Genomic DNA, 55,637 nt, shown 5'->3' on the forward strand with positions numbered 1-55,637 from the left:
GCCCACGTGTTACTCACCCGTCCGCCGCTAATCTCAGGGAGCAAGCTCCCATCGATTCGCTCGACTTGCATGTATTAGGCACGCCGCCAGCGTTCGTCCTGAGCCAGGATCAAACTCTCCGAAGAAATGTTTGACTTGCTCATTTTGCTTTTTTGATAGTGTGTGCTCACTTAAAATTTAACGTTGGCGCTTTGTTTTGTTCAGTTTTCAAAGAGCAATTTTTTCGCTATATCTCTTAGCGACTTTAATATCTTAACATCTTATTACCGCTTCGTCAATAACTTTTTTTGAAAAGTTTTTTCACTCTTTTTCAAAAGCATTACTACGTTGCAGCAACTTTTATAATATACCAGTGTATAAATTAATAGTCAATAGGTTTTTTGAATATAATTCACTTTTATATATCATGACTGATTTCCCTTGGTTAAGTTCGTTTTCACCCTCATATACATTAGGCATTCCTCCTCAGTGCTCACCCTTTTAAACAGTCTGAAAAGGATGTTATATTTTTCGTTTATTGCCCTTTTTACTAAGTGATCAATTCTGTCATCTTGCAAATCGAAAAGTATTTCATCCATCTCTCTTTTTAACAGGTACTCCAATTCCATCTTTTCTTTGTCATTAATCAATAAACCGAGCATGATTCACACCTCCATCAGACATCTTTCCCCATTCACACCCTTTTTATGAATTTTCAACTGATTTTTTGCATAACAATAATCCTCGCGCATAAATTTGAAGACAAGAGTCTTTTGGACAAGGGGATGGATTAATGAAATTTTTCATGGTGCTTCATGCAAAAAAAATCAAGTATTATTCGTTAATTTTACTTACGGCACTTTTTACCGCATGGTTCCTTTTTGTGCAAAACATTCTTCAAGCCCCTGTTTTTTCTACAGAAGATGGGCCAAAAGCGGTTTATAAAGGGGAACAGAATGTCGCGATTACGTTCAATATTGGCTGGGGTGATGAGAAAGCCGCCCCGATAATAGAAACATTAAAAAGGGAACAGATTAAATCAGCCACTTTTTTCCTTTCGGGATCTTGGGCTGAGCGCCATCCGGACATAGTAGAGAAAATTAGGAAAGAAGGATATGAAATCGGTATGCTTGGTTACGATTATAAGGATTATTCCGAAATGGAAGATCAAGAAATCATCCGAGATATATCTAAAGCTCAAGAAGCATTTAAAAAACTGAATGTAAAGAATATAGAACTTTTACGGGCGCCCACCGGTCACTTTGATAAACGCCTCTTAAAGATCAGTGAGAACTTCGGATATACTGTAGTCCATTGGAGCATCGATTCAAAGGATTGGACCAATCCAGGTGTTGACCAGATCGTTCAGAACATCAGTAAGACCAAAAAGGGTGATATAATCTTATTACATGCTTCAGACTCAGCAAAACAAACTAATAAGGCTTTGCCACAGTTACTAGGGGAACTACAATCAAAAAATTTAAACTTTGTTAACGTTTCTGAAATGATTTCCAATTCATCGGCAAACAGTGAGGAAATCCGCTGACTGAAAAAACTGCGTACTGATGGTCCTCATGAACCTTAGTACGCAGTTTTTATGTTGACTTCCTTATGTATGGCCCGACTTACAGTAGATTAGCTGCTGCCTTTACCTAATTCGCCGGCTTTCATTTCCTTTGCTCGAGTTTGCTTCCGTGCTTTTTTACTGGCCAATTCCTTTTGTGATCGTTCAATCAATTTGCTTAGAACCAAGAGTTGATAAGCATTGCAGACTATCAAAGGAAGCAGCATGAAGTAAAGCCAGCTTTCATCATTGGTACTTAGGACAGGTAACCACTCCAAAACTGTGACTACGACCATGAAGAATAAGGCTGGGATAAACGATTGTCTATTCGTTTGTTTCATTTTGAAATAAGCTGTTATCAGTGCTGCAGCCAAAACAACCAATGCTAACACGATATAGGAACTAATCCCCTCGCCTGAACCAAAATTAAGATATCGCAGGTAAACCAGGTCAAAAACAACAAAAAGGATAAGTACAATTTGAACGGCATTCCATAAAGAAGCGCTTTTAAATACTCCCAGGCCAAAACGATGGATCGTTAAATAGGCAAAAAAGCCAGCTTGACTTATGACACTAAAAATTAACCCAACACCGAATAACCAAATAAACGTGGATAGGATGGCGCTGGCTTCAAAAGAAGAGAAATAAGCCTCAAACTCACTCCATCGAGCCAAAAACCCTACAACTCCGCCCGTTACACCACCGATAAGCAATGTTGTTAAAAACAATTTAACTAAATTACGGCTGTTCATTGTTTTCCTCCATACATTTCTATTTAATTCCCCTAATTGTACCAACCAAATTTGGAAAAATCCACTTATTCCACCAAGGAATAATATCGCCGTTTGGAACCATATTAACAATAAGAAGGATGAAAGGGGCCCTGCGTATGAGAGTGGGAGTTGCTTTGCTTTTCACGTCATTCTTACTCGTTTGTTCCGGTTGTGCTCAAAATGGAGCAGGCGCAGATAAAATGGAGTATGAAGAGACAAAGAAAATGGTCGTCGATATCTTGAAGACAGATGATGGAAAAAAAGCCATCCAGGATATCATTTCCGATGATAAAACGAAAGCTGAACTTATAATGGACTCGGATGTCATTAAGAAATCCATTGAAGATATGGTCACTTCAGATAAAGGAAAGGAATTTTGGAAAAAGACATTTAATGATCCTGAATTCGCTTCCGCTTATGCTAAAGCTTTAGAAGACGAACATAAAAAGGTATTGAAGGATTTAACTGCTGATCCTCAGTATCGTGGAATGATCATGGATATATTGAAAGAACCGGATATGGAAAAAGAAATGAATAAATTATTAAAAACAAAGGAAATGCGTTCCGTCTATAAAGAGCTGATCATAGAAACCATGGAGAGTCCTCTCGTTCAAGCGAAAATGCAGGAGAGATTGGATAAAGCAGCTACTAAAGCGGTAGAGAAGGAAAATAAGGATAAAAAGGCAAAATAATAAAAAAAGGCTGATTCCATTGGAATCAGCCTTTTTTTATTGTAGCTTTTCAATGACCTTTTTAGCAATATCCTCGTAAATCCTACCGAGCCTATGATCTGCTGCGTAAATGGATGGAGCAAAGTCCTCTTCGTTCCAATCTGGCTGTTGTAACGGGAGTTGACCTAAGACTTCTGTTCGAAGCTCTTCTGCAAGCTTCGCTCCGCCGCCTTTTCCGAAAACATATTCTTTTTCACCGGTCGTTTTACTTTCGAAGAATGACATATTCTCAATAACACCAATGACTTCATGTTCTGTCTTGATGGCCATGGCACCAGCTCTTGCAGCAACGAAGGCAGCAGTCGGATGCGGTGTCGTAACGATGATTTCTTTACATGAAGGGAGCATCGTATGCACGTCCAATGCAACATCGCCTGTACCTGGTGGTAAGTCAAGGACTAAATAGTCCAATTCTCCCCATTCCACTTCATTAAAGAAACTGTTAAGCATTTTTCCCAGCATCGGCCCTCTCCAGATGATAGGCGCGTTATCTTCCACAAAAAAGCCCATTGAGATAACCTGAACGCCAAACCGTTCTACAGGAATGATTTTTTCCCCGCGGACGACTGGTCTTTTTGTTATCCCCATCATATCAGGTACACTGAATCCATAAATATCAGCGTCAACCAATCCGACCTTTTTACCCAAGCGAGCAAGTGAAGTGGCGAAATTCACTGAAATCGTAGATTTTCCCACTCCCCCTTTACCACTCGCAATCGCAATGAATTGTGTCTTGCTGTTAGGTCCAAGCAAGCCTTGGTCCGCTTCATCCTGCGGAATGCCTTCCCGGTGCTTGGCTAACTCATCTTCAGAAAGCTCCGTGAAACGAATCCCTACAGATTCCGCTCCGTTCGTTTTCAGCAAGTCCACCACTTCCGATTGCATTTGCATTTGCTCGGCAGTCCCCGTTTTCGCAATGGCAAGTTTAACGCTTATATGATTCTTTTCAGGTTTTATTTTGATTTCTATAATCCCATTTGTCTCTTCAAGGCTTTTATGTAGAAAAGGGTCTTTAAGATCCTTTAATAAATTCAGTACTTTCTCTTCTGTTAACAAGTCGAGCACCCCTTTGAATTCGTTTTATTTTCCCATTTTTCAGTATAACATATTACTGAAATAAAGCTTATTATCTGCCCTGTACGCGAAACCTGATTACTTCCCCATAGTAAAAAGGGCCTTGTACGTTACAAGACCCAGAAATCACTCTTCTTGCGTTAGTTTTTCCTCTGTAAAGTAACGTAAAATACCCATATAAATCGAACTGGCCACCTTTTCTTGATACCGATCACTGACTAGGCGCTCCCTTTCCTCCTTATTGGAAAGAAAACCAATTTCCACAAGAGCTCCCGGTTTCTTAGCACGATTCATCAAATATACATGATTTATTGTTTTTGCATCACGCTTTGTATTTTCAAGGTTTCTAATGATTTCAGTCTGAATGAATTTTGCTACCTGTTCATTTTCCTCAAACCTGTTTGTATAAAAGGTCTGGGCTCCTTTCGATGACGCTGAAGGAAAAGAATTCAAATGAATACTTAAGAATAAGTCCGCTTCCGAATCATTGATCATTTCAACCCGGTTCCGTAAATCTTCCTGTTTTCGCTGGCGGATCCCTTTTGTCTTTCCCTGTGCCAAATCCTCATCCTTCTCACGGGTCATGATGACAAGGGCACCCTGTTCCTGTAAATAGTCCCGAACCTTTAATGAAACGGAAAGGGCAATTTCCTTCTCCATTACCTCTTGTACATTTGCCCCGCCGTCCATTCCCCCATGACCGGCATCCAGCACGATTACCTTACCTGCCAACGGAAGGTTCCAGGAGTCCCAAGAATCATCTTCAACAAATTTAAAAGTTACAATTAAAAAAAGGACAAACAATCCCATAGCGATTCCTGTATATTTCAGCTTTCTACGCATGACCGTTCCCCTTCCATGATTCCTATACTAAAAGGTATGGGACAAACCATGGAATTAGAACAAGGTATGGGATTTTTGCCTTCTAATGCAGTTTCATTTTATATCGTTTTTCACCAGTCTTAAAGCCGTCCTGCCACCACTCTCCCACAAACCCTTCACAGCAATAAAACAACCCTTCATCGAAAGCGTTATTCGCTGTAACTTCTCTCCAATACAAAATAAAGTTAAAAAGAGTATCGGTCAAAAACTTCTCTTCCTTCCAACACCTGGCCCTTACATCTTCTTCTGACTCACCGTAATAGCCAAACTTACTATAGTTCGCTCCTAATAAATAAGCCTCGATGGCAACATCGAAGTAGCCTTCCTCCAAGACATCCATGAAATCCTGTCCAAAGTAACGCTGAATCCTTCCCTTCATATCGTCGATAGAAAGATCCCTGAGCAATCTACGTTCGAACTTCAATTGCCTTTCCCTTTGCATCTCCTGTAAACCTAATATCACAGCCATATTTCACCTCCGGGGCAATCCCCCATTTCCCAAATTATTTCCTAAGACATAATTTAGTTTTTGCGTTCTATTTTGAACCATTCATTTATTCTATTGGCAAAATATAATGAGAATAAGTTCATCAGCCGTAGCATGGGTGAATGGAAGTAAATGAAGAAGGCACATGGAACTCGATTTAATATAGAGTCTCTTCTTTAAGAAACGTTGTTAAAAGGCAGAACGCATATTCGAGTGATAAAAGTCTGTTTACAAGGACTTGGAATAAAGATAAACCTTTGAGGAGGATCCAGTTGTTTTTTTAAAATGAATCGCTACGCGATCCTACGAACGCACCGCTTGAGTAAACAGGAATATGATTGCATCTTCGGAGGTTTACTCGTTGTTTTCCCCACTTACATGCCAATCATTTGGACCTAAGAAACTTGGAATTATCCCCCGATAACTCGCCACTCAGGCTGCTACCCGAGGCTGTCCGTGCCGACTCGGGCAGCTCACCACGCACGCCTCTTCAGGACATTAATTCAATATGTAAATATTCTTATCTGTACTTCTTTCTTGAACTTTAAGCGAATGTAATGATTTTGTTTTCTCTTTCAATCCCCTTAAAAAAAACTCGATTAGGATGAAAAAGGACATCCATGGTAAACGGATGTCCTTCTTTCACATGATATAACATATTGCAATAGCGGTCATAATCACTGCTTATTTAGCAGCTGGGGTGAAATTCAAAGCGTTAGTTCACTCATCAAAAAGGCACTTTTTTGAGGTCACAAACAACGTATTCCAACTCCAAGAATGGTTTGAAATAGTTTCCGCAAATTCCACTGCCTATATCTGACCAGCTCTTTTCATTAAGCGTCCTGCAAGGGGCACTACAATTATACCCGCTAATACGACCTGCATTACGTTTCCGAGGATAGAGCCGAATGGCTGTATCCAGTTACCGTAAAGGATAACTTCGGCAAAATAGTAGCCCACGACTTTTACAATCAATGCAACGACAACGGCAAGTGTATATACAAGTTCTCTTTTTCCGGGTACCTTCTCGGATATGAGGCCAGCTAAAAAGCCCATTGCACCTACGATGATGAATGTAAACGGTGCCCATGCTGCCCAAGGAGAGATAAGATCGGAGAAGGCCATTCCGATTGCGCCTGCTATCGCTCCTGTTTTTTTGCCATATACCAAAGCTGCTATAAAAAGGGGAACGTTACCAAGATGGATTAGGCCTCCGTTACCCATTATTGGGAGCTTGATGTTGATCATTGTCGCTACAAGGGTTAATGCGATGAATAGCGCATTGATGACCAAGGCTTTTGTTTTAGTCATTTCAATTGGTGAGAATGTTGAATTCATATGAGGTCCTCTTTCTTTTTTTAAGTACTATCATACTCCTTATCAGAAACTTAATAAATATGGATTTTACAAATAAATCTTTATCATATAAATAAACTCCCGTGATTTAAAAGGAACACACCATTACGATCCCGGCATTTCATTTGGGCTAGGATGGTAAAAGCCGATAAGAGAGGTATAAAGCGTTAATTACCTTTGATTCTCCCCTTAAGCCTCTATTTATTCTTGGATTCAGACATCCCATGATTCTTACCTTGTTGAAGCCGGAGTAAGGTTAAAGAAGATGGGGCGATACTAGGGACATTCATATGACAATGATCATACATAAACATGTAACAGATACTAGAGAGCAAAAACCTTCTAAATCCCAAAAGGTCCATGGAGCTATGGTGTGGTCAAAAGCTTTCTTTTCATAAAAAAGACTCCCAACCAAAATGGTTGAGAGCCTTTCGAAACGAAAATAGAATTAACGTTTTGAGAACTGAGGTGCACGACGTGCGCCTTTAAGACCGTATTTTTTACGCTCTTTCATACGTGGGTCACGAGTTAGTAAACCAGCAGTTTTAAGAGATGGACGGTATTCTGGATCAACTTGAAGTAATGCACGGGCGATACCGTGACGGATTGCTCCAGCTTGACCAGTGTATCCACCACCGCTAACGTTTACTAGAACGTCGTAATTTCCAGTAGTTTCTGTAGCAACTAGTGGTTGGTTAACAACTTCACGTAATGCTGCGAAAGGAATATATTCATTAATGTCACGACCGTTAATAACGATGCGACCTTCGCCTGGTACTAAACGTACACGAGCTACTGAGCTCTTACGGCGACCAGTACCATAATATTGAACTTGTGCCAAGATAGTAACCTCCTTAGTAATTATCCGCGTAATTCGTATACTTCTGGTTGTTGAGCAGCGTGTGGGTGCTCAGCTCCAGCGTATACGTGTAATTTTTTGTAGATTTGACGACCAAGAGAATTCTTTGGAAGCATACCTTTGATAGCAAGTTCAAGCATTCTCTCAGGGTAGTTTGTACGCATTTCAAGAGCAGTTCTAGTTTTAAGACCGCCTGGATGCATAGTGTGACGGTAATAAATTTTGTCAGTCAATTTTTTACCAGTCAAGTGGATTTTTTCAACATTGATTAGAATTACATGATCACCAGTGTCAATGTTAGGTGTAAAAGTTGGTTTATGTTTACCACGTAAGATGGATGCTACTTCAGTAGAAAGGCGACCCAAAGTTTTGCCTTCAGCGTCAATCACATACCATTTACGTTCTACTTCATTAGCTTTCGCCATAAATGTCGTACGCATGGTTAACCTCCTAAAAAACTTTTTAATTTTTTATATTTATTTTCAATCACAATAAACTTCCGGGGCTTATCGTGGGATTAAAATACATACCATATTATATTAACTTCTCCCAGATTCATTGTCAAGGGAATGTTACACTAGGATAAGTTGTCTATAAAACACTCTTTGCAACTCCATGAAAAGGTCAGTATGGCATCAAACCGCTCCATTACTGATTTCATCCTGTTTGCCAGTTGTAAAAAAACTGGTATCACTTCGAAAATATTTTTATTTGTAAAATACTTTCCATAAATACAAGCCTTGGGCAGGTGCTGTTTTCCCTGCAAAACTGCGGTCCTTTTTGTCCAATATCCCGATCATATCCCGGGGTTCCATCTTACCGCTGCCGACTTCCAGGAGCGTCCCAACCAAGATCCGCACCATATTATACAAAAACCCTTCCCCAACGAAGCGAAAAACCATGAAGCCATCGCTCTCTTCAAAGTCAATTTCTTGGATGGTTCGAACCTTATCGACCACTTCCGTTTTTGCCGAACAAAAACTTGTAAAGTCATGAGTCCCTACCAAATAGGAAATTGCTTCCTTAATCGCCTTCCCATCTAATGGATAGGGGTAATGATAGGCGTAATTCCGCTTAAACGGATCTCGTAATTTGGATCGGGCTATGATATAACGGTACTCTTTCCCAGTCGTATGGAACCTGGCATGAAAATCATCAGGCACGATATCGACTTCCAAAACGATAATATCGGTCGGAAGAAGGGCGCTGAACGCCTTTACCCAATTTTCAGTAGGAAATGTAAGGGGTGATTCAAAGTGAATCACCTGCCCCTTTGCATGAACCCCTGAATCTGTCCTGCCTGAAGCAGTGACCTTTATAATTGTGCCTTTGTGCATTTGGGCTAAGACTGCCTCAAATTCACTTTGGATGGTCCGTTTCTCAGGCTGCACCTGATAACCAGCGAAGTCCGTGCCGTCATAAGCGATCACACATTTATATTTTGGCATAGTACTCTTCCTTATTATGAACGTAATAAAAATAACATGACCGTAAGAAGACCTATTGAGACCATCAAAAGGCTATCACTCGTCTTCCAGTCCAATTGGCGGTATTTCGTGCGGCCTTCCCCACCACGGTATCCTCTTGATTCCATGGCAGTCGCCAATTCTTCTGCCCGTTTGAACGAACTCACAAATAAAGGAACAAGCAGCGGTACAATCGATTTAACCCTGTCCTTTATAGGACCTGATGAAAAGTCAACTCCCCTTGCCGTTTGAGCCTTCATGATTTTTTCTGTTTCCTCCATCAGCGTTGGAATGAATCGAAGGGCAATGGACATCATCAATGCTAGTTCATGTACAGGCATTTTCCACTTTTTCAAGGGTCCCAACAGCTCTTCCATCCCATCTGTAATGGATATTGGGGTTGTCGTCAAAGTTAATAAAGACGTAACAAGGATTAGTAAAGTAAATCTTACGGATATGAACAAACCTTGAATCAAACCGCCTTCATAGATTTCGAACCAACCGTATTCAAAAAGCAATTCCCCTTCTTTCGTAAACAATATATGGAGAAGGAATGTAAATACGATTAAGAAAAAAATAGGTTTTAACCCATTATAAAGATAGCGAAGCGGTATCTTCGAAAGGCTAATCAACAGGATGGTGAAAACCGCAAGTAAACCATAAGAAACGACATTATTCGCCAAGAAGATGACACAAACAAACAGGAACACAAGGAGCAATTTAGCCCTTGGGTCCATCTTGTGTATCAGGGAGTCTGCAGGGACATAACGCCCGATAATCATTTTATCCAGCATCAGCGGTTCCCCCGTTTCATGGCTTTATCTATTTCTACAGCTAAATCACCGATATTAAGACATGGATGATCAAACCGAACCCCAAGTTCCTTCTGGAGCTTGAGCTGAAAACGGACCGTATCAGGTACATCCAGGCCAAGCTCCAGAAGTTGTTCTGGCTCGGAGAAAATTTCCTGGGGAGTTCCCTTTTTGAACACCGTACCCTGGTGCATGATAATGATGTCATCCGCGTACTTGGCTGCATCCTCCATGCTATGTGTCACCAGAATTGTAGAAATGCCCCTAACTTTATGCAAATCATAAAACATATCCATGATTTCTTTGCGTCCTCGTGGGTCCAGTCCCGCTGTGGGCTCATCCAGTACCAATACTTCCGGCTCCATGGCAAGTACCCCGGCAATGGCCACCCTTCGCATTTGACCACCGGATAAGTCGAATGGAGATTTTTCAAGAACTTCCTCACTCAACCCCACTTGGGCGATAGCTTTCCTGGCCAGTTTCTTTGCATCGATTTCAGAAACCCCAAAATTCATAGGTCCGAAACATATATCCTTTTCAACCGTTTCATCAAACAGTTGATGTTCCGGAAACTGAAAAACAATTCCAACCTTTTGTCTAATCGACCGTAATGCCTTTTCTTTTCGTCCAGCCTCAATCGTCCGATCACCAATGAAGACCCTGCCCTTCGTCGGTTTTAAAAGAGCATTCAAATGCTGCAGTAGCGTCGATTTTCCGGACCCTGTATGCCCGATGATTGCGGTATAGGTTCCAGGCTCCATTGAAATATTGACATCATGAAGGGCTAGATGTTCAAAAGGAGTATTCACCTGATAGCGGTATTCTACATCATCGAGTGTAATTCGCATAAATCCTTCACCAACTCTTCCTCTGTCAAATGCCCATCAACCACACGAACACCATTTTTTTGTAACTCTTTGGTTAGTTTCACTGAAAAGGGAATATCCAGACCAAGGGCAATTAATTCTTCCTCTAATTCAAAAATACCCTGAGGCGGTCCTTCACGATATAACCGACCTTGGTTCATGACTATCATTCGATCAGCTTTCGCAGCTTCCTCAAGATCATGGGTGATCGATATGACGGTAATCTCGTTTTCCTGTTTTAATTCCCTAACTGTTTCAAGCACTTCTTCACGGCCTCTTGGGTCAAGCATTGAGGTTGCTTCATCTAAGATGATTATGTCTGGCTGCAAGGCTATTACACCTGCTATGGCCACTCTCTGCTTTTGACCGCCGGATAGATGGTGCGGCTCTTGATTAAGAAAGGCATTCATTTTAACCTTATTTAACGCACCATGAACACGCTCCACCATAACCTGCTGAGAAACACCGGCGTTTTCTAAACCAAAAGCCACATCATCCTGAACTGTAGTGCCTACAAACTGATTATCTGGGTTTTGAAAAACCATGCCAATTTTCTGGCGTACATCCCAAACGGTTTCTTCTGTCAGAAGTTGACCATTAATCGTAATGGTACCTGAATTAGGGAACTGAAGACCATTCAGTAACTTCGCTAATGTCGACTTGCCAGAACCATTATGTCCGACAATCGCAAGCCACTCCCCCTGATGAATATCAAAAGAAACATCATCCAAAGCGTTTCGAGACTGACCCTCATATTTGTAAATAATATTATTTAAAGAAACCAGCTTCTTCCCCATGTGGCCCTCCTCATCCTCGACTGCACTCGTCTAATCTGAACTCTGCTCTATCAACATAAACATAGTAGTATTTCTTCTGAAAATATAAAAAAACGCTGCACCCCTTCCACCGAAAGAATTTTCGGTAAATTAAGAGCAGCTTACAGCGGGCCTGTTACGAAAAACAGGTTATCTTATAATCGCTTATTAAAAAAAGCGGGAAGGGATGCTTGAGCTAGACGTGAAGGCTCCCTGTATAAACAGGTTCCGCCAGCCATCGTAACACTCAATGCGAATTTCTAAAAAACAGAATTTCTATTTAAAAAAAGAAAAAGGGCATAGAACAAGTGAGTATATTCATTTGTCCCGCCCTTTTTCATCGTTGTTATTAAACTAATTCAATAACCACGACTGGTGCACCGTCACCGCGGCGTGGACCAACTTTCATGATACGAGTGTATCCACCTTGACGTTCTTCATAACGTGGAGCCACGTCACTGAATAGTTTTTGAAGGGCATCTGTGCCTTTCTCAGCGTCAGCGATTTCGTTACGGATGAATGATGCAGCTTGACGGCGTGCATGCAAGTCACCACGTTTACCAAGAGTGATCATTTTATCTACTACAGAACGTAATTCTTTTGCACGTGCTTCAGTAGTTTCAATGCGCTCATGGATAATAAGATCCGTAGCTAAATCACGAAGTAATGCTTTACGTTGTGCGCTAGTGCGTCCTAACTTTCTGTAACCCATTAGAGATTCCCTCCTTTGTTGAAGTTCTATATTGTGTGTCTAAAACAAGGCTCACAACATAATGGATTGATTCCGCCATGTTATCAGTCGTCTTTACGAAGACCTAAGCCTAATTCTTCTAGTTTCGCTTTCACTTCTTCAAGTGATTTACGGCCTAGATTACGTACTTTCATCATATCTTCTTCCGTTTTATGAGCTAGCTCTTGAACGGTATTGATTCCAGCACGCTTCAAGCAGTTGTAAGAACGAACAGAAAGGTCTAATTCTTCGATCGTCATCTCAAGAACTTTTTCTTTTTGATCTTCTTCTTTTTCAACCATGATTTCAGCATTTTGAGCTTCATCGGTTAACCCAACGAAAATATTTAAATGCTCTGTTAAAATCTTAGCTCCAAGTGCTACCGCTTCTTGCGGACCCGTACTGCCATCAGTCCAAACATCGAACGTTAACTTGTCAAAGTTAGACAACTGTCCAACACGTGTATTTTCAACTTGGAAAGATACGCGTGAAACCGGAGTGTAAAGAGCATCGATTGGAATTACACCAATTGGCTGGTCTTCTCTCTTGTTTTGAACAGCAGGAGTGTAGCCGCGGCCGCGACGTGCAGATAAACGCATACGCATATGACCGTTTTTACCAATTGTAGCAATATATAAATCCGGATTAAGAATTTCTACATCACTATCATGAGTGATATCAGCAGCCGTGATGACTCCGTCACCTTGAACGTCAATTTCCAGCGTCTTCTCTTCATCAGAGTAAATCTTAAGAGCTAGTTTTTTCACATTAAGAATGATAGATGTTACATCTTCCACGACGCCTTCAATTGTTGAGAACTCATGTAGCACTCCATCAATTTGTATAGCTGTGACAGCAGCACCTGGGAGTGAGGATAAAAGGATACGACGTAAGGAGTTACCCAATGTAGTACCATACCCACGCTCTAGTGGCTCTACGACGAATTTACCGAATTTGGTATCGTCGTTGATTTCAACCGTTTCGATTTTTGGTTTTTCTATTTCGATCATCAATAAACCCTCCTTCAAAACGTCAAAACCCCGGCAAGTAAACTAAGTCACTTAAACCGAAATTCCCCATGTATACGTTCCCGCTGTGCGCAACAACTGAAAATTAATCTTCTGTAAGAACGCAAACTCAGTATTATATCCCATTATTGACAGGAATACAAAATCTATACAGAAAAATTAAACACGGCGACGTTTTGGTGGACGGCATCCGTTATGTGGAACTGGAGTTACATCTTTAATTGCAGTTACTTCTAGGCCAGCAGCTTGAAGTGCACGAATAGCAGCCTCACGTCCAGCACCAGGTCCTTTAACTGTAACTTCAAGAGTTTTCATACCATGTTCAATTGATGTTTTAGCAGCTGTTTCAGCAGCCATTTGTGCAGCGAATGGAGTGGATTTACGAGATCCACGGAATCCTAGAGCTCCAGCACTTGACCAAGAAATAGCATTACCATGAGAGTCAGTGATCGTAACGATAGTGTTATTGAATGTTGAACGAATATGTGCAATACCAGTTTCTATATTCTTTTTCACACGACGTTTACGTGTATTAGTTTTACGTGCCATGAAAAGTAACCTCCTTTACTAATTATTTTTTCTTGTTAGCTACAGTACGACGAGGTCCTTTACGCGTACGAGCATTGTTTTTTGTATTTTGACCGCGAACAGGAAGACCACGACGGTGACGTAAACCACGGTAAGAACCGATTTCCATTAAACGTTTGATGTTTAGGGAGATTTCACGACGAAGGTCGCCTTCTACTTTAAGCTTGTCAATGATATCACGAATTTTATTCAATTCGTCTTCCGTTAAGTCACGAACGCGAGTTTCTTCAGAAACGCCTGCTTCTGCAAGAACTTTCATCGCGGTTTGTTTTCCAATACCATATATATATGTTAATGAGATAACAATACGTTTGTCACGGGGAATATCTACTCCAGCAATACGTGCCATGCTTGAGTGCACCTCCTTCTATTTAGCCTTGTTTTTGTTTATGTTTAGGGTTTTCGCAAATAACCATAACTTTACCTTTTCTGCGGATAACTTTACACTTTTCGCAGATTGGTTTGACTGATGGTCTGACTTTCATTGCTATCTAACCTCCTTATACAGATCGGAGCGTAACCGGATTATTTGAACCGGTATGTGATTCTGCCGCGAGTTAGATCATACGGGGAAAGCTCAACCGTAACTTTATCTCCAGGCAAAATGCGAATAAAGTGCATACGAATTTTACCGGATACATGAGCTAAAACAGTATGACCATTTTCTAATTCTACCTTAAACATTGCATTTGGCAAAGTCTCTTGTACTGTGCCTTCTACTTCAATTACATCATCTTTCGCCATTAAAGTGATTCTCCCTTCTCTATGCGTGAACCTATTAAAGGTACACATCTTTCCGTCAACATTACTACAGTCCAATTATCCTCATAAGTCTTACAATTCTGCATCAAGTATTCACCATTTTGTAGAACCAGGCTTTAACTGAGGACCTTTATCAGTTGGACCGAAATGAGGATTTTATGGGTCCTCATGTAAGTCTTGACCGATTCCGTGACCGACATACTCTCGAAATAGAGAAGCAATTAGTCTCGACATAGGTTTGAATAGCATGGGAGATGTTTGAAAGGCGCACGCCTGACATAGCTTCTTTCAACCCTCTATATCACGACTCTTTAGGAATCCCAATAGAGTCACTGCATTTCTTCATCAATTTTGCCGACCGGATATGTCCATGAAGATCACTTAGAAAGTAATCGCCCAATTCAGGGAATACCAAGTACAAGAACCTGATTAATAAATGTGCGAATGCTCTCGCGAAATCCATTATACCCTTTGTATTAAAGGAATGCACCAAGTTTAACTAGTAAGTTGTAAAAATGGTTTGAATTTCATAAATCAATACGAATGATTAATTTTGCAAAGCACCAAGTAACACATCAATATCTTCAAATACCTTATTAATATCTTGCTGTCCGTTAATGTTGACCAAGTATCCTTTTTCTCCGTAGAAATCAAGAAGTGGTTTGGTTTGTTTCAAATTCACATCTAAGCGATTTTGAACCGTTTCTTCATTATCATCAGCACGTTGATATAATTCTCCGCCGCAGCGGTCGCATACATCATCTTTAGCGGGAGGATTGAATACAAGATGATATGTCGCACCACATGATTTGCAAATACGACGTCCTGTCAATCTTTCCATTAAGATGCTTTTATCAACATCGATATTAATGACAAAATTCATTTTTCGATCTAAATCAGTAAGAATGCTTTCAAGTGCTTCTGCCTGTGCCACAGTACGTGGAAAACCATCAAGCAAAAATCCTTTTAGGCAGTCTTCCTTGCTTAATCTTTCACGTACAATGCCAATGGTAACTTCATCTGGTACCAATTCGCCTTTGTCCATGAATGATTTTGCCTTTAGACCTAATTCTGTTCCATCTTTGATAGCTGTTCGGAACATATCTCCAGTAGAAATATGAGGGATATTATATTTTTCTACGATTTGTTCAGCTTGAGTGCCCTTACCAGCACCAGGCAGACCCATTAACACTAGATTCAATTTTCTTCCCCCTCAAACTCTATAATGGGTAAAGGGAACAAGGCGTTCCCAAAACTCATTACTTTATAAAGCCTTTATAGTGTCTCTTCACAAGTTGTGATTCAAGCTGCTTCATCGTATCAAGGGCAACCCCCACTACGATTAGCAAACTAGTACCACCAATCTGTGCAGATTGAGGTAAATCAGCAATCTTAATGAAGAATACCGGTAAAACGGCAATGATGGCTAAGAATATAGAGCCTACAAACGTCAAACGGTATAAAACACGTGTTAAATATTCTTGTGTACTCTTACCTGGACGAATCCCCGGCACATAGCCACCTTGCTTTTTCAAATTCTCAGCCATTTGTTCAGGGTTAACCTGAATGAATGCATAAAAATACGCAAAAGCAATGATAAGAGCGACATATATGATCATACCAATTGGATTGGTATAAGCAAGATTTTCTGTTATCCAACTAGTAACACTGTTCTTTCCAAAGAAAGATGCGATTGTAGTAGGAGTGATAAGAAATGCCATTGCAAAGATTACCGGAATAACCCCTGCAGCATTTACTTTCAATGGTAAATGTGTAGACTGGCCACCCATTTGTGTACGACCTACCGCAGCACGTTTGGCATACTGAATAGGAATTTTACGTAATGCCTGCTGAATGAAGATGACAGCAACCACGATTGCTAATACTGCTAATACAATGAGGATAATCGTTATAATTCGTAAGAATAATTGATCGCCAGCATTTTGAAATTGTTGGGCGTATATTTGATTTGCCGTTGTTGGCAAACTAGCTACGATACCAGCAAAGATTATGATGGAAATCCCATTACCCACACCCTTAGCAGTGATCAGCTCCCCTAACCACAAAAGAAAAGCTGTTCCTGCCGTTAAGACAGTCGCAATAAGCAAGTATGTTGCAATTCCAGGATTTTCAATCAACTGGCCACCTGACATATTATTGAACCCATAAGACATGCCCAAAGCTTGGATAAATCCTAGGATAATAGTGAAGTAACGCGTGAATTGAGCTAATTTACGGCGCCCTGCTTCCCCTTGTTTAGACCATTCAGTGAACTTAGGTACAACATCCATCTGTAATAGTTGAACGATGATAGATGCCGTGATATATGGCATGATACCCATCGCTAATATGGAGAAGTTTTTTAGTGCTCCGCCGCCAAAGGTATTTAAAAGACCTATGACGCTCAGCTGGTCCTGTTCAGCGAGAAAACCGGCATTCACATGCGGTACAGGTATAAATGTACCGATGCGATAGACGATTAACATTAGAAGGGTAAAAATAATCTTATTCCTTATTTCACCCACGCGCATAAAATTGGAGATCGTGCGAAACATTAGATCACCTCTGTATTACCGCCAGCAGCTTCGATAGCTTCTTTAGCAGTAGACGAGAATTTGTGAGCTTTAACAGTAAGCTTTTTCTCAATGCTTCCTTTTGCAAGAATTTTGATTCCTGCTTTTTCTTTACTAACAACTCCAGTCTCAAGTAAAAGAGCTGGTGTTACTTCAGTACCGTCTTCGAAAAGATTTAACGTATCAAGATTCACGATAGCATAGTCTTTACGGTTGATGTTGGTAAATCCACGTTTAGGTAAACGTCTGAATAGAGGAGTTTGTCCCCCTTCAAATCCAAGACGCACACCGCCGCCGGAGCGAGCGTTTTGTCCTTTATGTCCTTTACCTGCTGTTTTACCGTTACCAGATCCAATACCGCGACCTTTACGTTTACGTTCTTTACGAGAACCTTCTGCAGCTTTTAACTCATGAAGTTTCATGTTGGCACCTCCTTGTTAAGTTAAAAATTATTTTATTGTTCTTTTACAGTAACAAGATGAGCAACTTTGGTAATCATACCGCGAATCGCAGGGTTATCTTCATGAATAACCGTTTGATGCATTTTGCGTAAACCCAAAGTGTTAACTGTAACACGTTGATCTTCAGGACGACCAATCAAGCTGCGAGTGAGGGTAATTTCTAATTTATTAGCCATAATTCGATTTCCCTCCTTATCCTAACAGTTCTTGTACTGATTTTCCACGTAACTTAGCTACGTCTTCAGCACGTTTCAATTGCTTCAATCCTTCAATTGTTGCGCGAACCATATTAATAGGTGTATTAGTACCTAGTGATTTAGACAAGATATCGCTAACTCCGCCTAATTCTAGTACCGCACGAACAGGACCACCAGCAATTACTCCTGTACCTTCAGAAGCTGGTTTCAATAGAATGTGACCTGCGCCATAGCGACCGTTCACAAGGTGAGGAATTGTAGTTCCAACCATTGGTACAGTAATTAGATTTTTCTTAGCGTCCTCAATAGCTTTACGGATAGCATCCGGAACTTCTTGAGCTTTACCAGTACCAAATCCAACATGACCATTTTTATCACCAACAACAACTAGTGCAGTGAAACGGAAACGACGTCCGCCTTTAACAACTTTAGCTACACGATTTACTGTAACTACGCGTTCTTCAAGTTCTAATTTATTAGGATCAATGCTACGCATCTGTTATGTCCCTCCTTATCCATTAAAATTCTAAGCCGTTTTCACGAGCAGCGTCAGCCAATGCTTTAACACGACCATGGAAGAGGTAACCACCGCGGTCAAATACCACAGCTTTGAAACCTTTTTCAACAGCACGTTTCGCAATAAGTTCGCCAACTTTTTGAGCTGCTTCAGCATTGCTACTAGCTTCGATACTGATCTCTTTATCAAGAGTTGAAGCACTTGCTAATGTTACGCCTTGTGCATCGTCAATTAATTGTGCGTAAATGTGTTTGTTTGAACGAAACACATTTAAACGAGGACGAGCTTCTGTTCCAGAAAGCTTAGCACGTACACGCGCATGTCTTTTCTGACGAGTAGCATTTTTATCAAGCTTCGTAATCATTTACGTCACTCCTTTCGTTTACTTATGCGGCATTACTTACCAGTTTTACCTTCTTTACGACGAACGAATTCGCCTTCGTAACGGATCCCTTTACCTTTATACGGTTCAGGTGGGCGAACATCACGGATATTAGCTGCTAGAGCTCCTACACGTTCTTTGTTTGCACCTTTGATGATTACTTTTGTATTAGAAGGAACTTCGACTTCAACGCCAGCTTCTGGTTCTATTTCTACAGGGTGAGAATATCCTACGTTAAGGATAAGCTTAGTACCTTGCTTTTGTGCACGGTACCCAACCCCAATAAGTTCAAGTGATTTTACAAAACCTGTTGATACACCTTCAACCATGTTAGAGATAAGTGCGCGAGTAGTTCCGTGTAAAGAACGGTGAGCCTTCTCGTCAGACGGACGTGTAACAGTTAACACGTTCTCTTCAACAACGATTGTAAGGTCAGGACTGAATGATCTAGTTAATTCACCTTTAGGACCTTTAACAGTTACTTCACTTCCGTTAACAGTAACCGTTACGCCTGTAGGGATTTCAATAGGTTTTTTACCTATACGAGACATATTGTGCACCTCCATTCTTGTGAAAATGTATTACCAAACGTATGCTAAAACTTCTCCGCCAGCTTGTTTAGAGCGAGCTTCCTTGTCTGTTAAAACTCCGTGAGAAGTAGAAACAATTGCGATACCTAAACCGTTTAGAACGCGTGGTACCTCTCCAGTTTTTGCATATACACGCAAACCAGGTTTGCTGATACGTTTTAGACCAGTGATAACACGTTCGTTGTTTGCACCGTATTTTAAGAAGATACGGATGATACCTTGTTTGTTGTCTTCGATTAATTCAAAGTCACGTACGAAGCCTTCACGCTTTAAGATCTCAGCAATTTCCTTTTTGATCTTTGAAGCAGGAACTTCTAGTTTTTCGTGACGAACCATATTCGCATTACGGATGCGAGTAAGCATATCTGCAATAGGATCTGTCATGACCATTATATTTTACCTCCTTCCCAAACTCGGGTTTTACCAGCTAGCTTTTTTAACGCCAGGAATTTGTCCTTTATATGCAAGTTCGCGGAAACAAATACGACAAAGTTTAAATTTACGTAATACAGAATGTGGACGTCCGCAACGTTCGCAACGTGTATATTCTTGTACTTTAAACTTCTGTTCGCGTTTTTGCTTTACGATCATAGACTTTTTAGCCACGATTTCGCCTCCCTTTATTTAGAGATTACTTTTGGAACGGCATTCCAACTTGAGTAAGTAGTTCACGAGCTTCTTCGTCAGTGTTGGCAGTCGTTACGATAACGATATCCATACCACGAACTTTGCTCACTTTATCGTAATCAATCTCAGGGAAGATAAGTTGTTCTTTAACACCTAATGTATAGTTCCCACGTCCGTCAAAGGATTTCTTTGAAACGCCGCGGAAATCACGTACACGTGGTAAAGATACAGATACTAGCTTATCAAGGAATTGATACATACGTTCTCCACGTAATGTAACCTTCGCTCCGATAGGCATACCTTCACGCAAACGGAAGCCTGCGATTGATTTTTTAGCTTTTGTTATAACTGGTTTTTGACCAGTGATCAATGTAAGTTCTTCAACAGCTGTATCTAAAGCTTTTGAGTTAGATACTGCGTCACCCACACCCATGTTAATAACGATTTTCTCAATGTTTGGTACTTGCATTACTGATTGATAGTTGAATTTACCCATCAATGACGGTGTAATTTCACTTTTGAATTTTTCTTTAAGGCGGCTCATTGCTTAGTGTACCTCCCTTCATTTATGACTTATTTATCTAAAGATTCACCTGATATTTTAGCTACGCGTACTTTTTTACCATTTTCGATCTTATATCCAACACGAGTCGGTTTACCTGATTTAGGATCAAGTGGCATTACATTGGATACGTGAATAGCAGCTTCTCTGCTGATAATTCCACCTTGTGGATTAATTTGAGATGGCTTGGAATGCTTTTTCACGATGTTAATTCCTTCAACAAGCACACGATTTTGTTTCGGATATGCTTCAAGAATTGTTCCTTGTTTGCCTTTGTCCTTACCAGAGATGACTACGACTTTGTCACCTTTTTTAACATGCATTAGCTTGGCACCTCCTTGAAAGGCTTTATACAAATTTTACATATTATAGAACTTCTGGAGCTAGAGAAACGATCTTCATGAAACTATTGTCACGTAATTCACGAGCAACAGGTCCAAAAATACGAGTTCCACGTGGGCTCTTATCGTCACGGATAATTACACATGCGTTTTCATCAAAACGAATGTAAGAACCGTCAGGACGACGCATACCACGTTTTGTACGGACAACAACAGCCTTAACGACTTCACCTTTTTTAACAACGCCTCCTGGTGTTGCCTGTTTAACTGTACAAACGATGACATCACCAATGTTTGCAGTTTTACGGCCAGAACCACCTAGGACTTTAATTGTTAGCACTTCACGAGCACCTGAATTGTCAGCGACTTTTAAACGAGATTCTTGTTGAATCATGTACGGTACCTCCCTTCGGAATTAGCTTAATCCGAACTATATTAAATGATTACTGCTTTTTCTACTACTTCTACAAGACGGAAGCGCTTTGTAGCTGAAAGTGGACGAGTTTCCATGATACGTACTACGTCGCCTGCTTTAGCTTCGTTTAGCTCGTCATGAGCTTTTAACTTTTTAGAGTATTTCACGCGTTTACCGTATAAAGAATGCTTTTTATAGGTTTCTACAACAACTGTTACTGTTTTATCCATTTTATCGGATACTACGCGGCCAGTGTAGATTTTGCGTTGGTTGCGTTCGCTCATTCTGCAAACCTCCATTCATTATCGATTAGTGACACCGATCTCTCTTTGACGAACAACTGTTTTCATACGAGCAATCGATTTGCGAACTTCACGGATGCGAGCTGTATTTTCAAGTTGTCCAGTAGCTAACTGGAAACGAAGATTAAATAGTTCTTCTTTAAGAGATTTTAGTTTTTGTTCAATTTCAGCAGTGGTTAGATCTTTGATTTCATTAGCTTTCATTTGTTTCACCACCAATTTCCTCTCTTTTTACAAACTTGCATTTGATTGGAAGTTTGTGTGCTGCAAGGCGCAATGCTTCTCTTGCCACCTCTTCAGATACACCAGAGATTTCAAACAATACTTTGCCCGGTTTAACTACTGCTACCCAACCTTCAGGAGCACCTTTACCGGAACCCATCCGTACTTCAAGCGGCTTAGCTGTGTAAGGTTTGCTTGGGAAAATTTTGATCCAAACTTTTCCTCCACGTTTCATATAACGAGTCATCGCAATACGAGCTGCTTCGATTTGGCGGTTAGTGATCCAGGAAGCTTCTTGAGCTTGAAGTCCAAATTCTCCAAAATGAACTTCAGTGCCGCCCTTAGCCATCCCTCTCATCTTACCGCGGTGTTCACGACGGTATTTTACGCGTTTTGGCAATAACATATTATTTTCCTCCTTCCTCAGATTTCTTCTTAGTAGGAAGAACTTCTCCACGGTAGATCCAAACTTTCACGCCTAGCTTACCGTAAGTAGTATCTGCTTCAGCATGAGCATAATCTATGTCAGCACGAAGTGTGTGAAGTGGAACTGTTCCTTCGCTGTAATGTTCAGCACGAGCAATATCAGCACCGCCAAGACGACCAGAAACTTGAGTTTTGATTCCTTGTGCGCCAGAACGCATAGTACGTTGGATAGCTTGCTTTTGAGCACGACGGAATGAAACACGGTTTTCTAATTGACGAGCGATGTTTTCAGCAACCAATTTTGCGTCAAGATCTGCTCTTTTAATTTCAATGATATTGATATGAACTCTTTTGCCAGTTAACTGGTTCAAAGCTTTACGAAGTGCTTCAACTTCAGTACCGCCCTTACCGATAACCATTCCTGGTTTAGCAGTGTGAACAGATACATTGATACGGTTAGCTGCACGTTCGATTTCAACTTTGGATACAGAAGCATCATTTAAACGTTTCGCGATATACTCACGAACTTTAATGTCTTCATGCAAAAGAACTGCGTAGTCTTTATCAGCGTACCATTTGGATTCCCAATCACGGATGATCCCGATACGCAAACCGACTGGATTTACCTTTTGACCCACAGATTACCCCTCCTTCTTTTCTGATACAACGATTGTAATATGACTAGTACGTTTGTTTATTGCACTCGCACGACCTTGAGCGCGAGGACGGAAACGTTTTAATGTTGGTCCTTCGTTAACGTATGCCTCTGAAACGACTAGGTTATTAATATCCATTTCGTAGTTGTGTTCTGCATTTGCGATAGCAGATTTCAGAATTTTTTCTACGACTGGAGAAGCAGATTTTGGTGTTAAGCGAAGAATCGCCACTGCTTCACCTACTTGTTTTCCTCGAATTAAATCTGCGACTAAACGCACTTTACGAGGAGCAATACGAACTGTTCTAGCGACAGCTTTTGCTTGCATGAGATGCCCTCCTCTCATTAACGTCTTGTTTTCTTGTCATCACTTGCGTGACCTTTATAAGTGCGTGTAGGCGCGAATTCGCCTAGTTTGTGACCTACCATATCTTCTGTTACATAAACCGGCACATGCTTACGACCGTCATAAACAGCGATTGTATGTCCGATGAATTGCGGGAAGATTGTTGAGCGACGAGACCAAGTTTTTACTACCTGTTTCTTGTCAGCTTCATTTAATTTTTCAACTTTTACCAATAAATGATCATCAACAAAAGGCCCTTTTTTTAAGCTACGACCCATGCGAGTACCTCCCTTCGTGACTGTTCTACGGTTCTATATATGAACCGTAGGTCAATCCCGTTATTTTTTACGACGACGTACGATAAATTTATCGGATTTATTTTTCTTCTTACGAGTTTTGAATCCAAGAGTTGGTTTACCCCATGGAGACATTGGTGATTTACGTCCGATTGGAGCTTTACCTTCACCACCACCGTGTGGGTGATCGTTCGGGTTCATTACTGATCCACGAACTGTTGGGCGTTTACCTAACCAACGGTTACGGCCAGCTTTACCAATGTTGATAAGTTCATGTTGTTCATTACCAACTTGACCGATTGTAGCACGGCAAGTAGCAAGAATCATACGAACCTCACCTGAGTTTAAACGTACAAGTACATAACGACCTTCTTTACCAAGTACTTGAGCAGATGTTCCTGCTGAACGGACTAATTGTCCACCTTTTCCTGGTTTAAGTTCGATGTTATGAATTACTGTACCAACTGGGATGTTAATAAGAGGAAGTGCGTTACCCACTTTAATGTCAGCTTCTGGACCTGACATGATTTCCAAACCTACTTCTAGGTTTTTTGGAGCTAGGATATAACGTTTTTCTCCATCAACGTAATTAATTAATGCAATGTTTGCAGAACGATTTGGATCGTACTCAATAGTAGCAACGCGTCCTGGTATACCATCTTTATTCCGTTTGAAATCGATGATACGGTATTGACGCTTGTGGCCGCCACCTTGATGACGAACTGTTAACTTACCTTGGTTATTACGGCCGCCTTTGCTGTGTAAAGGAGCAAGTAATGATTTTTCCGGTTTGTCTGTAGTGATCTCAGCAAAATCGGAAGTTGTCATATTACGTCGACCGTTAGAGGTAGGTTTATACTTCTTAATCGCCATTTGTATTTCCCTCCTTCTCTAATGAATTAAGCCTCGAATAGCTCGATTTCTTTGCTGTCAGCAGTTAATTTAACAATTGCTTTACGGCGCTTGTTAGTATAGCCTGCGTGTTTGCCCATACGTTTGAATTTACCTTTGTAGTTCATGATGTTTACTTTCTCAACTTTAACGCCGAAAATTTCTTGAACAGCATCTTTAACTTGAGTTTTGTTAGCTCTAACATCAACTTCAAAAGTATATTTTTTTTCAGCCATTATGTCTGAAGAGCGTTCAGTGATTACGGGGCGCTTAATGATATCGCGTGCATCCATTATGCAAGCACCTCCTCTACTTTTTCGACAGCTGATTTAGTCAAGATCAATTTGTTGTGTGATACAACATCAAGAACATTAAGACCAACAGCTTCAACTACAGTAACACCAGGGATGTTACGTGCAGAAAGAGCAACTTTCTCATCTAATCCGTCAGTAACGATCAACGTTTTAGTATCAACAGAAAGGTTTTTAAGTACTGCTACAAATTCTTTTGTTTTTGGAGCTTCGAAAGACAAGCTTTCAAGTACCAAAATGTTCTCTTCCAATGCCTTTGCAGACAATGCAGATTTAATAGCTAAACGACGTACCTTTTTAGGTAGCTTGTAAGCGTAAGATCTTGGAGTTGGTCCAAAAACAACGCCACCGCCACGCCATTGTGGAGAACGGATAGAACCTTGACGCGCACGTCCAGTTCCTTTTTGTTTCCAAGGTTTACGTCCACCGCCTGCAACTTCAGAACGGTTTTTAACTTTATGAGTTCCTTGACGTAAGGAAGCTCGTTGCATAATGATTGCTTCAAATAATACATGATTATTAGGTTCGATACCAAAGATGGATTCATTCAGTTCGATGTCGCCAACTTGAGAACCTGTTTGGTTGAACAATGTAACTTTTGGCATTCTATTGCTCCTCCTTTCTCAGAAATTACTTTGCTTTAACAGCAGTTTTAACTTTGATCAATGCTTTTCTAGCACCAGGTACATTACCTTTGATCAATAGTAGGTTACGTTCAACATCAACTTTAACGATAGCTAAGTTTTGAACAGTAATTTGTTCCCCACCCATACGTCCTGGTAATAGTTTACCTTTGAATACGCGGTTTGGAGCTACAGGACCCATTGAACCTGGGCGACGGTGGTAACGAGAACCATGAGTCATCGGTCCGCGAGATTGTCCGTGACGTTTGATAGCGCCTTGGAAACCTTTACCTTTTGAAATTCCTGATACATCTACTAAATCGCCTTCTGCGAAAATACTAACATTGACTTCTTGACCGATCTCATATTCAGTAAGATCCGTTCCGCGGAATTCGCGAATGAAGCGCTTAGGAGTAGTATTTGCTTTTTCAACATGTCCCTTTTCAGGTTTGTTAGAAAGCTTTTCACGTTTGTTTTCAAAACCAACTTGAACTGCTTCATACCCATCAGTTTCAACAGTTTTCTTTTGAAGAACCACGTTATTAGCAGCCTCGATAACTGTTACCGGGATAAGTTCGCCGTTTTCAGCAAAAACTTGAGTCATACCGATTTTTCTTCCTAAGATTCCTTTGGTCATAAGTCACACCTCCTAGAGTAATTGTTCATATTTATATGAATTATAATTTGATTTCAATGTCAACGCCTGATGGTAAATCTAAACGCATCAATGAGTCAACTGTTTGTGGAGTTGGATTAACGATGTCGATTAGACGTTTATGCGTACGCATTTCGAATTGTTCACGAGAATCTTTGTATTTATGAACCGCACGTAGGATCGTGTATACCGATCTTTCAGTAGGTAATGGAATTGGACCAGATACAGCCGCACCAGAACGTTTTGCAGTTTCAACAATTTTCTCAGCAGACTGATCAAGAATTCTGTGATCATATGCTTTTAAACGGATACGAATTTTTTGTTTTGCCATAATTTTCCCTCCTTTTCGCCTATTTTGAAATAGACCTTCTCAATGGAAATTTCCCACACACTCGCCATGGCAAAGCGGCCGGGTGTGTCAGCAACCTTCCATATCATCGCAGTCAAAGACCAACATTGTCTATTATACATAAAGCACAAGTAGAATGCAAGTTAAACTTAGACTTTCTTGTGCAACACACTTTTATTATTATACATACTATCACAAGTATTTACAAGTACATTCTACACGGTCTTTCATATCCATTTTCTTCATTTGGTAAATCCACAACATTTTCTTTGGAATGCACTCAATTTCCAACGGATATTATAGAAGAAAAAATATAAAGTCCTTTAAAATAAAAAAAAGCAGATGGCGTCCCATCTGCTTTTCCCGGAAGGCGTCCCTTCCAATATTGTTTTATGAATCAATTACTCTGTGATTGTAGCAACTACGCCAGCGCCTACAGTACGTCCACCCTCACGGATAGAGAATTTAGTACCTTCTTCGATAGCGATTGGAGCGATAAGTTCTACAGTCATTTCGATGTTGTCTCCAGGCATAACCATTTCTACGCCTTCAGGAAGGTTACAAATACCAGTTACGTCAGTTGTACGGAAGTAGAACTGAGGACGGTAGTTTGTGAAGAATGGAGTGTGACGTCCACCTTCTTCTTTAGAAAGAACATAAACTTCAGCTTTGAACTTTGTGTGTGGAGTGATTGTACCTGGTTTAGCAAGTACTTGTCCACGTTGGATATCTTCACGGGATACACCACGAAGAAGTGCACCGATGTTGTCACCAGCTTCAGCATAGTCAAGAAGTTTACGGAACATTTCAACACCTGTTACAGTTGTTGGTTTAGACTCTTCGTTGAAACCGATGATGTCAACAACGTCACCGACTTTAACTTGTCCACGCTCAACACGACCAGTAGCAACTGTACCACGACCAGTGATAGAGAATACATCCTCAACTGGCATCATGAAAGGTTTTTCAGTGTCACGAGTTGGTTCTGGGATATACTCATCAACAGCTGTCATTAATTCATGAATTTTTTCTTCCCATTCAGCTTCTCCTTGAAGAGCTTTTAGTGCAGATCCTTTGATAACTGGAATGTCATCGCCAGGGAATTCGTATTCAGATAGTAGATCACGGATTTCCATTTCTACTAATTCAAGAAGTTCTTCGTCATCAACCATGTCGCATTTGTTCATGAATACCACTAGGAATGGTACACCTACTTGACGAGAAAGAAGGATGTGCTCACGAGTTTGTGGCATTGGGCCATCAGCAGCAGATACTACTAGGATTCCGCCATCCATTTGTGCAGCACCAGTGATCATGTTTTTAACATAGTCAGCATGTCCTGGGCAGTCAACGTGTGCATAGTGACGAGTAGCTGTTTCGTACTCAACGTGTGCAGTAGAGATTGTGATACCACGTTCTCTTTCTTCTGGAGCACCATCGATTTGGTCATAAGCGCGAGCTTCTGCTCCACCAGTTTTAGCAAGTACAGTTGTGATTGCAGCAGTTAGAGTTGTTTTACCATGGTCAACGTGACCAATTGTTCCAACGTTAACGTGCGGTTTTGAACGATCAAATTTAGCTTTTCCCATTAGGAATTCCTCCTTAAAATTATAAATAAAAGATTAAGTATATAGGGCTGTGAAAGAAGACTAATTCTTCCATCACAGCTTACATAAGATAGTTATACTTTAATAAGAGATGAAAATCAATTATTCACCTTTATTTTTTTTGATGATTTCTTCAGAAATGCTCTTAGGTACTTCTTCATAATGATCGAAGTGCATAGAGAATGTTCCGCGTCCTTGTGTGTTAGAACGTAGAGACGTAGCATATCCGAACATTTCAGATAGTGGAACCATCGCTTTAACCATTTGCGTGTTACCGCGAGCTTCCATACCTTCTACACGACCACGGCGGGATGTGATATCTCCCATGATGTCGCCTAGATAATCTTCAGGAATAACTACTTCTACTTTCATGATTGGCTCAAGGATAACCGGTTTACATTTAGAAGCAGCATTTTTAAGTGCCATTGATGCAGCAATTTTAAATGCCATTTCGTTGGAGTCAACGTCATGGTAAGAACCGTCAAATAATTTTGCTTTGATGTCGACTAGCGGGTAACCAGCAAGTACACCACGGTCAAGTGAATCAACTAATCCAGCTTGTACAGCAGGGATATATTCACGTGGTACTACACCACCGACGATAGCATTTTCAAATTCGAATCCTTTACCTTCTTCGTTTGGACCAAATTCGATCCATACGTGTCCGAATTGTCCACGACCACCTGATTGGCGAACGAATTTACCTTCAACCTTAGCTGAACCACGGAAAGTTTCACGGTATGCTACTTGAGGAGCACCAACGTTTGCTTCCACTTTAAATTCACGACGCATACGGTCAACAAGGATGTCCAAGTGAAGTTCACCCATACCAGCGATAATCGTTTGACCAGTTTCTTGGTCAGTATGCGCACGGAATGTTGGATCTTCATCTTGTAGCTTTTGTAAAGCTTGGCCCATTTTGTCTTGGTCTGCTTTGGATTTTGGTTCAACTGAAAGTGAAATAACTGGCTCTGGGAATACCATAGACTCAAGAATTACTTGGTTCTTGTCGTCACATAGAGTATCACCAGTTGTAGTATCTTTCAATCCTACAGCTGCAGCAATATCTCCTGCGTATACAGTTGATATTTCTTCACGGCTGTTTGCGTGCATTTGAAGGATACGTCCAATACGTTCACGTTTACCTTTAGTTGAGTTGATTACATAAGAACCTGATTCTAATGTACCTGAGTACACACGGAAGAATGTAAGTTTACCAACGTAAGGATCCGTCATTACTTTAAACGCTAAAGCTGAGAACGGTTCAGAATCATCTGAGTGGCGTTCTACTTCGTCTTCTGTATCAGGAAGAGTACCTTTAATAGCTGGTACATCTAACGGAGATGGAAGGAAGTCGATAACGTTATCAAGCATTAATTGAACACCTTTGTTTTTGAAAGCTGATCCACAGATAACTGGGAAGAATTCAACGTTAACGGTTGCTGTACGAATAGCTGCTTTTAATTCAGCAATGCTGATTTCTTCGCCGCCAAGGTATTTTTCCATTAAGTCTTCATTAACTTCTGCTACTGCTTCAATTAACTTTTCACGGTATTCTTCAGCTAATTCCCGATGTTCTTCAGGAATTTCACCAACAGTGATATCAGTTCCTAGATCATTGGCATAGAAATGAGCTTTCATTTCAATAAGGTCAATGATTGCAGAGAATTGATCTTCAGCACCGATTGGTAACTGAACTGGATGAGCATTAGCTTGTAGACGATCGTGGATTGTTCCAACTGAGTAAAGGAAATCCGCACCGATTTTGTCCATTTTATTTACGAATACGACACGCGGTACACCATAAGTTGTAGCTTGGCGCCAAACAGTTTCAGTTTGAGGCTCAACACCTGATTGGGCATCAAGTACAGCTACAGCTCCATCAAGTACACGCAATGAACGTTCAACTTCAACTGTGAAGTCTACGTGTCCTGGTGTATCGATGATGTTTACACGGTGACCTTTCCACTGTGCAGTTGTTGCAGCGGATGTGATCGTGATTCCGCGTTCTTGTTCCTGTTCCATCCAGTCCATTTGTGAAGCACCTTCGTGTGTTTCACCAATTTTATGGATTTTACCAGTATAGTATAGAACACGTTCTGTTGTTGTCGTTTTACCAGCATCGATGTGAGCCATGATACCGATATTACGAGTGTTTGCTAAGGAGAACTCTCTTGCCATTTGTCTTTCTCCTTCCTTCTATAAGGATTTTATAGTGTTTGATCTTACCAGCGATAATGAGCGAATGCTTTGTTAGCTTCAGCCATTTTGTGTGTATCTTCACGTTTCTTAACTGCTGCTCCAGTATTGTTAGCAGCATCCATGATTTCATAAGCTAAACGCTCTTCCATCGTTTTTTCTCCACGAAGGCGAGAGTAGTTTACTAACCAACGAAGTCCTAGAGTCGATTTACGGTCTGGACGCACCTCAACTGGTACTTGGTAGTTAGCTCCACCCACACGGCGTGCTTTTACTTCTAATACAGGCATGATGTTTTTAAGTGCTTGATCGAAAACTTCGATCGGCTCATTGCCAGTACGTTCTTTGATTAAATCAAATGCAGAGTAAAGAATTTTTTGTGATTTACCTCTTTGTCCATCAACCATTAATTTGTTGATTAAGCGAGTCACAAGTTTTGAATTATAAATCGGATCTGGTAATACATCTCTTTTCGTTACAGGTCCTTTACGAGGCATTATATTTCCTCCTTTCAAGAAAGTTTAATTTTTGTTTGAGATTATTTTTTTGCTGCTTTCGGACGCTTAGTACCGTATTTAGAACGGCCTTGCATACGATTGTTAACTCCAGCAGTATCAAGAGCACCACGTACGATATGATAACGTACCCCTGGTAAATCTTTTACACGACCGCCACGGATAAGAACCACGCTGTGTTCTTGTAGGTTGTGACCGATACCTGGGATATAAGCTGTTACCTCGATACCGTTTGTTAAACGTACACGCGCATATTTACGTAACGCGGAGTTTGGTTTTTTCGGTGTCATAGTACCCACACGAGTGCAAACACCACGTTTTTGCGGAGATGATACGTTAGTTTGTGCTTTTTTAAAGCTGTTGTAGCCTTTGTTAAGTGCTGGAGATTTTGATTTAACCTCTTTAGACTCGCGTCCTTTACGCACTAATTGATTAATAGTAGGCATTACATTTTTCCTCCCTTCACGTTTTCATTTCTAGTACCACACATCCAGGTGGTTCATAAATGGGTAAAAACAAAGTCTTTGCAAATATAATTGCAAAAACATTTTTACTTTTTAATGGCAACAGTTGCTGCTCCGACATCAATACCACATGCTTTGCCAAGCATTCTCATCGAATCAACATATGTGATAGGAACATCCAATTCTTTAGCGGTCTCAACGACACGCCCAGTCAAGTATATATCTGCATCATCAGCGATGATAACTTCTTGAATTAAATTGTTTTTAAGAGCTCTAACTGCTTGTTTCGTCCCTATAATCACTGACTTTGCCTGTATTACTTTTTCATAAGACATGGTCCATATCCTCCAAAGTTACAGGGTAACATAGGAGCACCTTTGCTATAGTATCATTAATAGTCGGATACTGTCAACTTCTTTCAAAAAATAATTCTAGCAAAAGGTTTTCCTTACATAATTCCATTACTATTTTCACTATGTCTAAAGTGAATATATTGGTCCTCATACGGCTTCAGTCAGCCATGAGTAATAAGAGAGACCAGCTCAATAAATTCTGAGCCTTCAGCTCCAAGAATCCAGGAGTTCGGTTTTCAGTTTACTTATCGAGCTGGTCCTTTTTCTTTTAGTCCACTGTTACTGTATCGGCACTTTCATCACTTACAACGACCGGGTTTGCTTTTCTGTATCGAAGCATTCCTGTTCCTGCAGGGACTAGTTTACCGATGATGACATTCTCTTTAAGTCCTAGCAATTCATCACGTTTTCCTTTTATTGCTGCATCAGTCAAGACTCTAGTTGTTTCTTGGAATGAAGCGGCGGACAAGAAGGAATCCGTTTCTAGTGATGCTTTTGTGATACCTAGTAGTACAGGGCGTCCTGTAGCTGGTAATTTGTTAGTCAGCAATGCATCAGTGTTTGCTGTAGTAAACTGGTTAACATCCAATAATGTTCCTGGAAGCACTTCAGTTTCACCTGCATCAAGTACACGGACTTTACGCATCATTTGTCTAACCATTACCTCGATGTGTTTATCACCGATTTCAACCCCTTGCATCCGGTATACTTTTTGAACTTCATGAAGCAGGTATTCCTGCACAGTAAGTACATCTGTAACCTTCAGCAACTCTTTCGGATCGATAGAACCCTCTGTCAGCTCTTCACCGCGACGGACAGGAGTATCAACAGTTACTCTTAAGCGCGCTGTGTACGGTGCAGTATATGTGCGTGATTCAACTGCTCCTTGAACAACGATTTCCTGTTGTTTATCCCGAATTTCGTTAATCGAAACGACCGTTCCTTCGATTTCGGAAATGACAGCTTGACCTTTAGGGTTTCTCGCTTCAAATATTTCTTGGATACGAGGAAGACCTTGAGTGATATCGTCTCCAGCAACCCCACCAGTATGGAATGTACGCATCGTTAACTGTGTACCAGGTTCACCGATTGATTGAGCGGCAATAATACCGACTGCTTCGCCCACTTCAACTTCTTGACCCGTAGCCAGGTTGCGTCCATAACATTTTTTACATACACCATGGCTGGTGTTACATGTAAAGGCAGAACGGATCCATGCTGTTTCAATTCCAAGTGATTCAATATAGTTCGCAAGATCTTCAGTAATAAGGTCGTTTTCAGCCACGATTACTTCATTTGTTTCCGGATGTCTGATCGCTTTTCTTGCATAACGGCCAATTAGGCGCTCTTCAAGATGCTCAATTATTTCAGTACCCTCTCTCAAGGCTGAAATTTTCAAGCCGCGGTCCGTTCCACAATCGTCATCACGGATGATGACATCTTGGGCAACGTCAACAAGTCGACGAGTAAGGTAACCGGAATCGGCTGTTTTAAGTGCTGTATCGGCAAGACCTTTACGCGCACCATGTGTGGAGATGAAATACTCCAACACCGTTAAACCTTCACGGAAACTTGATTTGATCGGTAATTCAATGATACGTCCAGCCGGGTTGGCCATCAAACCACGCATACCAGCAAGCTGCGTAAAGTTAGAAGCATTACCACGGGCACCGGAGTCACTCATCATGAAGATCGGGTTGCGTCGGTCCAATGAGTCCATAAGTTTGGACTGGATGGTATCCTTGGCAGCACTCCAAATTGAGATAACACGATCATAACGCTCATCTTCTGTGATTAGACCACGTCTGAATTGTTTTAAGACGTTATCCACTTTTGTTTGAGCCTCAGAGATGATTTCTTGTTTTTCTTTTAAAACGACAATATCAGCCACACCAACGGTAATACCAGCTTTTGTCGAATATTTGAATCCAAGATCTTTCATCCGGTCAAGCATTTTGGATGTCTCAGTAATTTTAAACCGTTTAAAGACCTCCGCAATGATGTTTCCAAGAATTTTTTTCTTGAATGGATCAATAGCAGGCTGAGCCTTAATCAATTCAGGGATATTAGCGCCCTTTTCCACAAAATATTTCTCTGGAGTTTTCGTTTCCAGATTGTATCGTGTTGGTTCGTTAATATACGGGAATGATTTTGGTAAAATTTCATTGAAGATCAATTTACCGACAGTGGTAATTAGAAGTTGGCTGTTTTGCTCTTCAGTGAATGTTTCATTATTTAGTGAAGATGCATGTACGGCACAACGGGAATGCAAGTGTACATATCCGTTTTGGTATGCGAGTAATGCTTCACTTGTATCTTTAAAGATCATACCCTCACCGATAGCGCCTTCTCTTTCCAAAGTTAAGTAATAGTTACCTAATACCATATCTTGAGAAGGTGTAACGACAGGTTTACCATCTTTAGGGTTCAAAATGTTCTGTGCTGCAAGCATAAGCATACGTGCTTCGGCTTGGGCTTCAGAAGACAAAGGAACGTGTACCGCCATTTGGTCACCGTCAAAGTCAGCGTTGTAAGCTGTACACACGAGCGGATGCAAACGAATTGCGCGACCTTCAACCAACGTTGGTTCAAAAGCTTGGATACCAAGTCTATGAAGAGTCGGTGCACGGTTCAATAGTACTGGATGTTCTCTAATTACTTCTTCTAGCACATCCCAAATTTCAGGAGATAAACGTTCAATTTTACGTTTAGCAGATTTGATGTTATGCGCTAAACCTCTTTGAACAAGCTCCTTCATAACGAATGGTTTGAATAATTCAATCGCCATTTCTTTCGGAAGACCGCATTGGTACATCTTTAAGTTTGGTCCGACTACGATAACGGAACGACCAGAATAATCAACACGTTTACCAAGAAGGTTTTGACGGAAACGACCTTGTTTACCTTTTAACATGTGAGATAAAGATTTTAACGGACGGTTACCAGGTCCAGTTACCGGACGGCCGCGACGGCCATTATCGATAAGAGCATCGACAGCTTCTTGCAGCATACGCTTCTCGTTTTGAACGATAATGCTTGGCGCTCCAAGGTCAAGTAATCTTTTCAACCGATTATTACGGTTGATAACACGGCGATATAAATCATTTAAATCAGATGTGGCAAAACGTCCACCATCAAGTTGAACCATAGGACGAAGTTCCGGTGGAATGACCGGAAGCACGTCGAGGATCATCCATGATGGCTCATTTCCGGAGTTACGGAATGCTTCAAGAACTTCCAAGCGTTTGATTGCACGGGTTCTGCGTTGTCCTTGAGCTGTTTTAAGCTCCTCTTTCAACGACTCTACTTCCTTTTCCGTATCAATATCTTGTAAAAGTTTTTTAATAGCTTCCGCACCCATGGCAGCTTGGAACTTCTTACCGTATTTTTCACGGTATGTACGATATTCCTTTTCAGAAAGAAGCTGTTTCTTTTCTAAAGTTGTATCGCCTGTTTCAGTTACTACGTAAGATGCAAAGTAAATAACTTCTTCCAATGCCCGTGGAGACATGTCAAGAACAAGTCCCATACGGCTAGGGATTCCTTTAAAATACCATATGTGTGAAACCGGAGCTGCCAGCTCAATATGACCCATACGCTCACGACGTACCTTAGCACGAGTGACTTCAACGCCACAACGGTCACAGACTACACCTTTATAACGAACACGTTTATATTTTCCACAATGACATTCCCAGTCCTTTTGAGGACCAAAAATTCTCTCACAGAATAAACCGTCTTTTTCTGGCTTTAACGTACGATAGTTGATTGTTTCTGGTTTTTTAACTTCTCCATGGGACCAAGAACGAATCTTGTCTGGTGAAGCAAGACCAATTTTCATATACTCAAAATTATTAACGTCTAACAAGGGGCCTACCTCCCTTTTAATCTCCAGGTTTAACCCTTGATTGCCGTCAAGTATCAGGCAATCATACACCGGATGATGGTTGATTGAATCAATAAGGCTCTAACAAGGCAACATGATCTTCAAAGAAACATCTTGCTGCCAGTCAGAGCGGGTAATATATAACTAGATATGTTTATATTAGATTTTATTCTTTGACAGGTGCCCCTACTTCGGAAGCAACCATATCTTTAGTTTCTGAATCAAGGCTTAACTTGTCTGCTTGGTTGGCTTCTTCTTCATCTTCCAAATCTCGCATTTCGATTTCACGATCTTCGGCATTAAGAATTTTAACATCCAATCCTAAACTTTGAAGTTCCTTAATCAATACTTTGAAGGACTCAGGAACACCTGGTTCAGGGACATTTTCACCTTTGACAATCGCTTCGTACGTTTTAACACGACCAACGACATCATCTGATTTAACGGTTAAGATTTCTTGTAATGTATAAGCAGCACCATAAGCTTCAAGTGCCCATACTTCCATCTCACCAAAACGCTGTCCACCAAATTGCGCTTTACCACCAAGTGGTTGCTGCGTAACAAGGGAGTAAGGTCCAGTTGAACGTGCATGAAGTTTATCGTCGACCATATGTGCCAGTTTGATCATATACATGACACCAACGGATACACGGTTGTCGAATGCTTCACCTGAACGGCCATCATAAAGGACAGTTTTTGCATCACGGGACATCCCGGCTTCTTCAATCGTACCCCAAACATCTTCCTCAGTAGCACCATCAAATACAGGAGATGCTACATGAATGCCAAGTGCGCGTGCAGCCATACCTAAGTGAAGCTCCAACACCTGACCGATGTTCATACGTGAAGGTACACCCAATGGGTTTAACATGATGTCGACTGGAGTGCCATCTGGTAAATAAGGCATATCTTCCTCAGGAAGGATCCTGGAGATTACCCCTTTATTACCATGTCGTCCAGCCATTTTATCGCCTTCATGGATTTTACGTTTTTGTACAATATATACACGTGCAAGTTGGTTTACACCAGGAGGAAGTTCATCGCCATCTTCTCTGTTAAATACTTTAACATCAAGAACGATTCCACCGCCGCCGTGAGGTACACGAAGTGATGTATCTCTTACTTCACGTGCTTTTTCACCGAAGATTGCATGTAATAAACGTTCCTCAGCAGTCAATTCCGTTACACCTTTAGGAGTGACTTTACCAACTAAAAGGTCTCCGTCTTTTACTTCTGCACCAACACGGATAATTCCGCGCTCATCAAGATTACGAAGCGCATCTTCCCCTACATTAGGGATATCACGGGTGATTTCTTCAGGCCCTAATTTTGTATCGCGTGATTCAGATTCATATTCTTCAATATGAATAGAAGTGTACACATCATCTTTAACCAATCGTTCGCTCATGATGATGGCATCTTCATAGTTATATCCATCCCATGTCATGAAGGCAACCAATACGTTACGTCCAAGTGCTAACTCACCTTTTTCCATTGAAGGACCATCAGCAAGAATCTCACCTTTTACAACGTTGTCGCCAACACTTACGATAGGGCGTTGATTATAGCACGTTCCTTGGTTAGAACGAATGAATTTTAATAGACGGTATTTATCAAGATTTCCTTTTACTTGCTGTCCGTCAACTTCACTTACCCTACGTACCCATACTTCACGTGATTCAACGTGCTCTACGATACCAGGGTGTTTACAGATGACAGCAGCACCGGAGTCTTTCGCTGAAACATATTCCATACCCGTTCCGACTCGAGGGGCTTCCGGTTGCAGCAAAGGCACTGCTTGACGTTGCATGTTCGCTCCCATAAGGGCACGGTTGGAGTCATCATTTTCCAAGAAAGGAATACATGCTGTCGCAGCAGATACAACCTGTTTAGGAGATACATCCATGTAATCTACGCGGTCACGCGGAACAACGGTATTTTCACCGCGGAAACGTGCAACAACGTCATTATCAAGGAATGACCCGTCATCTGATAGACGTACATTCGCTTGGGCAACTACATAATTGTCTTCCTCATCAGCTGTTAAGTAATCGATTTGGCTTGTAATTTTGCCTGTTTCGGGATCCACACGGCGATATGGTGTTTCAATGAAGCCATATGGGTTAACCTTAGCAAAACTGGATAATGAGTTAATCAAACCAATATTTGGTCCCTCAGGCGTTTCAATCGGACACATGCGGCCATAGTGGGAATAATGAACGTCACGTACTTCAAAGCCCGCACGCTCACGTGTCAAACCACCAGGTCCCAATGCAGATAGACGACGTTTATGCGTCAATTCAGCCAACGGGTTCGTTTGATCCATGAATTGGGAAAGCTGTGAGCTTCCAAAGAACTCTTTAATTGATGCAATTACTGGGCGAATGTTAATTAGTTGCTGCGGAGTAATTGTATTCGTATCCTGAATAGACATTCTTTCACGAACGACACGCTCCATACGGGATAAACCAATTCTAAATTGGTTTTGCAGCAATTCACCAACGGAACGCAGACGACGGTTACCTAAATGGTCAATGTCATCCGTGATTCCCACACCATGCAATAAGTTAAAGAAATAACTAATGGAAGAAATGATATCAGCTGGAGTAATGTTTTTGACCTGGTCGGTCACATAGGCATTACCGATGATATTGATTACTTTTTCGCCTTCAGCATCATTTGGTGCAAACACTTTAATAGGTTGAAGAAGGGTTTCTTCTTCTACTACACCACCTGATGGATGGAATGTTTTGAATCCGATTCCAGCTTCGATATGAGGCAGGATCCTATCAAGAGTCCGACGATCAAGCATTGTACCTTTTTCCACGATGATTTCTCCTGTTTCAGGATCAATCAAGGTCTCTGCAATACGCTGTCCGAATAAACGGTTCTTAATATGCAGTTTTTTGTTTATTTTATAACGACCTACATTTGCTAAATCATAACGTTTTGGATCAAAAAAGCGGGATACTAAAAGACTTTTCGCGTTATCGACAGTAGGTGGTTCACCTGGGCGTAGACGCTCATAGATTTCTAGCAATGCTTTATCTACACTCTCAGTGTTATCCTTTTCAAGAGTGTTGCGAAGGTATTCGTTGTCTCCAATCAAATCAATGATTTCTTGATCTGTTCCGAATCCAAGGGCACGCATCAATACCGTGATAGGCAATTTCCTGGTGCGATCGATTCGAACATACACAACATCCTTGGCGTCTGTTTCATATTCAAGCCATGCACCACGGTTAGGAATAACGGTCGCAGAGAATCCAAGCTTACCGTTTTTATCCATTTTCCCATTGTAGTAAACACTCGGTGAGCGCACTAATTGGGATACAATTACCCGTTCAGCACCATTGATTACAAATGTACCTGTTTCAGTCATCAGCGGGAAGTCGCCCATAAATACATCCTGGTCTTTCACTTCCCCTGTTTCTTTGTTAACAAGGCGCACTTTCACTCGAAGCGGTGCAGAATACGTAACATCGCGTTCTTTTGTTTCTTCTACAGAATACTTCGGCTCAGCTAAGCTGTAATCGATGAATTCTAACGATAAATTACCTGTAAAATCCTCAATAGGAGAAATATCCTGGAACATTTCCTTTAAACCTACATCTAGAAACCATTGATAAGAAGCTGTTTGAATTTCAATCAGATTCGGAAGATCCAAAACCTCACTGATTCTTGCATAACTTCTACGTTGGCGGTGTCGTCCATACTGAACAAGTTGACCTGTCAACTGATTCACCCCTTAAATCAAGCGTTATAAGGATCCAATTGCCTCGGAAAAGGAATCATTTCCATAGACAAAAAGAAAATGGTTTTTATTTTAAAAACCACTATTTCTCATAAAACGAACTATTATTTATATATTTTTCCCATATTATCCATTGGTTATACACCAATGGTATAAAAATTGCATAGTAACGGAATTATATATATGCATTTTATAATACTAACATAGCGAAAATTTAGAGTCAAACCTTTTTGGATAATAGTACATAGTAACCTTTTTTCTTAACGGGCACTTCAATATTTCCAAATAATTGCTCCATTTTATCCATAGCGGATGGAGCTCCTTGTTTTTTTTGAATGACAACCCATAATTCTCCACCAGCCACCAAACTGCGATAGCCTTCTTCTAAAATTTCGTGGACTACACTTTTGCCTGCGCGAATGGGAGGGTTCGTAAGAATTGCCGCGAATTGATTGGAGCCAACTTTGTCAAAACGATCACTTGCGTAAATCTTTACATTTGCAATCCCATTAGAAGCGGCATTCTCTTTTGACAATTCAACTGCCCGGCTATTTATATCAATCATTTCTATCGTTCTATCGGGATAAGCTGCCGCAATCGATATTCCGATCGGTCCATAACCGCAACCAACATCAAGAATATCTCCTTCCACAGCTTCATCTAGGTTAAAACTTTCAACCAAAAGACGCGATCCGAAATCAACTTCTTTTTTCGAAAAAACACCATTATCACTTTTGAAGCGAAAGGTACGTCCCTTTAATGTAAAATCCCAAAATTTCGGATTGCTTACGACATCCGGTTTATGTGAGTAGTAATGCTCTGTCAGAGTCATCTCCCCCTATCAGAAAAGGAATATTGAAGATTTATTGAGAAGAGATTTGAAGAATGGATGCTTGCATGCCGGGATGTTTGACGAAATCCTTTTAATCAAACCATTAACGGCAAATTTCCGTCATTTTCTTTAAAATGAAGAAAAAAGCCCGCCAGTGATAGCGAGCTTTTTGTTTATGCAAGATTACTTAACTTCAACGCCAGCTCCAACTTCTTCAAGTTTAGCTTTAACTTCTTCAGCTTCTTCTTTAGAAGCGCCTTCTTTGATTGCTTTTGGAGTGTTGTCAACAAGTTCTTTTGCTTCTTTAAGTCCAAGACCTGTTACTTCACGTACAGCTTTGATAACTTTGATTTTTTGGTCTCCAGCAGATGTAAGGATTACATCAAACTCAGTTTGCTCTTCAGCAGCAGCGCCACCAGCAGCAGCTACAGCTACAGGTGCAGCAGCAGTTACGCCAAATTCTTCTTCGATTGCTTTTACAAGGTCGTTTAATTCTAAAACAGTCATGTTTTTAACTGCTTCTAAGATTTGATCTTTAGTCATTGTTATTTCCTCCTCGAAATGGTTGGTTTTTTTTTTGAATCAATAGGCTAAATAAGCGGTTAGCTTACGCGCCTTGTTCTTCTTTTTGATCTGCAACTGCTTTTGTAGCAAGAGCAAGTCCGCGCATAGGTGCTTGTAGCACGCTGAGTAGCATTGAAAGTAGGCCTTCGCGTGAAGGTAGTTCTGCAAGAGCTTTAATTTCTTCTGCAGTTGCAACATTTCCTTCGATAACTCCAGCTTTGATTTCTAACGCTTCATGTTTTTTCGCAAAATCGTTAAGGATTTTTGCTGGCGCAATAACATCTTCATTTGAGAATGCAATTGCGTTTGGTCCTGTTAATGATTCGTTCAAAGTGCTAAGTTCAGCACTTTCAGCAGCACGACGAGTTAAAGAGTTTTTGTAAACCTTAAACTCAACGCCAGCTTCACGAAGTTGCTTACGAAGTTCTGTTAATTCAGCAACAGTCAATCCACGGTAGTCAACAACTACTGTTGATTGGCTTGCAGTTAATTTATCAGTAATCTCAGCAACGATTTTTTGCTTTTGTTCAATAATTGCGTTCATCCTTACACCTCCTGTAGATTTGCTTGAAAACATTTATACCGTTTCAAAGAAAAAGCCTTCATCTCTATTGCAGACATGAAGGCAGTAATTTCAAAAGTCATAGTCAAGGACTATTATTATCGAATTACCTCGGCAGGGAATTAAGCTCGAATGGAGCACCTACTGTCTACGGTACAAATGATATTCATTTATTCACAACAAAACTTATTATAACAATAATAGTTTTGGAATGTCAATTATTTATTGAAAGTAGAAGGATCAACTTTCACACCAGGGCCCATTGTAGTTGTTACAGAAACGTTTTTCATGTAAGTTCCTTTAGCAGCCGCAGGTTTAACTTTCATTAATGTATCATAGATAGTAGTGAAGTTTTCCACTAGTTTAGCATCCTCGAAAGATACTTTACCGATTGGAGCATGGATGTTTCCAGCTTTATCTACGCGGTATTCAACTTTACCAGCCTTGATTTCATTAACAGCTTTTGTTACGTCGAATGTTACTGTGCCAGTTTTAGGGTTAGGCATTAAACCTTTAGGTCCTAATACGCGGCCAAGTTTACCAACTTCACCCATCATGTCTGGAGTCGCAACGATTACATCGAATTCGAACCATCCTTGTTGGATTTTGTTGATGAAGTCAGATTCACCAACGTAGTCAGCACCAGCAGCTTCCGCTTCTTTTGCTTTTTCGCCTTTAGCGAATACTAATACGCGTTGAGTTTTACCAGTACCATTCGGTAGAACAACCGCTCCACGAATTTGTTGGTCAGCTTTCTTAGGGTCTACGCCTAAACGGAAAGCCACTTCAACAGTCGCATCGAATTTTGCGAAGTTTGCTTTTTTAGCAACTTCGATTGCTTCAGTTACAGCATAAGCCTTAGAAACTTCTACAAGCTTAGCTGCTTCAAGATACTTTTTACCTTTTTTCGCCATGATATAAATCCTCCTAAATTGTGGTTTTAACGGAATAACCTCCCACGAATAAAGGTTGCGAGTATCAATCGCAACCCCGTAGAAACAAATAGCAATTACATGGATCAGTCTTCGATGACAATACCCATGCTGCGAGCAGTACCTTCAACCATACGCATTGCAGCTTCAACGCTTGCAGCGTTTAGGTCAGGCATTTTAGTTTCAGCAATCTCGCGCACTTGATCACGCTTGACTGTAGCAACTTTATTACGGTTAGGTTCACCAGAACCAGACTCGATACCAGCTACTTTCTTAAGCAATACTGCAGCCGGTGGAGTTTTTGTAATGAATGTAAATGAACGGTCTTCAAATACCGTGATTTCAACAGGAATAATTAGACCAGCTTGATCTGCTGTACGAGCGTTGAACTCCTTACAGAATCCCATGATGTTTACACCAGCTTGACCTAATGCAGGACCGACTGGCGGTGCCGGATTCGCTTTACCAGCAGGAATTTGCAATTTAACCATTTTAATTACTTTTTTAGCCACGAGACACACCTCCTTATAAGTCCGTGATGTGGTAATAGGGGTATACCCTCCCACTCATCTTGAATTCTTTATATATTAATAAAGAATGCTTGTATCGTTGAGGCCTAAAAATTGAAACATACTGACCTTTGAAATTTTACCACTTTCAAAAGGTAATTTCAAGTTTTTTTCCGTTTATAATTTTTCCACTTGATTAAAATCAAGTTCAACCGGTGTATCACGGCCGAACATATTGACTAGGACCCTTACTTTACCTTTATCTTTATCAAGTTCTTCAATCGGCCCTGCAAAGGTTGCAAAAGGTCCTTCTTTAACTTGAACGGTTTCGCCGATTTCAAAATCAACTTCGAATTTACTTTCATCTACGCCCATTCGTTTAAGAACGACTTCAATTTCTTCCGGTAGCAACGCAGTCGGTTTTGACCCAGCTCCAGATGAACCTACGAAACCAGTTACACCAGGTGTATTCCGGACTACATACCAAGAATCATCCGTCATGATGATCTCAACTAATACATAACCTGGAAATACTTTCTTTTTGGTCACTTTCTTTTTGCCATCTTTCATTTCCGTTTCTTCTTCTTCTGGAACTACAACGCGAAAGATCTTGTCTTCCATCCCCATAGTTTCCACACGTTTTTCCAAGTTAGCCTTAACTTTGTTCTCGTAACCTGAATAGGTGTGAACTACATACCAATTCTTTTCCATGTGTTAGGACTTTAAAGTCCTTCCCTCCCTGCAATCAATCATTTTCTTTATTAATCTTTATCTTTGAACGTTTTAGCCAAAAAGCCAATTCCGGCGTCATCCCGGCTTAACTAGAATATATTGTGATGATTCATATTACAGCAGTGCTCGATTTGGAACTTCTTCACTTCATAAAAAAGACAAATTAAAAAACCCGTTTCCGGGCTTTTCTGCTGACACATATTATTCTATCACTATTATACCTTATTTTCGAATCTCTTATTCAATAACTAAGCGAATTAATTCGGAAATGCCCAAATCGACCACTGTAAAGAAAAAAGCCATAAACAATACAGTCGTTACTACCACGATTGTATATTTGGTAAGCTCCTTGCGTTTCGGCCAGCTTACTTTTTGCATTTCGCGAGCGACACCGCTGAAAAATTCGGTAAAACGTTTCATGAATGTACCTCCAAGCATTAGAAGCTTCTGTCAATCTATTTATAAAACGGTTATTTCGTTTCTTTATGAATCGAGTGTGAGTTGCACGTACTGCAAAATTTCTTGATTTCCAGGCGTTCGCCGCTTGTCGATTGTTTGCTCTCATAACTATAATTTCTTGAACCGCAATCAATGCAGGCAAGAACTATTTTTTTTCGCATTAGATACACCTATCCTATCTACTATATCCATAAAACCTTATCACGGCTGTCTTTTATTGTCAATATCAAAGCAGGTTTAGCCCATTATGGATACCGGAAATCAAAATATCGGTTTCTAACATAGTGAATAATAAACTACCATGTGGAGAAGGGACAGATGAAATTAAGCGGAAAAAGCGGAGGGATTATAAACTGATTTCCCTTACTTCCAGATAGCGCTCGAGCTTTCTTTTCACCCGCTGAAGGGCGTTGTCGATTGACTTAACATGCCGGTTCAACTCTTCCGAAATTTCTTGGTAGGTTTGTCCATCCAGGTAAAGAGCTAACACTTTTCTCTCAAGATCACTCAGGAGCTCAGCCATCTTTAATTCGATATCGTCAAACTCTTCTTGGTTGATGATCAGTTCTTCCGGGTCCAAAACTTTCGTACCCGATATAATATCCATTAGAGTTCGGTCCGATTCCTCATCATAAATGGGTTTGTCCAGGGAAACATAGGAATTGAGCGGAATATGTTTTTGACGTGTTGCTGTTTTGATAGCTGTAATGATCTGCCTCGTAATGCACAGTTCTGCAAATGCTTTAAAGGAAGATAACTTATCCCCTTTAAAATCACGGACGGCTTTATATAAACCAATCATACCTTCTTGCACGATGTCTTCCTTATCTGCACCAATTAAGAAATAAGTCCTTGCCTTTGCTCTAACAAAATTACGATACTTTTGGATCAAATAATCCAGCGCTTCACTGTCTCCAGTGTGTACCAACCTTATCAATTCATCATCCTCAAACTGCAGATACTTTTCGTTCAGTTTCATTCCGAATTTGAGACCCACATTATATCCCCCTGACCTGACTCAGATAGAAATATTATACAGCAGGTAAAATTTACCCGTCAATGGTTCAAATTTTACCCCGGCGCCATTTTTCGAAAATTTCTGCCACTTCTTCACTTAAAGGAATTTTAGCTGCAGGTTTTATCGTCGTTGTTTTTCTTACATCTTTCTTGATTTCCCCTTGAATTTCTTCCATTTCAATAAGCAATTCACGAGCAGATTTCCTTAGAGCCCCTTGACCAAAGATCACCCACTGTTCCGTGAAGTCAGAGGTTGCCACTTGAATTTGCGTTTTGACATTATTCAGTTCAATGGCCATCTTTTCTATTCTTTCATCGGCAGTCTCATTTTCTTTTGTAAAAATTACGTCAACTTTGTGATTTTTGAATATACGGGCAATTCCCTGAACGTATTGAGCATCAAATACGATAATTACGCGGTATCCGGTAAATGCTTGATATTCCGCCATCATTTCAATCAACCGGTCTCTTGCAGCAGCAAGATCCCTTTCTTTTAATTCTCTCAGTTCCGGCCAGGCTCCAATAATGTTATAACCGTCCACCAACAGAATATTCATCCCATCATTGCCCTAGGGGATTTCTTTTTCTATAAACCTCATACATCAATAAACCGGCTGCTACCGATGCATTTAACGATGTTACTTGTCCTGCCATAGGGAGACGGATGAGAAAATCACATTTATCCTTCATTAACCGGGCCATACCTTTTCCTTCACTACCGATAACAAGTCCAATAGGCATCTTTCCGTCCATGTTACGGTAATCATCGCTTCCTTTCGCATCGGTACCGACTATCCATACTCCACGCTCTTTCAACTCTTCGACTGCCCTTGCCAAATTTGTAACGCGAGCTACCGGAATATATTCGATTGCACCCGTCGAGGCTTTAGCCACAGTTGCCGTCAAGCCCACCGCTCTTCTTTTCGGAATGATGATTCCATGGGCCCCGACTGCATCAGCGGTCCTCATGATTGAACCTAAATTATGCGGATCTTCAACTTCATCAAGAATCATGAAAAAAGGTGCTTCATCCCGTTCAGCCGCTTTTGCAAATAAGTCATCCAATTCCACATATTCATATGCAGCCACTTGTGCGACAACACCTTGATGGATGCCTTCTGCCATTTGGTCAATTTTTTTCTTCGGTACGATTTGCACGAATACCTTCTTTTCCTTAGCCAGACCGATGAGTGGAAGCATCGAGCCTTTTTGTGAGCCCTCAGCTATCCAAATTTTATTAATGTCCCGTTCGGAGCGAAGAGCTTCCAATACGGGGTTTCTGCCAATGATATATTCTTCGCTCATGGGTTACTCCCCTTTTCTTCTTCAATGTATTCAATAGATTTTTTGATAAGTTCTTCCATTCTTTCTATCCGACCGGATAAATACAAAAATCCCATTAGTGCCTCAAAGGCTGTACTGTAACGATACGTTTGCACATCTGTATTCTTCGGTACAGTACCGGATTTTGCATTTCGGCCGCGCCGAACGACGGCGGATTCCTCTTCCGATAACCAATCTGACTCCAGGAAAAAATGGATAATTTTATTTTGAGCCTTAGCCGCTACAAAAGATGTAGCTTTTTTGTGAAGAAGATTGGGCTTGACCGCTCCTTTTTGAATGAGATGATGCCGGATATACGTTTCGTATACGGCATCACCTATATAAGCTAAAGCAAGACTGTTCAGCATTTTAGCATCTACCTTACTATCGTAATGAAGCATTAATTACCCTCTTTTCCATCTTGTACCTTGAGGGGTATCCTCTAATATGATGTTCATGTTTTTCAATCGATCACGAATTTCATCAGATAACCCAAAATTGCGGTCTTTCCGCGCTTGAATCCTCTGCTGGATCAAACCTTCAATTTCTTCATCCAAAAGCCCCTCTTCTTCAAGGGACAAACCTAGGACAGAAAATAAGATATTGAATTTTTCAAGGAACGCATCAATGACTTCCTTGTCTGTATTTTTCTCCATCAAGTAATAATTTGCCTGTTTGGAAAGTTCAAAGAGTATGGAAATTGCATTAGCAGTGTTAAAATCATCGTCCATTTCCTTAGTGAATTGTTCATGTAATTCATTAAGTTTCTCCAACCAAACATCATTATTATCAGTCAATCCGTCGCTTACTTGAAGACGATGCTTTAAGTTTTGATAAGATGTCCGTAACCGATCAAGAGACGCTTTTACATTTTCTAGCACTTCTTCACTATAATTGATGGGATGACGGTAATGAACGGATAACATGAAGAAGCGTAACACTTGTGGGTCATGCTTCTGAATGATGTCATGAACAAGAACGAAATTGCCTAAGGACTTAGACATTTTTTCATTCTCAATATTTATATACCCGTTATGCATCCAATAATTCGCAAAGGTCTTGCCTGTTAATGCTTCGGATTGTGCAATTTCATTTTCATGATGCGGGAAAGCTAGATCTTGACCTCCTGCATGAATATCGATTGTATCCCCCAAATACTTTTTGACCATTGCGGAGCACTCGATATGCCAGCCAGGACGCCCTCTCCCCCATGGGCTCTCCCAAGATATTTCATCATCCTTGGCCGCTTTCCAAAGGGCAAAATCAAGGGCATCTTGTTTTTTCTCCCCAATTTCAATACGGGCCCCCACTCGCAACTCATCGATGGACTGATGTGAAAGTTTTCCATACCCATCAAACTTACGAGTGCGGTAATACACATCCCCTTCAGATTCATAAGCGAATCCTTTCTCAATTAATGCCGAGATGAATTCAATGATTGCATCCATGTTCTCCATTACGGTTGGGTGAGCATCCGCTTTTTTGCAGCCCAATGCCGAAACGTCTTCAAAATAAGCCTTGATGAATCGCTCTGATATGGTTGGGACATCTTCCCCCAATTCTTTTGCCGCACGAATCAGCTTATCATCCACATCCGTAAAGTTCGAAACGAATTGCACATCATATCCACGGTAATCCAAATACCTACGAACGGTATCAAAAACGATTGCCGGTCTTGCATTCCCAATATGAATGTAATTGTAGACAGTGGGTCCACATACGTACATTTTCACCTTTCCTTCTTCAATTGGGACGAAGGTTTCCTTTTTTCTTGTAGCTGTGTTATATATTTTAATCGCCATATTATAGACTCCTTTCTTCCTGTTTCTGTTCAGCCAGCTTCGCTCTTAAGGACCTGATCTCGCTATCCAATTCCTTAAAGCGATCACTGATTGGATCAGGAAGATCACAATGATTTAGGTCTTTGTTGATTTTGATACCATCTTGAATGACCACTTTACCTGGAATGCCCACAACTGTTGAATTAGGTGGCACTTCCTTTAAAACGACTGATCCGGCACCGATTTTGGAGTTTTCACCAACAGTAATGGAACCCAGCACTTTTGCTCCTGTTGCAATCAACACATTATCCTTTATCGTAGGATGACGTTTTCCCTTTTCCTTTCCCGTCCCCCCTAGAGTTACCCCTTGAAAGACAGACACATTGTCACCAATTTCACAAGTTTCGCCAATGACGATCCCCATTCCGTGGTCAATGAAGAAACGACGGCCAATGGTGGCCCCTGGATGGATTTCAATTCCGGTAAAAAACCGACTGATTTGAGATATACTTCTCGCCAGGAAAAAGAACTTCTTCTTAAATAGTGCGTGAGCCATCCTATGGCTCCAAATAGCATGTAAACCCGCATACGTCAAAATGACTTCGAAATAACTGCGTGCAGCAGGATCTTGATCAAAAACCACTTCGATATCCTCTTTAAACATCTTTAACAAAATGATTCCCCCCTATGTCCCTTTTCCAACATCCCCTTTGAAGCTTTTAAAGCATATAAAAAAGCGTCTCTGTCCAAATAGACAGAGACGCTTTTAGCGCGGTTCCACTCTGTTTGGGATGTACGAAGCAGGTAAAGCTTTCCCCTGTTTTTTTCATCCCCAACTTTAATCCCTGTAACGGAGGACATTCCGCCTGTGCCTACTATAGGTTAGTTCAGCAAAGGACTCAAGGGTGCATTTCAGAAAACGAGAGGCTTGAACCACTTTCAGCAGGTTATGGTTCTCTCTAAAAAGCTTCGTTTGCTTACTTCTCCCCATCTACGCGTTCTTTTGTAAGATTATTAAATACTATATTACATTTTCGACAAATTGTTAATATAAAATACTCTGAATTCGCTGTTTAATTTTTTCTTTGCCCAGTAATGAAATCGCCTTAGGCAAGTCAGGGCCATGTGTTTGACCCGTGACGGCAGCTCTTATCGGCATGAATAATTTTTTCCCTTTATGCCCTGTGCTTTTTTGTACCGCTTTTATCGACTTCTTGATTTCGTCCGCTTTAAATTCTTCAAGCCCCTCGATTTCCTGAAGGAAAGCTTTCATGACTTCAGGTACCTGTTCTTCAGCCAACACTTCCTTAGCTTCTGGCTCGAACTCGACCTTATCCTTGAAAAACAGTTCAGATAGCTCAACTATTTCCGCTCCATAGCTCATCTGCTCTTGAAAAAGGGAAACCAGGCCGTGTACCCACTCTGCTTCTTCAGCAGTTAGTGTCTCCGAAACCTTCCCTGCTTTAATTAAGTGAGGCATTGACAATTCCACTGCACGATCGCTGTCCAATTGCTTCACGTATTGGTTATTCATCCATGTAAGCTTTTGCTTATCGAAAAGTGCAGGTGATTTAGACAATCGATCTGCATCGAAAAGATTAATGAACTCTTCTTTCGTGAAAATCTCTTCCTCCCCGACCGGAGACCATCCTAGTAACGTAATGAAATTGAATAAAGCTTCAGGTACATAACCAAGCTCTTCATATTGCTCAATGAATTGAATGATCGACTCATCACGTTTACTCAGTTTCTTCCTGCTTTCGTTTACAATCAGCGTCATATGTCCGAATACCGGCGGTTCCCATCCAAATGCTTCATAAATCATCAATTGTTTTGGAGTATTGGAGATATGGTCATCACCACGCAGGACATGGGAAATCTTCATCAAGTGATCATCGACTGCCACTGCAAAGTTATAGGTTGGGATTCCATCTTTTTTAACGATAACAAAATCACCAAAACCATCTGTTTCAAACGAAACGTCATCCTTAACCATATCTTTGAAAGTAAGGACTTTCCCCGCTGGAACGGCAAAGCGAATGCTTGGTTTTCTTCCTTCAGCCACCAGTTTCGCTTGCTCTTCTTCAGTTAAATGCTTGCACTTCCCTGAATATTTTGGCGTTTCGTTCCGTTCGACCTGTCCTTCTCGCTCTGCTTCAAGCTCTTCTTCCGTACAATAGCATTTATAAGCCAAACCCTTACCTAAAAGTTCTTGATATAATTCCTGATAAAGGTCGTTCCGTTCGGATTGACGATATGGACCGTATTCACCGCCAACATCAACACCTTCATCCCAGTCCATTCCAAGCCATTTCAAATATTTAAGCTGACTTTCCTCGCCGCCTTCAATATTCCTCTTTTGGTCGGTATCTTCAATGCGGATGATGAACTTCCCGCCTTTATTTCGTGCGTATAAATAATTAAATAAAGCCGTCCGTGCATTACCTATATGTAAATGTCCAGTAGGACTCGGTGCATAGCGAACTCGAATATCGCTGCTCATGATATATATAGACCTCCCAGTCGTTCTTTTCTATTGTTTATTTTATCATTTATATACATTGGGATAAAGGCATCCACTCTAAAAATGAATTTAGTTAGATTTAACTAATAAGACAACAGCCTGTGCCGCGATTCCTTCGCTTCTGCCTGTAAACCCAAGTTTCTCAGTAGTGGTCGCCTTTACATTAATTCTATCTATCGAGGCATCTAAAAGTTCTGCAATCCTGCCTCGCATCGCTTCAATATATGGTGCCATTTTCGGGCTTTGTGCAATGATTGTACAATCCGCATTGCCTAAGGTATATCCTTCTTTCTTTACAATCGCCCAAATATACTGCAGCAGTTTTGCCGAATCGGCATCCTTAAATTCAGGATCCGTATCCGGAAAATGCTTTCCGATATCCCCTGCACCAATTGCCCCCAAGCAAGCATCAGCAACAGTATGCAGAAGGACATCCGCATCAGAATGACCTAGCAAACCTTTCTCATTCGGAATAGTAATTCCGCCAATAATCAAAGGTCTTCCCTCAACAAGCTGATGAACGTCATATCCTTGTCCAATTCGAAACATATCATTCTCCCCAATCATCATTTTCCATGTTTTTTATGTAAAATCGCTTCTGCAAAATAAAGGTCTTCCTGAGTCGTAATTTTAATATTATCATAATTGCCCTCAATAATAACTACCTGTTCATTGATCCGTTCTAGCAAACTTGCATCGTCCGTCCCTAAAAATGCTTCAGCCTCCGCCTCTTCATACGCCCTTTTTAATATGGATACACGAAAAGCCTGTGGAGTTTGTACCGCCCACAAGCTTGATCGTTCCACCGTTTCCAATACCTTTTTGTTTGCCGCTTTTTTAATCGTATCCTTAACTGGCACTGCAATAACGGCACCTCCATGAAGGGAAGCGGCGGTAGTCAATTCACTGATTTGCCCTAGATCGATAAAAGGGCGAGCTCCGTCATGGACCAGGATGATTTCTTCTCCTGCATGTTGCAGCCCATTATAAACGCTTTGTTGGCGCTCCTTGCCGCCCATGACGAGTTTCTTGACCTTTTTAAGCCCATACTTTGATATCAATTGACTGAAATAATCCTTTTCTGCCGGGTTTATCGAAAGGATAATCCCCCGACAGTCAGGATCTTCTTCGAAGACACGTAGTGTATAAACAATAATCGGGATACCCGATAGTTCAATAAAAAGTTTATTCTTGCCCGCCTTCATTCTTTTTCCTTGTCCAGCTGCAGGTATCACTACTTCATAAAACATGACGGTTTCTCCTACTCTTCTTTATAATGCTTTTTCTAATAGTTTCGGTTTAGCGAATATCATACGACCTGCAGAGGTTTGCAGTACACTTGTGACAAGTACATCGATGCGTTTTCCAATATGGTCACGGCCACCCTCGACAACGATCATTGTACCATCGTCTAAATAAGCGATGCCCTGGTTCTGCTCTTTCCCGTCCTTAATGACCTGTACATTCATCTCTTCCCCAGGAAGTACAACAGGTTTAACGGCATTGGCCAGGTCATTGATATTAAGGACCGCCACATTTTGAAACTCACATACTTTATTTAAATTGAAATCATTGGTAACGACCATTCCGCCCGATATTTTGGCAAGCTTCACCAGTTTACTGTCCACTTCCTGAATATCTTCAAAATCTCCCTCGTACATCTCCACCTTAATCGGAAGGTCTTTTTGAATCCGATTAAGGATATCCAAACCACGTCTTCCACGATTCCTTTTCAAGGCATCAGATGAATCAGCAATGTGCTGTAGTTCGTTTAATACGAATTGAGGGATGACTATGGTCCCCTCTAGAAATCCTGTCTGACAGATATCCGCAATTCTGCCGTCAATGATGACGCTTGTATCGAGAATCTTCAGCCGCTTGCTATAACCCTCTTCATCCTCTTCGCCTGCTTCACCCTCGGAATTCTTTTTCTTATTATTTTTCGTGAATAGATTCAATAGTTCATCCCGTTTTTTAAAGCCCACCTGGAAACCAAGATAACCAAATAAAAGCGTAAGGATGATCGGAACCACCTTGATGGCACTGAAGGCGGAGCCAACCAGGAACGCCGCAAGCAGCCCCACTAAAAGACCGACGCTGCCAAAGATTATGTCCGTAATTGGTATCTTAACAAGCTGTTCCTCCAGCCACTTCATAAAATAGATCACATGATCTACTGCCCAAAAAGTAATAAGATAAAAGATAATGGCACCCAACAGTACACTTACATAAGGATTGTTTATTAAAGCAATATCATCTGCATGTAAAACAATTAATAATTCTGGAATAAGTAACATTCCAAGTGTTCCGCCGACTATTAAGAAGCATGCTTGTATAATGCGTTTTAACATCCCTTTCACCTCCCTCTATTCATTATTGACCAATAAAATAAAATGAAACCTTCGAAAATTCGTTTTCATTATATACGTGAAATTCACCTAAGGAATTAGTGGATTTACAAATATGACTCCTTCTCTATTTCGTAATATTAGCCTAGCACCCTGAGTTTTGAGTGTCAAAAATAAACACTATTCATTTCAAGCTAATTCAGGAAAATTTTAATGGCAAGCTGCACATTACATCCTTCTATTTGTAACCAGTTGATTTTTTAAAATACGGAGCCCCTCTTTAATTTTATTGGCACGGACTTCGCCAATACCCTCTACATCGTCAAGGTTTTCAACCGTTGCTTTATTGACTTCGCTAAAGCTTCCGAACTGTTTCACTAAATTTTCGATGATCAAACCCGGCAAGCGTGGGATTTTATGAAGTATACGGTAACCACGGGGGTGTACTGACTCATCAAGATGTATGTATCCGTGATAGCCTAGCACCTTTAGAAGTATGCTTTCGTCCAGTTTTTCCTGCATCGCCAACTCTTGAAGCCGAGAAATGATTTCCTCAGGTTTTTCATCATTGCTGGAGGTATAATCCTTGATAAGCCACTTCCCTTCCGTTTCAATATCCGCCAGGATCTCATTCATCTGCAGACGGATCAATCTTCCTTCCGTGCCAAGCTCATTAAGATACGTTAATAGCTCCGCCTTGATTCTGAGTACCATTACATAACGGTGAAATACCTGCAAAAGGTCGGCATAGGTCACGATTTCCTCAAACTCCAGTGCTCCTAATACCGATATGCTCTGCTGTAGAACCACCTTGTATTTTTCCAAGGTTTGAATGGCTAAATTAGCCTTGGCGAGTATGACTCCTATATCTTTGAGGGCATACCGGAAATTGCCTTGATATAAAGTTATGACATTCCGACGTTGTGAGATTGCAATGACCAACGATTTGGTCTCCCTTGCTACACGTTCCGCTGTCCGATGCCGCATTCCCGTTTCTGTGGAAGGTGTACTATTATCGGGAACTAATTGGGCATTTGCGAAAATGATCGTATCGGCCTTTTCATTTAAAATGATGGCCCCGTCCATCTTCGCCAGCTCATACAATGTACTTGGGGTACAGTTACAGTTAATTTCGAAGCCGCCATCTACAATCGTTCGAACCTTCTCGTTATATCCGACCACTATCAAACCACCCGTATTTGCCCTCAGGACATTTTCAATACCCTCCCGAAGCGGGGTACCCGGAGCTACAATTTGCAGAATCTCCAGTTTTGTTTTCTCATACCCTTTTTTATCTGTCATACTTAACCCCCTAACACTTGTTGAAGAGCCTCTGAAACCGATGAAACACCAACGATCTTAATACCTTTTGGCGCCGTCCATCCCCCTATATTATTCGCCGGTATTATAACCCGCTCAAACCCTAGTTTTGCTGCTTCCTGCACCCTTTGCTCAATTCGTGACACCCTTCTTACCTCCCCTGTCAGCCCCACTTCACCAATGATGCAATCGGCAGGGTTTGTTGGTTTATCACGGAAGCTCGAGGCAATGCTGATTGCGACAGCGAGATCAATTGCCGGTTCATCCAGCTTGACACCACCAGCAACCTTTAAATACGCATCTTGATTTTGGAGCAACAGGCCCACCCTCTTTTCCAGAACAGCCATTAAGAGCGAAACCCGATTGTGGTCAATCCCTGTGGCCATCCGCCTTGGATTGCCAAAACTCGTAGGTGAAATCAATGCTTGAATTTCGACAAGCACTGGCCTTGTTCCTTCCATGGATGCAACGACTGTAGAACCAGACGCTCCTTGCGACCGTTCTTCAAGGAAAATTTCCGATGGATTCGCAACCTCTTCCAAGCCATGTTCTTTCATTTCAAAAATACCCATCTCATTCGTCGAACCAAAGCGGTTCTTGACCGCACGTATAATTCGATATGTATGGTGTCTTTCTCCCTCGAAATATAAAACGGTGTCTACCATATGCTCAAGCAGCCGAGGCCCTGCAATGGCACCTTCCTTTGTAACATGCCCGACGATAAAGATCGCAATCCCATTCGTTTTAGCAATACGCATGAGTGAGGCTGTGCACTCCCTCACTTGTGAAACGCTTCCCGGAGCAGATGTAACCTCCGAATGGTACACCGTTTGAATGGAGTCAATAATGACCAAATCCGGTTTCACCTCTGTAATCGCCTGTTGGATATAGTCCATATCGGTTTCAGCATAAACCAGTAGATTTTCTGACATGGTCCCAAGCCGATCCGCTCTCAACTTGGTCTGCTTGACTGATTCTTCGCCTGATATATAAAGCACTTTTTTCTGTTTATGCGCCAATTGGGAAGATACCTGCAATAGCAGGGTCGATTTACCGATACCCGGATCCCCCCCAATCAAAACAAGGGATCCCTGTACGATCCCGCCCCCAAGAGCACGATTCAATTCCATTAAATCCGTCTTAATCCGGGGTTCTTTTTCTGATTGAATAGTAGTTATGGGTGCTGCCTTCTCCCGCTCTCCGGAACCTCTGACCTCTGAATTGGTAAATGCACCTTTTCTAGCAGGTTTAACGATTTCAGTTTCCTCGACCATTTTGTTCCATTCACCGCATCCTGGGCATTTCCCCATCCATTTCGCTGACTCATATCCACAAGACTGACACATAAATTTGGTTTTCTTTTTTACAGCCATAAATTACTCCTCTTCCTTTGGAAAAAATACCTATATTAAGGATATTATACCTCTGTTTTATTTAAACCTT

The 55,637-nt window shown here is 41.0% G+C and carries 70 protein-coding genes, 1 rRNA gene, 1 pseudogene and 2 other annotated features; of the genes and pseudogenes, 2 read left to right on the forward strand and 70 right to left on the reverse strand.

The window, feature by feature from the left end:
* Together AC1DVK_RS16500 and AC1DVK_RS16505 are read right to left on the reverse strand one after the other, a co-directional pair.
* Positions 1 to 125: ribosomal RNA gene (locus AC1DVK_RS16500) — 16S ribosomal RNA — on the reverse strand; the annotation flags it as partial.
* Between the two features lie 279 nt (positions 126 to 404).
* Positions 405 to 641 (reverse strand): hypothetical protein, encoded by a 237-nt coding sequence (locus AC1DVK_RS16505; RefSeq protein WP_061440405.1) that lies wholly within the window; start codon positions 639 to 641, stop codon positions 405 to 407.
* 131 nt (positions 642 to 772) lie between these two features.
* Here AC1DVK_RS16505 and pdaB point away from each other — a divergent pair, with 131 nt between their 5' ends.
* Positions 773 to 1,525: a polysaccharide deacetylase family sporulation protein PdaB gene (gene pdaB, locus AC1DVK_RS16510; protein WP_061440404.1), complete on the forward strand. Its 753-nt coding sequence runs from the start codon at positions 773 to 775 to the stop codon at positions 1,523 to 1,525.
* Between the two features lie 89 nt (positions 1,526 to 1,614).
* On the opposite strand, the gene AC1DVK_RS16515 is transcribed toward pdaB, so the two are convergent.
* On the reverse strand, positions 1,615 to 2,295 hold the full coding sequence (locus tag AC1DVK_RS16515; protein WP_061440403.1) for a KinB-signaling pathway activation protein: 681 nt from the start codon (positions 2,293 to 2,295) through the stop codon (positions 1,615 to 1,617).
* A gap of 137 nt (positions 2,296 to 2,432) precedes the next feature.
* Here AC1DVK_RS16515 and gerD point away from each other — a divergent pair, with 137 nt between their 5' ends.
* A complete protein-coding gene (gene gerD, locus AC1DVK_RS16520) occupies positions 2,433 to 3,008 on the forward strand; it encodes a spore germination lipoprotein GerD (protein ID WP_061440402.1) in 576 nt (191 codons plus the stop codon).
* A gap of 36 nt (positions 3,009 to 3,044) precedes the next feature.
* On the opposite strand, the gene AC1DVK_RS16525 is transcribed toward gerD, so the two are convergent.
* The 67 genes and pseudogenes from AC1DVK_RS16525 to radA form a co-directional block, all read right to left on the reverse strand.
* Positions 3,045 to 4,103, reverse strand: coding sequence for a P-loop NTPase (locus AC1DVK_RS16525; RefSeq protein ID WP_410862727.1), 1,059 nt, complete (start codon positions 4,101 to 4,103; stop codon positions 3,045 to 3,047).
* A 144-nt stretch (positions 4,104 to 4,247) separates the two neighbouring features.
* Positions 4,248 to 4,964 carry an N-acetylmuramoyl-L-alanine amidase CwlD gene (gene cwlD, locus AC1DVK_RS16530; RefSeq protein WP_061440400.1) on the reverse strand — a complete coding sequence of 239 codons (717 nt, stop codon included), beginning with the start codon at positions 4,962 to 4,964 and terminating at the stop codon, positions 4,248 to 4,250.
* A gap of 82 nt (positions 4,965 to 5,046) precedes the next feature.
* Positions 5,047 to 5,472, reverse strand: coding sequence for a DUF2521 family protein (locus AC1DVK_RS16535; protein WP_061440399.1), 426 nt, complete (start codon positions 5,470 to 5,472; stop codon positions 5,047 to 5,049).
* Between the two features lie 828 nt (positions 5,473 to 6,300).
* Entirely contained in the window at positions 6,301 to 6,828 is a 528-nt protein-coding gene (locus tag AC1DVK_RS16540; RefSeq protein ID WP_089364075.1) for an ECF transporter S component, read from the reverse strand.
* Positions 6,829 to 7,294: 466 nt separating this feature from the next.
* Entirely contained in the window at positions 7,295 to 7,687 is a 393-nt protein-coding gene (gene rpsI, locus AC1DVK_RS16545; protein WP_034304957.1) for a 30S ribosomal protein S9, read from the reverse strand.
* A 20-nt stretch (positions 7,688 to 7,707) separates the two neighbouring features.
* Positions 7,708 to 8,145 (reverse strand): 50S ribosomal protein L13, encoded by a 438-nt coding sequence (rplM, locus tag AC1DVK_RS16550; RefSeq protein ID WP_034304960.1) that lies wholly within the window; start codon positions 8,143 to 8,145, stop codon positions 7,708 to 7,710.
* 267 nt (positions 8,146 to 8,412) lie between these two features.
* On the reverse strand, positions 8,413 to 9,153 hold the full coding sequence (gene truA, locus AC1DVK_RS16555; RefSeq protein WP_284469081.1) for a tRNA pseudouridine(38-40) synthase TruA: 741 nt from the start codon (positions 9,151 to 9,153) through the stop codon (positions 8,413 to 8,415).
* Positions 9,154 to 9,167: 14 nt separating this feature from the next.
* On the reverse strand, positions 9,168 to 9,965 hold the full coding sequence (locus AC1DVK_RS16560) for an energy-coupling factor transporter transmembrane component T family protein (RefSeq protein ID WP_089364073.1): 798 nt from the start codon (positions 9,963 to 9,965) through the stop codon (positions 9,168 to 9,170).
* Complete coding sequence (locus AC1DVK_RS16565; protein WP_089364072.1) at positions 9,965 to 10,831, reverse strand: energy-coupling factor ABC transporter ATP-binding protein; 867 nt, start codon at positions 10,829 to 10,831, stop codon at positions 9,965 to 9,967. Before AC1DVK_RS16565 ends, AC1DVK_RS16560 begins: the two co-directional genes overlap by 1 nt.
* A complete protein-coding gene (locus AC1DVK_RS16570) occupies positions 10,807 to 11,646 on the reverse strand; it encodes an energy-coupling factor ABC transporter ATP-binding protein (protein WP_410862729.1) in 840 nt (279 codons plus the stop codon). The genes AC1DVK_RS16565 and AC1DVK_RS16570 overlap by 25 nt, the downstream gene beginning before the upstream one ends.
* Before the next feature lie 367 nt (positions 11,647 to 12,013).
* Positions 12,014 to 12,376: a 50S ribosomal protein L17 gene (gene rplQ / locus AC1DVK_RS16575; RefSeq protein WP_061440393.1), complete on the reverse strand. Its 363-nt coding sequence runs from the start codon at positions 12,374 to 12,376 to the stop codon at positions 12,014 to 12,016.
* An 83-nt stretch (positions 12,377 to 12,459) separates the two neighbouring features.
* On the reverse strand, positions 12,460 to 13,404 hold the full coding sequence (locus tag AC1DVK_RS16580; protein WP_053349049.1) for a DNA-directed RNA polymerase subunit alpha: 945 nt from the start codon (positions 13,402 to 13,404) through the stop codon (positions 12,460 to 12,462).
* A gap of 177 nt (positions 13,405 to 13,581) precedes the next feature.
* Complete coding sequence (rpsK, locus tag AC1DVK_RS16585) at positions 13,582 to 13,971, reverse strand: 30S ribosomal protein S11 (RefSeq protein WP_028390438.1); 390 nt, start codon at positions 13,969 to 13,971, stop codon at positions 13,582 to 13,584.
* A 22-nt stretch (positions 13,972 to 13,993) separates the two neighbouring features.
* Positions 13,994 to 14,359 (reverse strand): 30S ribosomal protein S13, encoded by a 366-nt coding sequence (gene rpsM, locus AC1DVK_RS16590; protein ID WP_057915228.1) that lies wholly within the window; start codon positions 14,357 to 14,359, stop codon positions 13,994 to 13,996.
* A gap of 22 nt (positions 14,360 to 14,381) precedes the next feature.
* Complete coding sequence (rpmJ, locus tag AC1DVK_RS16595; protein WP_003156543.1) at positions 14,382 to 14,495, reverse strand: 50S ribosomal protein L36; 114 nt, start codon at positions 14,493 to 14,495, stop codon at positions 14,382 to 14,384.
* Positions 14,496 to 14,535: 40 nt separating this feature from the next.
* Complete coding sequence (infA, locus tag AC1DVK_RS16600) at positions 14,536 to 14,754, reverse strand: translation initiation factor IF-1 (protein ID WP_028390440.1); 219 nt, start codon at positions 14,752 to 14,754, stop codon at positions 14,536 to 14,538.
* Between the two features lie 42 nt (positions 14,755 to 14,796).
* Positions 14,797 to 15,248: pseudogene (locus tag AC1DVK_RS16605) on the reverse strand (M24 family metallopeptidase); the annotation flags it as partial.
* A gap of 71 nt (positions 15,249 to 15,319) precedes the next feature.
* On the reverse strand, positions 15,320 to 15,973 hold the full coding sequence (locus AC1DVK_RS16610; protein ID WP_061440392.1) for an adenylate kinase: 654 nt from the start codon (positions 15,971 to 15,973) through the stop codon (positions 15,320 to 15,322).
* A 58-nt stretch (positions 15,974 to 16,031) separates the two neighbouring features.
* Positions 16,032 to 17,327, reverse strand: a complete 1,296-nt coding sequence (gene secY, locus AC1DVK_RS16615) for a preprotein translocase subunit SecY (protein ID WP_061440391.1) — start codon at positions 17,325 to 17,327, stop codon at positions 16,032 to 16,034.
* On the reverse strand, positions 17,327 to 17,767 hold the full coding sequence (gene rplO / locus AC1DVK_RS16620) for a 50S ribosomal protein L15 (RefSeq protein ID WP_034304982.1): 441 nt from the start codon (positions 17,765 to 17,767) through the stop codon (positions 17,327 to 17,329). Before rplO ends, secY begins: the two co-directional genes overlap by 1 nt.
* 32 nt (positions 17,768 to 17,799) lie before the next feature.
* Complete coding sequence (gene rpmD, locus AC1DVK_RS16625) at positions 17,800 to 17,982, reverse strand: 50S ribosomal protein L30 (protein WP_057915223.1); 183 nt, start codon at positions 17,980 to 17,982, stop codon at positions 17,800 to 17,802.
* 16 nt (positions 17,983 to 17,998) lie between these two features.
* Positions 17,999 to 18,499 (reverse strand): 30S ribosomal protein S5, encoded by a 501-nt coding sequence (rpsE, locus tag AC1DVK_RS16630; RefSeq protein ID WP_034304987.1) that lies wholly within the window; start codon positions 18,497 to 18,499, stop codon positions 17,999 to 18,001.
* Between the two features lie 22 nt (positions 18,500 to 18,521).
* The gene (gene rplR / locus AC1DVK_RS16635; protein ID WP_061440390.1) at positions 18,522 to 18,884 is read right to left on the reverse strand and encodes a 50S ribosomal protein L18; all 363 of its coding nucleotides are present in this window, start codon (positions 18,882 to 18,884) and stop codon (positions 18,522 to 18,524) included.
* Positions 18,885 to 18,916: 32 nt separating this feature from the next.
* Complete coding sequence (gene rplF, locus AC1DVK_RS16640; protein WP_061440389.1) at positions 18,917 to 19,453, reverse strand: 50S ribosomal protein L6; 537 nt, start codon at positions 19,451 to 19,453, stop codon at positions 18,917 to 18,919.
* Between the two features lie 30 nt (positions 19,454 to 19,483).
* Positions 19,484 to 19,882, reverse strand: a complete 399-nt coding sequence (rpsH, locus tag AC1DVK_RS16645) for a 30S ribosomal protein S8 (protein WP_061440388.1) — start codon at positions 19,880 to 19,882, stop codon at positions 19,484 to 19,486.
* Between the two features lie 30 nt (positions 19,883 to 19,912).
* Positions 19,913 to 20,098: a type Z 30S ribosomal protein S14 gene (locus AC1DVK_RS16650; RefSeq protein ID WP_034304998.1), complete on the reverse strand. Its 186-nt coding sequence runs from the start codon at positions 20,096 to 20,098 to the stop codon at positions 19,913 to 19,915.
* 25 nt (positions 20,099 to 20,123) lie between these two features.
* Positions 20,124 to 20,663: a 50S ribosomal protein L5 gene (rplE, locus tag AC1DVK_RS16655; protein WP_048677889.1), complete on the reverse strand. Its 540-nt coding sequence runs from the start codon at positions 20,661 to 20,663 to the stop codon at positions 20,124 to 20,126.
* A gap of 29 nt (positions 20,664 to 20,692) precedes the next feature.
* Positions 20,693 to 21,004: a 50S ribosomal protein L24 gene (gene rplX / locus AC1DVK_RS16660; RefSeq protein WP_061440387.1), complete on the reverse strand. Its 312-nt coding sequence runs from the start codon at positions 21,002 to 21,004 to the stop codon at positions 20,693 to 20,695.
* Between the two features lie 43 nt (positions 21,005 to 21,047).
* Positions 21,048 to 21,416, reverse strand: coding sequence for a 50S ribosomal protein L14 (gene rplN / locus AC1DVK_RS16665; RefSeq protein WP_061440386.1), 369 nt, complete (start codon positions 21,414 to 21,416; stop codon positions 21,048 to 21,050).
* A 41-nt stretch (positions 21,417 to 21,457) separates the two neighbouring features.
* Positions 21,458 to 21,721, reverse strand: coding sequence for a 30S ribosomal protein S17 (gene rpsQ, locus AC1DVK_RS16670; RefSeq protein WP_034305007.1), 264 nt, complete (start codon positions 21,719 to 21,721; stop codon positions 21,458 to 21,460).
* A gap of 18 nt (positions 21,722 to 21,739) precedes the next feature.
* Positions 21,740 to 21,943: a 50S ribosomal protein L29 gene (rpmC, locus tag AC1DVK_RS16675; RefSeq protein ID WP_034305010.1), complete on the reverse strand. Its 204-nt coding sequence runs from the start codon at positions 21,941 to 21,943 to the stop codon at positions 21,740 to 21,742.
* Positions 21,933 to 22,367, reverse strand: a complete 435-nt coding sequence (rplP, locus tag AC1DVK_RS16680; protein WP_053349061.1) for a 50S ribosomal protein L16 — start codon at positions 22,365 to 22,367, stop codon at positions 21,933 to 21,935. The genes rpmC and rplP overlap by 11 nt, the downstream gene beginning before the upstream one ends.
* Position 22,368: 1 nt before the next feature.
* Positions 22,369 to 23,025 (reverse strand): 30S ribosomal protein S3, encoded by a 657-nt coding sequence (gene rpsC / locus AC1DVK_RS16685; protein WP_061440385.1) that lies wholly within the window; start codon positions 23,023 to 23,025, stop codon positions 22,369 to 22,371.
* 3 nt (positions 23,026 to 23,028) lie between these two features.
* Entirely contained in the window at positions 23,029 to 23,370 is a 342-nt protein-coding gene (gene rplV, locus AC1DVK_RS16690) for a 50S ribosomal protein L22 (RefSeq protein ID WP_061440384.1), read from the reverse strand.
* Between the two features lie 17 nt (positions 23,371 to 23,387).
* Entirely contained in the window at positions 23,388 to 23,666 is a 279-nt protein-coding gene (rpsS, locus tag AC1DVK_RS16695) for a 30S ribosomal protein S19 (RefSeq protein WP_034305018.1), read from the reverse strand.
* Positions 23,667 to 23,726: 60 nt separating this feature from the next.
* The gene (rplB, locus tag AC1DVK_RS16700; protein WP_061440383.1) at positions 23,727 to 24,557 is read right to left on the reverse strand and encodes a 50S ribosomal protein L2; all 831 of its coding nucleotides are present in this window, start codon (positions 24,555 to 24,557) and stop codon (positions 23,727 to 23,729) included.
* 26 nt (positions 24,558 to 24,583) lie between these two features.
* The gene (gene rplW, locus AC1DVK_RS16705) at positions 24,584 to 24,868 is read right to left on the reverse strand and encodes a 50S ribosomal protein L23 (RefSeq protein ID WP_034305023.1); all 285 of its coding nucleotides are present in this window, start codon (positions 24,866 to 24,868) and stop codon (positions 24,584 to 24,586) included.
* Entirely contained in the window at positions 24,868 to 25,491 is a 624-nt protein-coding gene (rplD, locus tag AC1DVK_RS16710) for a 50S ribosomal protein L4 (RefSeq protein ID WP_061141104.1), read from the reverse strand. The genes rplW and rplD overlap by 1 nt, the downstream gene beginning before the upstream one ends.
* 25 nt (positions 25,492 to 25,516) lie before the next feature.
* Positions 25,517 to 26,146, reverse strand: coding sequence for a 50S ribosomal protein L3 (gene rplC / locus AC1DVK_RS16715; RefSeq protein ID WP_061440382.1), 630 nt, complete (start codon positions 26,144 to 26,146; stop codon positions 25,517 to 25,519).
* Between the two features lie 40 nt (positions 26,147 to 26,186).
* Positions 26,187 to 26,495 carry a 30S ribosomal protein S10 gene (gene rpsJ / locus AC1DVK_RS16720; RefSeq protein ID WP_019244375.1) on the reverse strand — a complete coding sequence of 103 codons (309 nt, stop codon included), beginning with the start codon at positions 26,493 to 26,495 and terminating at the stop codon, positions 26,187 to 26,189.
* Positions 26,496 to 26,914: 419 nt separating this feature from the next.
* Positions 26,915 to 28,102: an elongation factor Tu gene (gene tuf / locus AC1DVK_RS16725; protein ID WP_061440381.1), complete on the reverse strand. Its 1,188-nt coding sequence runs from the start codon at positions 28,100 to 28,102 to the stop codon at positions 26,915 to 26,917.
* A gap of 120 nt (positions 28,103 to 28,222) precedes the next feature.
* On the reverse strand, positions 28,223 to 30,301 hold the full coding sequence (gene fusA, locus AC1DVK_RS16730; RefSeq protein WP_061440380.1) for an elongation factor G: 2,079 nt from the start codon (positions 30,299 to 30,301) through the stop codon (positions 28,223 to 28,225).
* Between the two features lie 44 nt (positions 30,302 to 30,345).
* A complete protein-coding gene (gene rpsG / locus AC1DVK_RS16735; RefSeq protein WP_048677878.1) occupies positions 30,346 to 30,816 on the reverse strand; it encodes a 30S ribosomal protein S7 in 471 nt (156 codons plus the stop codon).
* Between the two features lie 41 nt (positions 30,817 to 30,857).
* Positions 30,858 to 31,280 carry a 30S ribosomal protein S12 gene (rpsL, locus tag AC1DVK_RS16740; RefSeq protein ID WP_061440379.1) on the reverse strand — a complete coding sequence of 141 codons (423 nt, stop codon included), beginning with the start codon at positions 31,278 to 31,280 and terminating at the stop codon, positions 30,858 to 30,860.
* A 104-nt stretch (positions 31,281 to 31,384) separates the two neighbouring features.
* Entirely contained in the window at positions 31,385 to 31,633 is a 249-nt protein-coding gene (locus AC1DVK_RS16745) for a 50S ribosomal protein L7ae-like protein (protein ID WP_034305040.1), read from the reverse strand.
* 286 nt (positions 31,634 to 31,919) lie between these two features.
* Positions 31,920 to 35,519: a DNA-directed RNA polymerase subunit beta' gene (rpoC, locus tag AC1DVK_RS16750; RefSeq protein WP_061440378.1), complete on the reverse strand. Its 3,600-nt coding sequence runs from the start codon at positions 35,517 to 35,519 to the stop codon at positions 31,920 to 31,922.
* Between the two features lie 184 nt (positions 35,520 to 35,703).
* Complete coding sequence (rpoB, locus tag AC1DVK_RS16755; RefSeq protein ID WP_061440377.1) at positions 35,704 to 39,273, reverse strand: DNA-directed RNA polymerase subunit beta; 3,570 nt, start codon at positions 39,271 to 39,273, stop codon at positions 35,704 to 35,706.
* A 238-nt stretch (positions 39,274 to 39,511) separates the two neighbouring features.
* Complete coding sequence (locus AC1DVK_RS16760) at positions 39,512 to 40,117, reverse strand: class I SAM-dependent methyltransferase (RefSeq protein ID WP_477626945.1); 606 nt, start codon at positions 40,115 to 40,117, stop codon at positions 39,512 to 39,514.
* 189 nt (positions 40,118 to 40,306) lie between these two features.
* Positions 40,307 to 40,666: a 50S ribosomal protein L7/L12 gene (rplL, locus tag AC1DVK_RS16765; RefSeq protein ID WP_053349071.1), complete on the reverse strand. Its 360-nt coding sequence runs from the start codon at positions 40,664 to 40,666 to the stop codon at positions 40,307 to 40,309.
* 64 nt (positions 40,667 to 40,730) lie between these two features.
* Positions 40,731 to 41,231, reverse strand: a complete 501-nt coding sequence (gene rplJ / locus AC1DVK_RS16770; protein ID WP_061440376.1) for a 50S ribosomal protein L10 — start codon at positions 41,229 to 41,231, stop codon at positions 40,731 to 40,733.
* 39 nt (positions 41,232 to 41,270) lie between these two features.
* Positions 41,271 to 41,421 (reverse strand) — a sequence feature (ribosomal protein L10 leader region).
* A gap of 46 nt (positions 41,422 to 41,467) precedes the next feature.
* A complete protein-coding gene (gene rplA / locus AC1DVK_RS16775) occupies positions 41,468 to 42,163 on the reverse strand; it encodes a 50S ribosomal protein L1 (RefSeq protein ID WP_061440375.1) in 696 nt (231 codons plus the stop codon).
* Between the two features lie 104 nt (positions 42,164 to 42,267).
* On the reverse strand, positions 42,268 to 42,693 hold the full coding sequence (gene rplK / locus AC1DVK_RS16780; RefSeq protein WP_034305057.1) for a 50S ribosomal protein L11: 426 nt from the start codon (positions 42,691 to 42,693) through the stop codon (positions 42,268 to 42,270).
* A 174-nt stretch (positions 42,694 to 42,867) separates the two neighbouring features.
* Complete coding sequence (gene nusG / locus AC1DVK_RS16785) at positions 42,868 to 43,401, reverse strand: transcription termination/antitermination protein NusG (RefSeq protein ID WP_061440374.1); 534 nt, start codon at positions 43,399 to 43,401, stop codon at positions 42,868 to 42,870.
* A 258-nt stretch (positions 43,402 to 43,659) separates the two neighbouring features.
* On the reverse strand, positions 43,660 to 43,842 hold the full coding sequence (secE, locus tag AC1DVK_RS16790; RefSeq protein ID WP_061440373.1) for a preprotein translocase subunit SecE: 183 nt from the start codon (positions 43,840 to 43,842) through the stop codon (positions 43,660 to 43,662).
* 50 nt (positions 43,843 to 43,892) lie between these two features.
* A complete protein-coding gene (rpmG, locus tag AC1DVK_RS16795) occupies positions 43,893 to 44,042 on the reverse strand; it encodes a 50S ribosomal protein L33 (protein ID WP_081108654.1) in 150 nt (49 codons plus the stop codon).
* Positions 44,043 to 44,227: 185 nt separating this feature from the next.
* A complete protein-coding gene (gene sigH, locus AC1DVK_RS16800; RefSeq protein ID WP_089364078.1) occupies positions 44,228 to 44,860 on the reverse strand; it encodes an RNA polymerase sporulation sigma factor SigH in 633 nt (210 codons plus the stop codon).
* Between the two features lie 85 nt (positions 44,861 to 44,945).
* Positions 44,946 to 45,455, reverse strand: coding sequence for an NYN domain-containing protein (locus AC1DVK_RS16805; RefSeq protein WP_061440371.1), 510 nt, complete (start codon positions 45,453 to 45,455; stop codon positions 44,946 to 44,948).
* A gap of 4 nt (positions 45,456 to 45,459) precedes the next feature.
* On the reverse strand, positions 45,460 to 46,203 hold the full coding sequence (gene rlmB, locus AC1DVK_RS16810; RefSeq protein ID WP_061440370.1) for a 23S rRNA (guanosine(2251)-2'-O)-methyltransferase RlmB: 744 nt from the start codon (positions 46,201 to 46,203) through the stop codon (positions 45,460 to 45,462).
* On the reverse strand, positions 46,200 to 46,622 hold the full coding sequence (locus AC1DVK_RS16815; RefSeq protein WP_034305071.1) for a Mini-ribonuclease 3: 423 nt from the start codon (positions 46,620 to 46,622) through the stop codon (positions 46,200 to 46,202). The genes rlmB and AC1DVK_RS16815 overlap by 4 nt, the downstream gene beginning before the upstream one ends.
* 3 nt (positions 46,623 to 46,625) lie before the next feature.
* A complete protein-coding gene (gene cysS, locus AC1DVK_RS16820; RefSeq protein WP_089364071.1) occupies positions 46,626 to 48,023 on the reverse strand; it encodes a cysteine--tRNA ligase in 1,398 nt (465 codons plus the stop codon).
* A 1-nt stretch (position 48,024) separates the two neighbouring features.
* Entirely contained in the window at positions 48,025 to 48,675 is a 651-nt protein-coding gene (gene cysE, locus AC1DVK_RS16825; protein WP_089364070.1) for a serine O-acetyltransferase, read from the reverse strand.
* Between the two features lie 80 nt (positions 48,676 to 48,755).
* Positions 48,756 to 49,005: a binding site (T-box leader), on the reverse strand.
* A 42-nt stretch (positions 49,006 to 49,047) separates the two neighbouring features.
* Complete coding sequence (gene gltX / locus AC1DVK_RS16830; protein ID WP_089364068.1) at positions 49,048 to 50,505, reverse strand: glutamate--tRNA ligase; 1,458 nt, start codon at positions 50,503 to 50,505, stop codon at positions 49,048 to 49,050.
* Positions 50,506 to 50,595: 90 nt separating this feature from the next.
* Positions 50,596 to 51,075, reverse strand: a complete 480-nt coding sequence (gene ispF / locus AC1DVK_RS16835) for a 2-C-methyl-D-erythritol 2,4-cyclodiphosphate synthase (protein ID WP_089364067.1) — start codon at positions 51,073 to 51,075, stop codon at positions 50,596 to 50,598.
* A 17-nt stretch (positions 51,076 to 51,092) separates the two neighbouring features.
* The gene (gene ispD, locus AC1DVK_RS16840; RefSeq protein WP_089364066.1) at positions 51,093 to 51,776 is read right to left on the reverse strand and encodes a 2-C-methyl-D-erythritol 4-phosphate cytidylyltransferase; all 684 of its coding nucleotides are present in this window, start codon (positions 51,774 to 51,776) and stop codon (positions 51,093 to 51,095) included.
* Between the two features lie 21 nt (positions 51,777 to 51,797).
* Positions 51,798 to 52,877 (reverse strand): PIN/TRAM domain-containing protein, encoded by a 1,080-nt coding sequence (locus AC1DVK_RS16845; protein ID WP_061440363.1) that lies wholly within the window; start codon positions 52,875 to 52,877, stop codon positions 51,798 to 51,800.
* Between the two features lie 225 nt (positions 52,878 to 53,102).
* The gene (disA, locus tag AC1DVK_RS16850) at positions 53,103 to 54,176 is read right to left on the reverse strand and encodes a DNA integrity scanning diadenylate cyclase DisA (protein ID WP_061440362.1); all 1,074 of its coding nucleotides are present in this window, start codon (positions 54,174 to 54,176) and stop codon (positions 53,103 to 53,105) included.
* Positions 54,177 to 54,178: 2 nt separating this feature from the next.
* On the reverse strand, positions 54,179 to 55,567 hold the full coding sequence (radA, locus tag AC1DVK_RS16855; RefSeq protein WP_089364065.1) for a DNA repair protein RadA: 1,389 nt from the start codon (positions 55,565 to 55,567) through the stop codon (positions 54,179 to 54,181).
* Positions 55,568 to 55,637 lie beyond the last annotated feature (70 nt).

It is taken from the genome of Peribacillus sp. P4_B1, from assembly GCF_056402395.1.

What these genes read in the sequence shown, in the direction of transcription:
- AC1DVK_RS16505 (WP_061440405.1), bottom strand. Translation starts at nt 641, where the DNA reads ATGCTCGGTTTATTGATTAATGACAAAGAAAAGATGGAATTGGAGTAC.
- rpsG (WP_048677878.1), bottom strand. Translation starts at nt 30,816, where the DNA reads ATGCCTCGTAAAGGACCTGTAACGAAAAGAGATGTATTACCAGATCCG.
- secY (WP_061440391.1), bottom strand. Translation starts at nt 17,327, where the DNA reads ATGTTTCGCACGATCTCCAATTTTATGCGCGTGGGTGAAATAAGGAAT.
- disA (WP_061440362.1), bottom strand. Translation starts at nt 54,176, where the DNA reads ATGACAGATAAAAAAGGGTATGAGAAAACAAAACTGGAGATTCTGCAA.
- rplN (WP_061440386.1), bottom strand. Translation starts at nt 21,416, where the DNA reads ATGATTCAACAAGAATCTCGTTTAAAAGTCGCTGACAATTCAGGTGCT.
- cwlD (WP_061440400.1), bottom strand. Translation starts at nt 4,964, where the DNA reads ATGCGTAGAAAGCTGAAATATACAGGAATCGCTATGGGATTGTTTGTC.
- rpsL (WP_061440379.1), bottom strand. Translation starts at nt 31,280, where the DNA reads ATGCCTACTATTAATCAATTAGTGCGTAAAGGACGCGAGTCTAAAGAG.
- AC1DVK_RS16540 (WP_089364075.1), bottom strand. Translation starts at nt 6,828, where the DNA reads ATGAATTCAACATTCTCACCAATTGAAATGACTAAAACAAAAGCCTTG.
- pdaB (WP_061440404.1), top strand. Translation starts at nt 773, where the DNA reads ATGAAATTTTTCATGGTGCTTCATGCAAAAAAAATCAAGTATTATTCG.
- AC1DVK_RS16805 (WP_061440371.1), bottom strand. Translation starts at nt 45,455, where the DNA reads ATGAATATTCTGTTGGTGGACGGTTATAACATTATTGGAGCCTGGCCG.
- AC1DVK_RS16565 (WP_089364072.1), bottom strand. Translation starts at nt 10,831, where the DNA reads ATGCGAATTACACTCGATGATGTAGAATACCGCTATCAGGTGAATACT.
- tuf (WP_061440381.1), bottom strand. Translation starts at nt 28,102, where the DNA reads ATGGGAAAAGCTAAATTTGATCGTTCAAAACCGCACGTTAACGTTGGA.
- rplB (WP_061440383.1), bottom strand. Translation starts at nt 24,557, where the DNA reads ATGGCGATTAAGAAGTATAAACCTACCTCTAACGGTCGACGTAATATG.
- gltX (WP_089364068.1), bottom strand. Translation starts at nt 50,505, where the DNA reads ATGAGCAGCGATATTCGAGTTCGCTATGCACCGAGTCCTACTGGACAT.
- AC1DVK_RS16535 (WP_061440399.1), bottom strand. Translation starts at nt 5,472, where the DNA reads ATGGCTGTGATATTAGGTTTACAGGAGATGCAAAGGGAAAGGCAATTG.
- rlmB (WP_061440370.1), bottom strand. Translation starts at nt 46,203, where the DNA reads ATGAGCGAAGAATATATCATTGGCAGAAACCCCGTATTGGAAGCTCTT.
- rplC (WP_061440382.1), bottom strand. Translation starts at nt 26,146, where the DNA reads ATGACCAAAGGAATCTTAGGAAGAAAAATCGGTATGACTCAAGTTTTT.
- AC1DVK_RS16580 (WP_053349049.1), bottom strand. Translation starts at nt 13,404, where the DNA reads ATGATCGAAATAGAAAAACCAAAAATCGAAACGGTTGAAATCAACGAC.
- rplR (WP_061440390.1), bottom strand. Translation starts at nt 18,884, where the DNA reads ATGATTACGAAGCTTGATAAAAATGCTACTCGTCAGAAAAGACATGCG.
- nusG (WP_061440374.1), bottom strand. Translation starts at nt 43,401, where the DNA reads ATGGAAAAGAATTGGTATGTAGTTCACACCTATTCAGGTTACGAGAAC.
- rplW (WP_034305023.1), bottom strand. Translation starts at nt 24,868, where the DNA reads ATGGATGCACGCGATATCATTAAGCGCCCCGTAATCACTGAACGCTCT.
- secE (WP_061440373.1), bottom strand. Translation starts at nt 43,842, where the DNA reads ATGAAACGTTTTACCGAATTTTTCAGCGGTGTCGCTCGCGAAATGCAA.
- rplM (WP_034304960.1), bottom strand. Translation starts at nt 8,145, where the DNA reads ATGCGTACGACATTTATGGCGAAAGCTAATGAAGTAGAACGTAAATGG.
- rplP (WP_053349061.1), bottom strand. Translation starts at nt 22,367, where the DNA reads ATGTTATTGCCAAAACGCGTAAAATACCGTCGTGAACACCGCGGTAAG.
- cysS (WP_089364071.1), bottom strand. Translation starts at nt 48,023, where the DNA reads ATGGCGATTAAAATATATAACACAGCTACAAGAAAAAAGGAAACCTTC.
- rpsS (WP_034305018.1), bottom strand. Translation starts at nt 23,666, where the DNA reads ATGGGTCGTAGCTTAAAAAAAGGGCCTTTTGTTGATGATCATTTATTG.
- AC1DVK_RS16845 (WP_061440363.1), bottom strand. Translation starts at nt 52,877, where the DNA reads ATGTTAAAACGCATTATACAAGCATGCTTCTTAATAGTCGGCGGAACA.
- AC1DVK_RS16815 (WP_034305071.1), bottom strand. Translation starts at nt 46,622, where the DNA reads ATGCTTCATTACGATAGTAAGGTAGATGCTAAAATGCTGAACAGTCTT.
- rplV (WP_061440384.1), bottom strand. Translation starts at nt 23,370, where the DNA reads ATGCAAGCAAAAGCTGTCGCTAGAACAGTTCGTATTGCTCCTCGTAAA.
- AC1DVK_RS16745 (WP_034305040.1), bottom strand. Translation starts at nt 31,633, where the DNA reads ATGTCTTATGAAAAAGTAATACAGGCAAAGTCAGTGATTATAGGGACG.
- rpmC (WP_034305010.1), bottom strand. Translation starts at nt 21,943, where the DNA reads ATGAAAGCTAATGAAATCAAAGATCTAACCACTGCTGAAATTGAACAA.
- rpsM (WP_057915228.1), bottom strand. Translation starts at nt 14,359, where the DNA reads ATGGCACGTATTGCTGGAGTAGATATTCCCCGTGACAAACGTATTGTT.
- truA (WP_284469081.1), bottom strand. Translation starts at nt 9,153, where the DNA reads ATGCCAAAATATAAATGTGTGATCGCTTATGACGGCACGGACTTCGCT.
- radA (WP_089364065.1), bottom strand. Translation starts at nt 55,567, where the DNA reads ATGGCTGTAAAAAAGAAAACCAAATTTATGTGTCAGTCTTGTGGATAT.
- fusA (WP_061440380.1), bottom strand. Translation starts at nt 30,301, where the DNA reads ATGGCAAGAGAGTTCTCCTTAGCAAACACTCGTAATATCGGTATCATG.
- gerD (WP_061440402.1), top strand. Translation starts at nt 2,433, where the DNA reads ATGAGAGTGGGAGTTGCTTTGCTTTTCACGTCATTCTTACTCGTTTGT.
- rpmG (WP_081108654.1), bottom strand. Translation starts at nt 44,042, where the DNA reads ATGCGAAAAAAAATAGTTCTTGCCTGCATTGATTGCGGTTCAAGAAAT.
- rplQ (WP_061440393.1), bottom strand. Translation starts at nt 12,376, where the DNA reads ATGGGTTACAGAAAGTTAGGACGCACTAGCGCACAACGTAAAGCATTA.
- rplX (WP_061440387.1), bottom strand. Translation starts at nt 21,004, where the DNA reads ATGCATGTTAAAAAAGGTGACAAAGTCGTAGTCATCTCTGGTAAGGAC.
- rpsH (WP_061440388.1), bottom strand. Translation starts at nt 19,882, where the DNA reads ATGGTCATGACAGATCCTATTGCAGATATGCTTACTCGCATCCGTAAT.
- rplE (WP_048677889.1), bottom strand. Translation starts at nt 20,663, where the DNA reads ATGAGCCGCCTTAAAGAAAAATTCAAAAGTGAAATTACACCGTCATTG.
- AC1DVK_RS16560 (WP_089364073.1), bottom strand. Translation starts at nt 9,965, where the DNA reads ATGCTGGATAAAATGATTATCGGGCGTTATGTCCCTGCAGACTCCCTG.
- rplF (WP_061440389.1), bottom strand. Translation starts at nt 19,453, where the DNA reads ATGTCTCGTATAGGTAAAAAACCTATTGAAATCCCTACAGGCGTAACG.
- rpsQ (WP_034305007.1), bottom strand. Translation starts at nt 21,721, where the DNA reads ATGAGCGAACGCAACCAACGCAAAATCTACACTGGCCGCGTAGTATCC.
- rpsE (WP_034304987.1), bottom strand. Translation starts at nt 18,499, where the DNA reads ATGCGTAGCATTGATCCTAATAAATTAGAACTTGAAGAACGCGTAGTT.
- ispF (WP_089364067.1), bottom strand. Translation starts at nt 51,075, where the DNA reads ATGTTTCGAATTGGACAAGGATATGACGTTCATCAGCTTGTTGAGGGA.
- ispD (WP_089364066.1), bottom strand. Translation starts at nt 51,776, where the DNA reads ATGTTTTATGAAGTAGTGATACCTGCAGCTGGACAAGGAAAAAGAATG.
- rpsK (WP_028390438.1), bottom strand. Translation starts at nt 13,971, where the DNA reads ATGGCACGTAAAACTAATACACGTAAACGTCGTGTGAAAAAGAATATA.
- AC1DVK_RS16570 (WP_410862729.1), bottom strand. Translation starts at nt 11,646, where the DNA reads ATGGGGAAGAAGCTGGTTTCTTTAAATAATATTATTTACAAATATGAG.
- rplD (WP_061141104.1), bottom strand. Translation starts at nt 25,491, where the DNA reads ATGCCAAAAGTTACATTGTTCAACCAAACAGGTTCTCAAGTTGGCGAC.
- rplA (WP_061440375.1), bottom strand. Translation starts at nt 42,163, where the DNA reads ATGGCGAAAAAAGGTAAAAAGTATCTTGAAGCAGCTAAGCTTGTAGAA.
- infA (WP_028390440.1), bottom strand. Translation starts at nt 14,754, where the DNA reads ATGGCGAAAGATGATGTAATTGAAGTAGAAGGCACAGTACAAGAGACT.
- sigH (WP_089364078.1), bottom strand. Translation starts at nt 44,860, where the DNA reads ATGAAACTGAACGAAAAGTATCTGCAGTTTGAGGATGATGAATTGATA.
- rpmD (WP_057915223.1), bottom strand. Translation starts at nt 17,982, where the DNA reads ATGGCTAATAAATTAGAAATTACCCTCACTCGCAGCTTGATTGGTCGT.
- rpsJ (WP_019244375.1), bottom strand. Translation starts at nt 26,495, where the DNA reads ATGGCAAAACAAAAAATTCGTATCCGTTTAAAAGCATATGATCACAGA.
- rplL (WP_053349071.1), bottom strand. Translation starts at nt 40,666, where the DNA reads ATGACTAAAGATCAAATCTTAGAAGCAGTTAAAAACATGACTGTTTTA.
- rpmJ (WP_003156543.1), bottom strand. Translation starts at nt 14,495, where the DNA reads ATGAAAGTCAGACCATCAGTCAAACCAATCTGCGAAAAGTGTAAAGTT.
- rplJ (WP_061440376.1), bottom strand. Translation starts at nt 41,231, where the DNA reads ATGAACGCAATTATTGAACAAAAGCAAAAAATCGTTGCTGAGATTACT.
- AC1DVK_RS16515 (WP_061440403.1), bottom strand. Translation starts at nt 2,295, where the DNA reads ATGAACAGCCGTAATTTAGTTAAATTGTTTTTAACAACATTGCTTATC.
- rplO (WP_034304982.1), bottom strand. Translation starts at nt 17,767, where the DNA reads ATGAAACTTCATGAGTTAAAAGCTGCAGAAGGTTCTCGTAAAGAACGT.